Origin of the sequence: Rahnella sp. Larv3_ips, from assembly GCF_003697865.1 — a bacterium.
In the GTDB taxonomy this organism is placed as follows: Bacteria; Pseudomonadota; Gammaproteobacteria; order Enterobacterales; family Enterobacteriaceae; genus Rahnella; species Rahnella rivi.
In genome coordinates, this window is the sequence record NZ_MJIB01000011.1 from 2,404 (window position 1) to 60,074 (window position 57,671).

Below are 57,671 nucleotides of genomic sequence, written 5' to 3' on the forward strand. Positions count from 1 at the left end.
CTCAGCCCTCACCGCCAGTGGCAAGCCGATCCCACAAATGACGCTGACCCGCAGCGACGGCGACGGCCATACGTTCAATATTGCAGACCGCGATGCTTACACCGGCGTATCAGCAACCTGGCTGCATACCAAAGAACCAAAGCCCAAAAGGGTAAAGGTACAGCGGAAGAAAAAAGAAAAACACCTGCGCGCCCTGCAACATCCGGCGGCCAAAAAGACCACGGCCAAAGCACAAAAAGCGCCGGAGGCGAAAGAAGGTGAATATCTGGCGGGCAGTGATGAAAACGTGTTTGCGCTGACGACGGTCTACGCCACGCAGAAGGCCGCCATGCGCGCAGCACAGGCCAAATGGGACAAGCTACAGCGCGGCGTCGCGCAGTTCTCTATCTCACTGGCTCGCGGACGTGCCGATCTGTTCCCCGAAACACCACTGGCGGTGTCAGGCTTTAAAGCAGTGATCGATGCGCAGCCGTGGATAATCAGCAAGGTCACGCACAGCCTGAACAATGGCGGATATACGACGGGGCTGGAACTGGAGGTGTTGCTGTCGGATGTGAATTACGAGGCGAGCGGGGGCGATAGATTGTGAATGATGAATGCAAAGTTTCTTTATGAGTATCTAAAAATTATTCAGAAACAATAAAATAACCTAATTACTACAGGGAAGAGTACGTATATAAGAAGGCAAACCCATACTGCCTTCATAAACCAACGGGCACGACGCCAGATATAGCGTTCCCTTTCGTTAGCGTCACGTATCGCGCTTAGTATATCGTCCTGATTTGTCATCTCGTCTGCCTTGAGCAATTAGTCACCTGTTATGTAAAACACTGTAATCCCGGATGTATGTTTTTAGCAATAACATACAATGATTACATATGATTTAAAATGACAAAATGGTGATTATTATGATGCATTGCCCCAAATGCCAGCACGCAGCTCACGCCCGTTCAAGCCGTTACCTCAGCAGTAATACCAAAGAGCGTTATCACCAGTGTCAGAATATCAATTGCAGCTGCACGTTCAAAACTCACGAGTCGATTGCTGACATTATCGTTGAGCCAGGAACTGTTCATGCAGTTCAATTGCATCCAGACAAGCATCAGCAGCAGTCCTTCCAGATGCACTAAAAATTCAACTTCAATGGAAGCCCGCGAAAGCGGGTTTTTTATTTATTGTCGCCATACAGTTAATCTCTGCCGCCATTTTGCCGCCACTAAAAAGAAAAAGGGCCTAGCAATTACGCCAGACCCTTGATAACTAAGAGTATTTAGATGTCGCGTTAGCGATACCTTAGTTAAGACGCTCTTTGATACGAGCTGACTTACCAGTACGCTCACGCAGGTAGTACAGTTTAGCTTTACGAACGGCACCACGACGTTTAACAGCAATGCTGTCGATTACTGGGGAGTGAGTCTGGAATACACGCTCAACACCTTCGCCGTTAGAAATTTTGCGAACAGTGAATGCAGAGTGCAGACCGCGGTTACGAATAGCGATAACCACGCCCTCGAATGCCTGCAGACGCTTTTTAGAACCTTCAACGACCCATACCTTAACTTCCACGGAATCACCCGGACGGAATGCAGGTACGTCTTGCTTCATCTGCTCTTGTTCGATTTGTTTAATGATATTGCTCATAATATGTCTCTTACCCTAGGTAAACTGATATATCGGGAAGGCCTGGCAACGTGCTCAAGCGGTCCCTTCATAGTTTTGTTAACTAAGTCGATGTTCCTTTTGGAACTCTCTCAGTAACACCTCTTGCTCGTCAGTCAGAGCTAGGTTTTCCAGAAGTTCAGGTCTTCTAAGCCAGGTTCGACCCAGCGACTGTTTCAGGCGCCAGCGACGTATATCAGCATGATTTCCCGACAGTAAAACCGGCGGTACCTCCATGCCTTCCAGCACTTCAGGGCGGGTATAGTGGGGGCAATCGAGCAATCCGTCAGCGAAAGAATCTTCTTCTGCTGAAGCCTGACGACCCAGAACACCCGGTATAAAGCGGGAAACTGAATCAATCAGAGTCATTGCCGGCAACTCACCACCGCTGAGAACATAATCACCAATTGACCATTCTTCATCAATTTCGGTTTTGATTACGCGCTCATCAATCCCTTCATAACGACCACAAACCAGAATAATTTTCTGGTGGGCCGCCAGTTCGCAAACACCGGTTTGATCCAGTTTGCGACCCTGAGGTGAAAGATAAATCACTTTCACACCTTCGCCTGCCGCTGCTTTTGCTGCATGAATCGCTTCCCGCAAGGGTTGCACCATCATCAGCATGCCGGGACCACCGCCGTAAGGGCGCTCATCCACGGTACGATGTCGGTCGTATGCGAAGTCACGAGGACTCCAGCAATTTACGCTCAACAGGCCATTCTTAACTGCCCGGCCAGTTACCCCGTAATCCGTAATTGCGCGGAACATTTCAGGAAACAGGCTAATTATACCGATCCACATAGCCTACCCCTTCCAAATGTTTGACCGCTCAACCAGACGTTGTTTACATCAGTAAACACTACGGAGGTCAAAAACCAGGATCCCAATCTACTTCAACAGTGCGAGTAGCGAGATCGACTTTCTTGATAACCTGCCCATCGAGGAACGGAATTAACCGCTCCTTGAGTCCGAAGGCATCTTTCAGGTTGGCTTTCACTACCATGACATCGTTAGAACCGGTTTCCATCATATCGATGATTTTGCCCAGCTCGTAACCGGAAGTCGTCACTACCTGGCAACCAAAAAGGTCTTTCCAGTAATAGTCACCGTCTTCCAGTACAGGTAGTTGCTTTGAATCCACGACAATTTCGCAATTAGTCAGAAGATTCGCAGCATCCCGATCATCAACGCCTTTGACTTTGATAATCAGATCCTGAGTGTGGCGTTTCCAGCCTTCCAGCTCGATAACCTGCCACTTACCGGCACGCTGGATAAACCAGGGCTGGTATTCGAAGATGCTTTCAGCGTCTTCGGTGGATGAAAACACTCTGAGCCAACCACGAATGCCGTATGTTGAACCCATTTTGCCGAGAACTAACGGCTCAGCGGGTACCACTGGATTGGATTGCTTGCTCATTGCCACCACCGCGACAGATTAAGCTGCTTTCTTAGCGTCTTTGATCAACGCAGAAACGCGATCAGAAACGGTTGCACCCAGATCTACCCAATGGGCAACACGATCCAGGTCCAGACGCAGAGCTTCAGCCTGGCCAGAAGCCAATGGGTTGAAGAAACCTACGCGTTCGATGAAACGACCGTCACGAGCGTTGCGGCTGTCGGTCACTACTACTTGATAAAACGGACGCTTTTTTGCGCCGCCACGTGCTAAACGAATTGTTACCATAACATCCTCTTTAGTTAATAAAACAACCAGACCCCATCGGGGAACGGGGTCTGGTTGCAATATAAAAAGCCCCAAAATTTTACTCATTTTGGCGCAAAAAGCAATCGAAAGCGTAGATTGCCTCCGTCGCTATTTGCCTGAGCACATTTGGGGCCGTTTATGTGGCTGATAAATAGCCAGTGTTGTCGATTAGCGGCCTGGGAAACCTGGTGGCATCATACCCTTCATGCCACGCATCATTTTCGCCATACCGCCATTCTTCATTTTCTTCATCATGCGCTGCATATCGTCAAACTGCTTGAGTAAGCGGTTAACATCCTGCACCTGCATGCCGGAACCCAGCGCGATACGACGCTTGCGGGAACCTTTAATAATTTCGGGCTTAGCGCGCTCTTTCATCGTCATCGAATTGATGATCGCTTCCATTCGCACCAGTACCTTATCGTCCATCTGAGATTTGACGTTGTCCGGCAGTTGGCCAACACCCGGCAATTTACTCATCATATTCGCCATACCGCCCATATTGCGCATTTGCTTGAGCTGATCGAGGAAGTCGGTCAGATCGAAACCGTCGCCCTTCTTGAGCTTGTTGGCCAGTTTTTCAGCCTGTGCGCGGTCGACTTTACTCTCAATGTCTTCGATAAGAGAGAGAACGTCGCCCATACCCAAAATACGTGAAGCGATACGATCAGGGTGGAACGGCTCAAGGGCATCGTTTTTTTCACCCATACCCAGGAATTTAATCGGCTTGCCGGTGATGTGGCGAATCGACAACGCGGCACCACCGCGCGCGTCACCATCCACTTTCGTCAGGATCACACCGGTCAGTGGCAGCGCTTCGTTAAAGGCTTTTGCCGTATTTGCGGCATCCTGACCGGTCATGGCATCGACAACAAACAGGGTTTCAACCGGATTAATCGCGGCGTGAACCTGTTTGATTTCGTCCATCATCGCTTCGTCGACGTGTAAACGACCCGCGGTATCGACAATCAGGACATCATAAAATTTCAGTTTGGCTTGCTGAAGCGCACGGCGAACGATATCGACCGGTTTTTCCTGTACATCTGACGGAAAGAAATCCACTTCAACTTGCTGCGCCAGGGTTTCCAGCTGTTTGATCGCCGCAGGGCGATACACGTCAGCAGACACCACCAGCACTTTTTTCTTTTTCTTCTCTTTCAGGAATTTCGCCAGTTTACCGACGCTGGTCGTTTTACCGGCACCTTGTAAACCTGCCATCAGCACGACTGCCGGTGGCTGTGCCGCTAAATTGAGCTCGGTATTCGCCTCGCCCATCGCGTTTTCCAGCTCTTTCTGGACAATTTTGACGAATTCCTGACCCGGTGTAAGACTTTTATTGACCTCATGGCCAACAGCACTCTCTTTCACCCGGTTGATGAAGTCGCGAACGACTGGCAGCGCAACGTCAGCTTCCAGTAACGCCATGCGAACTTCACGCAACGTCTCTTTGATATTTTCTTCGGTCAGCCGCCCGCGGCCGCTGATATTGCGCAGTGTGCGCGACAATCGATCGCTTAAATTCTCAAACATCGTCTCTTGCTCAACGTAATGACAGGCCGCTTTTGCGACGTAATTGCGGGATTATAACACGAAGCGAGGACGATCTCTGCTTTGGTATCTCAGATAGGTTGGAGCGTGACGCGGGTAACGTTATACTGCGATTCTCATTCACTTTTCGATGCCACTGAAACGCTATGTCAGTTTTCGCTCTCGTCGCCATGTTGGCCTATCTGTTCAGCCTCGCACTGATCATTCCGAGCATCATCCGGAAGAACAGCGCATACCGACGTCTGGCACTGATTTCCGTGGTCGTCGCGCTGGTCTGCCATGCGGTCGCCCTGCAACAACGCATTTTCGATGTCAGCACCGGCCAGAACCTGAGCCTGGTGAATATTGGTTCCGTCGTGAGCTTAATTATTGGCACGGTGATGACCATTGTCGCCTCGCGCAACCGCGGCTGGTTTGTTCTGCCTATTGTGTATAGTTTTTCGCTGATCAATCTGGCGTTCGTCACCTTCCTGCCGGGCGAGTTCATTACGCATCTTGAGGAAAGTAAAGGTTTACTGGTCCATATTGGCCTGGCGCTTTTCTCTTATGCGACCCTGATGATTGCCGCGCTATATGCACTGCAGCTGGCATGGCTTGATTATCAGCTGAAGAATAAACGTCTGACATTTACCGCTGATATGCCGCCGCTGATGAGCATCGAGCGGAAACTTTTTCACATCACCCAGATTGGCGTCATTTTACTGACGCTGACGCTGTGCACCGGATTGCTGTATCTGAACAACCTGTTCAGCCCGGAAAATATCGATAAGGCCGTTTTGTCGATACTCGCATGGTTCGTTTATATCGTCCTGCTGTGGGGCCATTATCACGAAGGCTGGCGTGGCCGCCGCGTGGTATGGTTCAGCATGGCGGGCGCCATCCTGCTCACTCTCGCCTATTTTGGCAGCCGCCTAATCCAGCAAATCATGGTTCATTAATTAAAAGGAATACCCGTTGGAGCACGTCTCGACAACAACCCTGATCATCACACTGATCATCATGGTGGTGGTTTCGGCTTATTTTTCAGCCTCCGAAACCGGTATGATGACACTCAACCGTTACCGGTTACGTCACCTTGCCAAACAAGGTAACCGGGGTGCGCGTCGCGTCGAAAAGCTGTTAAAACGCCCGGATCAGCTTATAAGCCTCGTACTTATCGGCAACAACCTGGTCAACATTCTTGCTTCCGCTCTGGCAACCATTGTGGGCATCCGTTTGTATGGCGATGCCGGTGTGGCCATTGCGACCGGTGTGCTGACCTTCGTGGTGCTGCTGTTTGCTGAAGTGCTGCCGAAAACCTTCGCCGCGCTTAACCCGGAACGCATCGCTTTTCCAAGCAGCCTGCTATTGCGTCCTCTGCAGACCATCATGATGCCATTAGTGTGGATCCTGAACAGCCTTTCACGTCTGCTGATGAGAATGTGCGGTGTCAAAACCAACACCAGCCTCAGCGATGCGATGAGTAAAGAAGAGCTGAGAACCATCGTGAATGAATCGCGCTCGAACATCTCCCGTCGCAATCAGGACATGCTGCTTTCAGTGCTGGATCTTGAGAAAGTCACGGTCGATGACATCATGGTGCCGCGCAATGAGATTGTTGGGATTGATATTAACGATGACTGGAAATCGATCATCCGCCAGCTGACGCACTCACCGCATGGCCGCATTATGCTTTACCGGGATTCACTCGACGATGCCATCGGCATGCTGCGCCTGCGTGAAGCTTATCGCCTGATGACGGAGCGGAAAGAGTTCACCAAAGAAAATCTGCTGCGCGCTGCCGATGAGATTTACTACATACCCGAAGGTACACCGCTGAATATTCAGCTGGTGAAATTCCAGCGTAATAAGAAGAAAGTCGGGATTGTGGTCGATGAATATGGCGACATTCAGGGGCTGGTCACCGTCGAGGATATTCTTGAAGAGATTGTCGGTGATTTCACGACGTCGATGTCACCGACGCTGGCCGAAGAAGTGACGCCGCAAAGCGATGGTTCCGTGGTGATTGAAGGCAGCGCGAACGTTCGCGAGCTGAACAAAGCCTTTAACTGGACGCTGCCTGCCGACGGGCCGAGAACCATGAATGGTATGTTGCTGGAGGTGCTGGAAGAGATCCCTAAAATCGGCACCAACTTACGCATTGAAGATTATGAAGTCGAAATTCTGGATGTGCAGGACAACATGATCAAACAAGTGCAGGTCCGTCCATTGCACCCTTTGCAGACCAGTGTAAACCAGCACTAACCCACTCAAATTCCAGACATAAAAAAGACGCGAATTTCGCGTCTTTTTTGCTTCCGCTGAACGAACTAGATGTGCAGTTCGGACAGTTTTTCTTTCGGCAGAGCCAGATCGTCATTACGGTTCACGACAACATCGTGATCGAGAATGTGCTGCGCGATTTCCTGCGCTTCTTTAAGAGAATGCATCTCGTAGGTACCGCACTGATATTCGTTCAGCTCAGGGATCTGTCGCTGTTCTTTTACTTTCAGAACATCCGCCATCGCCGCTTTCCAGGAATCAGCAACCAATTGCTCTTCCGGTACACCGATCAGGCTCATGTAGAAGCCGGTACGGCAACCCATCGGAGAAATATCGATGATCTCAACGCCATTTCCGTTCAGGTGATTACGCATGAAGCCTGCGAACAGGTGCTCCAGCGTGTGAATACCACGCTCTGGCATCACTTCAATGTTCGGGCGGCAAAAACGCAGGTCGAACACAGTGATGGTATCCCCGTGTGGGGTTTTCATGGTTTTTGCGACGCGAACAGCAGGTGCTGCCATACGGGTATGGTCTACGGTAAAGCTATCCAACAGTGGCATATCGTCACCTCTCCAAAATAAATTAAATTTTTTTACGAAATCAGGAAACCTTTTCCCAGCATGCAGGTCTTAATTAGTGAAAGACGCGCATTTGTTATCATCATCCCTGTAAACAGAGATGTTTATTTGGCCACATTAATTGTGGCCTTTTTCTTTTCTACTCTTCGGTACCGCCCGCGTGAGCGGCCAGATAGTCTTCTAAGCTTAGCTTGTCACCGGCTTCCATGTCGCGCTGACGTTGCCAGGAACCGTCCTGTTCTGCCAGTAACGCGCTTTCATCCAACACTTCCAGCGGTTCACTGATCAGCATCTGACGATATTTCTCGGCCAGCTCCAGTCCTAAGTTACCCACGCCCTGCTGTTTCAATTCTTTCAGGATACGCGCGGAATAAGTCAGTTCCGGATCATCGAACGCCGCAACCAACTCTTTGCACACGTCCTGATAGAGATGGTCGCCATTTTGGCTATCCATCACCTGCGCGACCCGGTTTAAATCAGCGAACAAATCTTTGCCCACCTGAGCCAGCGGCTTACGGTCATCATTGCAGCCGATACCGATGGTCTGTCCGGGTTTACGCCCTTCAAGGATCACACGGTTCCAGTTTTGGCGCGTACAAAGCAGCTCATCGCTACTCATTTCCGGGGCATCGGCCAGGGCACACCATACCAAAAACAGATCGAGGAAACGCGCCTGCGTCGCATCAATACCGACCGGAGAGAACGGGTTAACGTCCAGCGATCGCACTTCAATGTACTCAATCCCGCTGCGCATCAGCGCATCAGAAGGTGTTTCACCTGATTTGGTGACACGTTTAGGACGGATAGGCGCATAAAGCTCGTTCTCAATCTGTAACACATTCGTGTTCAGTTGGAGATACTTACCGTCTTTTTTCACACCCATCTCTGCATATTCTGCAGAAGGTGTGCGAATCGCTTTTTTAACGCCTTTAACGTAAGTCTCGAGATCGTTAAAGGTGATGCCCAGATTACTCTGCGATTTATTGGTATATCCTAAATCACTCAGGCGCAGCGACGTCGCATAGGGCAGATAACATAAGCCGCCCTCGGTATATTCGAAAGGCAGATCGGTTTTACGACCTTTAAGGAATGACGAACAGATCGCCGGTGATGCACCAAACAGATACGGAATCACCCAGCCAAAACGGTAATAGTTACGGATCAGCTTAAAATATCCGGCTGAAATCGCTTCTTTACCGCTTTCGGTATCGGTCACGCCCAGACGCTCCTGCCAGAACGACAGCGGCAGCGAGAAATTATAGTGAATGCCGGAAATCACCTGCATCAGCGCGCCATAACGATTTTTCAGGCCTTCGCGATACAATGTTTTCATGCGTCCTACGTTGGATGAACCGTACTGCGCCAGTTCAATATCCTGTCCGGAATCAATAAAACACGGCATGCTGAACGGCCACATGCGCTCTTCGCCGAGCTCACGGGCCACGTGACGATGAATGTCACGCAAAAATGCCATCAGATGATCAATATTGTCATCGACGGGGGTAATAAATTCTAATAAGGCTTCGGCAAAATCGGTGGTGATCCAGCGATGCGTCAGTGCCGCACCAAGAGATTCCGGATGGCCGGTTTTCGCTAATGAACCATCGGGATTAACACGCAGCGTTTCACGCTCAATACCGCGACGAATACCTTTTAATGCCTGAGGATGGGCTTCCAGCCAGGAAAGCGCCTTTGATACATCCGGGATCAAATTGACCTCCCGCTCTCTGAACTCATTGATTTGCAAGCAAAGCGTGTCTGCATAGATGTGACCATAATTGATGACTGATGCCAATCTAACTGAACCATGAAAGCCCCTGTAGCGTTACCACCGTAATAAAAACGTAACGCACTGCTTTTCCAATCAACATGAAAAAGACCACTGAGCCCCACGGCATTCGCAGCCAACCTGCTAATACGCATAACACATCACCAATCACCGGTAACCAGCTCAGCAACAAGGCGGCCGGTCCAAAGCGTTTCAGCCAGCCTTCTGCAACCTGTAGCCCACGTTGGGGCTTAAGCTGCGGCAAGAAGCGTCCGATGATGACGTTGGTTATGCCACCTAAGGTATTGCCAACAGATGCAGACAAAACCAGTGCCGCCGGCATTGCACTGCCAGCTGACAATAAAGCCACTAATAATACTTCTGAGTTGCCTGGTAACAACGTGGCACTTAAAAAGCTACTGCCAAATAAGGACGCCAGCGCTACGGCGCTACTCACAACGTACGCACGTCCACAAAAGCCATATTGGCGCGTTTCGCCGCCTCAATACCAAAATCGGCGTCTTCGAACACAACGCATTTTTCAGGAGGCACGCCGATAAGTTCAGCGCAGCGCAAAAAAGTATCTGGTGCGGGTTTATGGTTCTGCACGTCATTCGCGCCGACGATGGCATCAAAGCAATCGCGTAAACCCAAATGACGCAACAGAGCATCCGCCATCCAGTGTTCACTGCCCGTTCCTACAGCCATCGGACGTCGACCACGGTAGGCCTTAACGACATCAATCAGAGGCAGCGGACGAACGGTATCGAGTAACATTTCCTGCACCGCGGCGGTTTTCTCAGCGGCAAGAAGATGAGGGTCCATCTCAACATGATTACTGTCGATAACAAACTTGGCGATGCGCCATGTCGGGGAACCATTCAGGGCAACCATGGATTCGACATCGTACTGCATACTGTATTTGGTTAATACCTGATGCCATGCCTTACGGTGCGTAGGCTCGGTATCCAATATGGTGCCATCCATATCAAATATTAGCCCTTCGTATCGATCGTACATCGAATGCTCCATGCTCACGAAAAAAACGGGAAAACTACTTTATCGCAAAGTCTGCCGAAAGTCGCATTTTGTCCGTTCACAGAGCACATCCGAACACGTTGAAAAAATCAGGGAAATGAAGTGGAAAACGCAGAGATGAAACGCAGAAAGCAAAAAACCCGCCGAAGCGGGTTTCTCTGACAGGCGGCACCCAGGAAGATAACTTGGCAAGGGCTCGCCCTGCAGGCCGTTGCTAAAGCAACGTTATCTTTCTTCGTGCTACCTTCATGCCGGAGGACCTTATGTGAAAATGGTCGCTGCAACATGTTTGGAATATGGTGCACCCAGGAAGATTCGAACTTCCGACCGCTCGGTTCGTAGCCGAGTACTCTATCCAGCTGAGCTATGGGTGCAAAGTGTGGTTACTACAGATTTTATTCAATGCGGGAAAAGCAGAGATAAAGAATGGTGCACCCAGGAAGATTCGAACTTCCGACCGCTCGGTTCGTAGCCGAGTACTCTATCCAGCTGAGCTATGGGTGCATTTTGATTCTTACTGCAGATTTTACCCAACCATTTTTCCGTACTACATCAGCGTTAGCTTCTGCCCATCACGCTCATTTGATTGCAAATCAACATACGCTTTGGAAAGTATGGTGCACCCAGGAAGATTCGAACTTCCGACCGCTCGGTTCGTAGCCGAGTACTCTATCCAGCTGAGCTATGGGTGCATTTTAAATGGCGGTGAGGCGGGGATTCGAACCCCGGATGCAGCTTTTGACCGCATACTCCCTTAGCAGGGGAGCGCCTTCAGCCTCTCGGCCACCTCACCATACGCCTCTTGCGAGTGTGCTGACTAACTTTGTTCAAGCTCATCGGCACTGCGTGGCGCACATATTACTTTCTGGCCCTTATAAGTCAAACCCTTTTTTCCACACAATCACTCGTTTGGACATTTCACGCGCAACCTGCGCAGTTTGAAGGCAAAAAAGAGGGCAAAACGCATAAAAGCTACGTTCTTTTTTACGCAAAGGGGATCACAGAGCATCGCTCGTAAAGATTGAAACAGATAAAAATACAGAGAAAGTCAGGCAGGAAAATCAGAAATACACAGAAAAGAGGATCAGCGCCTCGCCGTCAGCGAGACGCCTCGTAAATCAGTAACTCGTCTGTTGAGATTTTTCAGCCTGAATACGCTGATAGATCTCTTCACGGTGAACGGAAACCTCTTTTGGCGCATTCACACCAATACGTACCTGATTACCTTTAACACCTAAAACGGTAACAGTAACCTCATCGCCAATCATGAGGGTTTCACCAACTCGGCGAGTTAGAATCAGCATTCTTTGCTCCTTGAATAATTAAAAGAGTCGGGTCTCTCAGTTTCCCGGCCATTATCGATCATAAGCGGGTAAAACGTAAGCCATGACCCTTACATTAACTGTAAGCGGCCTGCAACTTCAGCCATGAGTACTTTTAGTTTAGCTGAAATCAACGTTGTCGCGACCTTGCCGCGAAGCCTACCCCACCATTAAGACTGAAAACGCCATATTGCACAATACATTATGGCGCTTTCCAGGTTAGCGATTTATTTCTTCTTACAGCTTGGATTCCACCCAGGCTTCTACGGTAGCCAGGGCTGCCGGTAAAGCCTGAACATCGCTTCCCCCTGCTTGTGCCATGTCAGGACGACCACCGCCCTTGCCGCCCACCTGCTGGGCAACAGAAGCAATCAGATCCCCCGCTTTGACACGGTCAGTCAGATCTTTTGTGACACCGGCAATCAGGCTGACTTTATCGTCAGCGATGGTTGCCAGAACAATGATCACTGAACCTAACTGGTTTTTCAGATCATCAACCATCGTACGCAGAATTTTAGGCTCTACATTATCCAGCTGACGAACTAACAGCTTAACGCCTTTCACTTCTTTGGTCTGGCCCGACAGAGATGCGCTTTCCTGCGCAGCCTGCTGGCCTTTCACTTGCTGAAGTTCTTTTTCCAGCACGCGCGAACGTTCGATCAGGGATCGGATCTTATCCGTAATACTGTTGACATCACCTTTTACCAGATGTGCGACATCTTGCAGCAAATCACTTTGCTGATGCAGTGCATTGATCGCATTCTCACCCGTGATCCCTTCGATACGACGAATGCCTGCCGCAGTGCCCGACTCGCTCTGGATACGGAACAGGCCAATATCGCCGGTACGGCTGGCGTGAGTTCCGCCGCACAGTTCTGTGGAGAAATCGCCCATGCTCAAGACACGGACGCTGTCTTCGTATTTTTCACCAAACAGTGCCATTGCACCTTTTTCTTTGGCTTCGTCCAAATCCATGATGGTGGTCTGGATAGGCAGATTACGACGAATTTGCGCATTCACCAGATCTTCAACCTGACGAATTTCTTCAGGCTTCATGGCTTCAAAATGTGAGAAGTCGAAACGCAGATAGTTATCGTTAACCAGTGACCCTTTCTGTGCGACGTGTTTACCCAGCACCTGACGCAATGCTGCGTGCAGTAAGTGAGTGGCTGAGTGGTTCAGACGGATACGGTCACGACGAGCCACATCCACTTCAGCTTCAACGCTGTCGCCAACGCTAAGCTTACCGGCATTCAGGGAACCCTGATGACCAATCGCTTTACCGTATTTCTGGGTATCGGAAACAGAGAAGACACCAGCTGACGTTTTCAGGATGCCTTTATCGCCCACCTGTCCACCGGATTCACCATAAAATGGCGTGTCATCCAGTACCACGATGGCATTATCACCCGCCTGAATCTCGTTCACTGACTGACCGTCGATAAACAATGCCACCACTTTGGAATGGCGTTGCAGATGTTCGTATCCGGAGAACTGAGTCACACCGTCCACACGAACCATGCTGTTGTAGTCTGCGCTGAAACCGCTGGACTCACGAGCACGGCGACGCTGAACTTCCATCGCTTTCTCAAAACCGGCTTCATCGACTTTCAGATTACGCTCGCGGCAAACATCGGCAGTCAGATCCAGCGGGAAACCGAAGGTGTCATACAGACGGAAAGCAATTTCACCGTCCAGAGTGTCACCCGTCATTGCGGACAATTCATCGTCCAGCAATGCCAGACCACGTTCCAGCGTGCGGGCAAACTGCTCTTCTTCAGTTTTCAGCAATTGTTCAACCATTGCCTGCTGTTCTTTCAGTTCCGCAGCAGCCGGGCCCATCACGTCGATCAGTGGGGCAACCAGTTTGAAGAAGAAAGTATCTTTGGCGCCCAGCATGTTGCCGTGACGGATCGCACGACGAATGATACGACGCAGCACATAGCCACGGTTTTCATTCGATGGGATTACACCGTCAGCGATCAGGAATGCGCACGAACGAATATGGTCGGCGATAACACGCAGGGATTTGCTGGTCAGATCGGTAGCGCCGGTCACTTCTGCCACGGCGGCGATCAGCTTTTGGAATAAATCGATGTCATAGTTTGAGTTCACATGCTGCATAACAGCGGTGATGCGCTCAAGCCCCATCCCGGTATCTACGGACGGTTTTGGCAATGGCAGCATCGTGCCGTCAGACTGACGGTTGAACTGCATGAACACGATGTTCCAGATTTCGATATAACGGTCGCCATCTTCTTCGGCTGAACCCGGAGGGCCACCCCAGATGTGATCGCCATGATCGAAGAATATTTCAGTACAAGGGCCGCAAGGACCGGTGTCGCCCATTTGCCAGAAGTTGTCAGAGGCGAAAGCACCGCCTTTATTATCGCCAATGCGGATAATACGTTCTTTAGGAACGCCAACTTCTTTTTCCCAGATTTCAAAGGCTTCGTCATCTGTCTCATAGACAGTGACCCACAATTTTTCTTTCGGCAGGTTAAACCAGTTCTCGCCAGTCAGTAATTCCCAGGCGTAGTTGATTGCATCATGCTTGAAGTAATCACCGAAACTGAAGTTGCCCAGCATTTCGAAGAAAGTGTGATGACGAGCGGTATAACCGACGTTTTCGAGATCGTTGTGTTTACCGCCCGCGCGTACGCAGCGTTGAGACGTGGTGGCACGGCTGTAATCGCGTTTATCCAGACCGAGGAAAACGTCTTTGAATTGGTTCATCCCGGCATTGGTAAACAACAGTGTCGGATCGTTTGTCGGGACAAGCGAACTGCTTGAAACAACGTTGTGTCCCTTGCTCTGGAAGAAATCGAGAAACGCTTGACGGATCTCAGCGGTGCTCTTGCTCATAAATATCCCGGAATCATGCTGGAAGAACGGCTCTTGAGCCGGATCACGCTGCATACGGCAGCAATCTGTACAGCTCACGAACGAAAAAGTGCGGATAAGATAAAATTTCTGCGCGGGGAAGTAAAATCCCGTATGCGGTCAATCGTCAAAATCGCGATAAATAGACTGTATTTCTTCCTGAAAGAAGCCGCGATAGAGTAAATAACGCAGAACTTTTGATTTTTCTTTCCAGTCTGTAGGTAAATTCTCACCAAATTTTCTGACCGCAATCTCACGCGCCAGAATGCACCAGTCGATCTCAGTATTCTCCAGAGCCGTGGTAATGATTTCTTTATCGACACCTTTTTGCATTAATTCTGAACGGATACGCTGAGCGCCATAACCTTTGTTACTGCGCCCTGAAATGTACCGGTCGGCAAATTTGGCATCATCCAGCCACTGGTGCTGATAGCAATAGTCGATAACGGCCTGAACATGCTCTTCAGGGATCTCTTCAGGTACCGGACGTGGCTCTGGTTTAGCTCTTACGATGTCTTCTTCGGCGAACTCATTTTGCGCCTGCTTCTTACGCGATGACCAACTGCTTTTCTTATTCTGTGGTTTAACAAAAGGCATCGGGGGAATGAGCAACTTGCGGCGCAATTCTGTTTCACCATGGTCGCGCTGAGCAAGCAGACGCATGGCACGGCTAATCAGCGTGTTGATTTTGGCTGCATCGCCGTCTTTTTTCTGTGGTTCAAACAGGCCAGAGTCACTGTTTTGCGCAACTTCTTCGAGCAGCTTTTTCAGATCGATGGTTTTTTCATTTGGTGTTTTTTCACCAGGCATAAGGTTTCCCCTGATATGCAAAATGCCAGTCTGGAAACCAGACTGGCATTTTAGCGACTTTTGAAGATGACGGGCAAAACCCAATCATTCAAATGTCTTTGTCAGACAACCACGAAATTAAAACTCTTCGCTGGTTTCCATATCGTCGTCTGCGACTTCTGCAGTCGTAGCAGCGGTCAGTTCACCCGTGCCGCTCAGCAGCATGTCACGCAGTTTTTTATCCAGTTCCGCGGCAATTTTCGGATTTTCTTTCAGATAGTTACAGGAGTTAGATTTACCCTGACCAATCTTTTCACCGTTGTAGCTGTACCATGCGCCCGCTTTCTCGACCAGTTTGTGCTTAACGCCCAGGTCAATCAGTTCGCCATTAATGTTGATACCTTCGCCGTATAAAATCTGGAATTCAGCTTGTTTGAACGGCGCAGCAATTTTGTTCTTCACGACTTTGACGCGCGTTTCACTGCCTACTACCACATCGCCTTCTTTGATAGCGCCGATACGACGGATATCAAGACGGACAGAAGCGTAGAATTTCAGAGCGTTACCGCCGGTGGTGGTTTCCGGGTTACCGAACATCACACCGATTTTCATACGGATCTGGTTGATGAAGATCAGCAGAGTGTTGGCGTTTTTCAGGTTACCTGCGAGTTTACGCATTGCCTGGCTCATCATACGTGCCGCGAGGCCCATGTGAGAGTCACCGATTTCACCTTCGATTTCTGCTTTAGGTGTCAGTGCGGCAACGGAGTCAACGATGATAACGTCAACAGCGCCTGAACGGGTCAGCGCGTCACAAATCTCAAGAGCCTGTTCGCCGGTATCCGGCTGAGAACACAGCAGATTGTCGATATCCACGCCCAATTTTTTAGCGTAGATCGGATCCAGTGCATGCTCCGCATCGATGAAGGCACAGGTTTTGCCTTCGCGCTGTGCAGCGGCAATAACCTGAAGGGTCAGCGTTGTTTTACCGGAAGATTCCGGTCCGTAAATCTCAACGATACGGCCCATCGGCAAACCGCCAGCGCCCAATGCAATATCCAGGGACAAAGAGCCGGTAGAGATCGTTTCAACGTCCATGGAGCGATCTTCACCCAGACGCATGATGGAGCCTTTACCGAATTGCTTTTCAATCTGGCCCAGTGCTGCAGCTAACGCTTTTTGCTTGTTCTCATCAATAGCCATTTCTACTCCTCGTCTGATGCAGGGGAACATCCCGCCCGCATCACTGAATATAATTTATGAACAGGTAATTGGCAGTAATTATACTGTATGCTCATACAGTATCAAGCCTAATTTTGCAGAAACTCAAACAATGCTGTTTGTAGCGAAAAAACAGCAGCTTGCAAACGTACAGCGTCGCGATCGCCAGAAAACTGCTGTTTCGCCGCCACGATCCGGCCATCTTTACCGGCAAAACCAAACCACACTGTGCCGACCGGTTTTTCCTGTGAGCCACCATCAGGCCCGGCAATACCGCTGACTGCCAGAGCGATATCCGCTCCTGCAGCATGCAACACACCCTGCGCCATTTCGCGCACGACCTGTTCACTTACGGCGCCATACTGTTCGAGCGTACTCTCGGAAACCCCCAGCAGTTCGTGCTTGGCGGCGTTGCTGTAAGTCACAAACCCGCGGTCAAACCAGGCAGAGCTGCCGGCAATGTCGGTAATGGCTTTAGCAATCCATCCCCCGGTACACGATTCTGCACAGGTGATCCACAGGCCTTGTGCTTTCAGCTCGGCACCTATTTCTGCACTCAATTCATGCAAGCGATCTTCGTTCATATCCTCTCCCGGCGGGTCATCAGAATCTGTCCTGATGTTAGCACTTCTCTTTTGCTCTGCGAGTTCTGACGCTGCTTTTTGCGCGATGTATTCAGAATCAGAATTAAACGCAAAAACTAAGGCCGCACCGGGCGGCCTTCAGATGATAAAAAACGGGCATTAACGCGCTGCTTTCACCGCAACACCCAGCTGCCACACCGCCATCGCATAATGCACGCTATGGTTGTAACGGGTGATGGTGTAGAAGTTAGGTAACCCGTACCAGTACTGGTAATTGGTACCCATATCAAGGCGTAGCAGACTCGCTTCCTGATAGTTGCCGAGCGAGCCTAACGGGCTGAGTCCGGCCGCTTTCAATGTAAACAGCGGATATTTGGTTTTGAAACCATTCTCTAACAGGGGGGCCTGACCGGCTGCGGGAACCGCAATCGGTGCGCCTTTCGTCCAGCCATGTGCTTTAAAGTAATTAGCCACGCTGCCGATGGCGTCGACGGGATCCCACAGATTCGCGTGTCCGTCGCCGTTAAAGTCCACGGCGTAGTCTCTGTAGGAGGATGGCATAAACTGCCCATACCCCATCGCGCCAGCGAAGGAACCCCGCAGACTCAGCGGATCGTCACCTTCACGACGCGACATCAGCAAGAAGGTTTCCAGCTCACCGGAGAAGTATTCAGCCCGGCGCGGATACGCAAAGGAAAGTGTCGCCAGCGCATCAATAATGCGTGTTTTACCCATCACGCGGCCCCAGCGGGTTTCAACGCCGATAATACCGACAATGATTTCCGGTGGAACGCCGTAAATCTGCTCAGCGCGTTGAAGCGCATCCTGATATTGGTTCCAGAAAACCACACCGTTCTGGACGTTATCCGGTGTAATGAATTTACTCCGATAACGGTTCCATGCTCCGTTCGGTACGGTCGATGGCCCGCCAGAAGGCGCCTGCTGATCCATCAGTCTGAGCACAAAACCCAGACGTTTGGTTTGCGCCAGCACGTCATGCAACTGCTGACGGTCGAATCCGTGTTCACGGACCATTTTATCAACAAACTGATTCATGGCCGGATCGTAAGCAAAGTCACCGTTCTGAACGGCACCGGTATGTTCAGCCTGCAACAGAAAACCGCCGCTGGGTGCCGTGTTGGCACTCGCATTTCTTCCGTCAGAGAAAGGGTTGCGCGGGCCGTCAGGCTGAGCCGAAGGCTTATGACTGCTGCATGCAGAAAGTGTAAAAACCAGGGGAAGAATGACTGCCAGGAGGCGCATCGGATGTCCGTAACCATGCAATAAAAGAGGTGACGACATGTTAGAGCATTATCAGAGCCGAAAAAACTGAAAATCGTCGTCTTTACAAGGTTGTGACACGGGTTACAGCGACGACGCGGCAGGAAAAGGCGGGGAAACGCTGGCAAGTTGAATCAGCCCGGCTATTTTATGCTGCACTTCTTCTTCAAGTCCGGGATATAAAGGCAGGCAAATCACCTTGTCGGCCAATTGGTGCGCAACGGGCAAATTTTCTTTCTTCGCGCTGTCAGCGAATTTATACATGAAGAAGCTGCTGATTAATGGATAAAAATAGCGCCGCGCCATAATGCGATTTCCTTTAAGTAATTCATAAAGCTCATCACGGGTGAGAGCAAAATCCTCACTGACGATGATCGGGTAATACGCATAATTCCAGGTCACACCATCCGGAACCGATATCGGTGAAATTCCGGGAATATCTGCAAGCAAACGGTTGTAGTGGCGACAGAGCCTGCCACGATCGTCCAGCGCTTTATCAATGTGTTGCAACTGAAGCAATCCGTAGGCGGCTTGTAATTCGTTCATCTTGCCATTAATACCCGCCGCGACAACGGTGGTCTCATTAACGAAACCAAAATTTTTCAGATAGTCGATGCGCTGCTTCATTTTGGCGTCGTGACAAATAATGGCGCCGCCTTCAATCGTATTGAACACTTTGGTGGCATGAAAACTCAAAATAGAAAGGTCACCCTGACGCAGGACGCTGACCCCGTCTTGCTTAACACCAAAAGCGTGGGCGGCGTCGTAAATGACCTTCAGGCCGTACGCATCCGCCAGCTCTTCGATTTTGCGGGTGTTACAGGGTATGCCATAACAATGGACCGGCAAAATGGCCGTTGTTGCCGGTGTGATCGCCTGCTCAAGCTTATCCGCATCAAGATTGAACGTATCGGGATCCGTATCGACAAACACGGGCGTAAGGCCATTCCACAGTAATGAATGTGCCGTCGCAACGAAAGAATAGGGCGTAGTAATCACTTCACCGGTAATACCCAGCACCTGAAAAGCAGTCAGCAAGGCAAGCGTGCCATTTGAAAACAAACACAGATGTTCAACACCCAGATAGTCCGCCAGATCTTTTTCAAGCTGCTGATGATAAGGACCACCGTTAGTCAGATGCTGACTTTCCCAGATATTTTCCAGATAAGGAATAAATTCCTTAAGCGGAGGTAATAAAGGACGAGTGACAAATATGTTTTTTTCCATGACAACAGCTCCCTGAGGATTTGGTAAAAATTAAATTTCTGCCGCAAAGCACACGACATATAAAATTATAATTCCGGCAAAACGATAGATTCTGGCGGCAATCCCTGCTCATGCTGTTGCCACGCTTTTTCGAGCAGTTGTTCGAAATACCAGGAAGGTCTTTCGACACGCTGCTCTATTTCTCTCAGGCGGTCAGGCATTGTTAACCGTACTGTATTGAGATATTCGTATTGCTTGTCGAAAGTGATGGCTTTTTCAATATATTCGTCTTCGCTGTTAGCAATGAAATCATGTAAACCAAGATGCACCATTAATGCGGCGGACTGGCGGGCTACAATGTTATTACCGGCACAGGCGAGTGTTGGCACGCCCATACCATAAGCATGACAAACCGTTGTTCCGCCTGAATACGGGAATGTATCCAGAAGAACATCCACTTCATTGTGCATAGTTAAATAGTCAACAAAACCAGTTTTCAAACGTGTAATGATCTGGTCTTTCTGCACGCCCCGCTTCTCTAATTCCTCAGTAAAATGACACATCATTTCCTGATCACTCATTGAAGCAAGTAACAGTTTTGCCTTAGGCAGATTAACTAAAATTTTCCCCCAGCAATCTAATACCGCCCCCGTGAGTTTCTGCGGCCGGTTAAAACTTCCGAAAGTGATATATCCATTGGTCAGGGCAGGAAGTGGATTTATTGCCCCACTAAATTGAGAAGGCTCGAATTTTTTAGCCACAGGTAAATATGCTAATTTTTCAGTAAACTGTCCATCCAGAACACCCGGTGAAGCAAAATTGGCATCGATAATATAATAATCCATTTCTTTTATCCCGGTGGTACCGGGATAGCCAACCCATGACATCTGAACAGGTGCGGGTTTGAGTCCGAAGACCGGCAACCGGTTATATGCCGTGTGACCAGACAAATCGATAAGAATATCAATCTCATCTTCAATGATAAGTTTTGCCAGTTCAGTATGGCTAAGAGACTGGATTTCATGCCAGCGGGTTGCCAGTGCTTCATACATCAGCGTGTGATTATCGTTATTGGGTGAAGCGTTATAACCAATAATATCAAACCTGGATTTATCAATAGACCCCAGAACTGGATAAATAAAGTTGCTGACCGGGTGATTTCTGAAATCACCCGAAACAAAACCAACACGCAGCCGTGATCTTTCTTTCACTGCAACATGAGGAGATTTCTTTAATTTAATATTTTTAGCCCATTGTGTCAGTTTCTGACCATACATTTGATGTTCATAAAACATTTCATCCTGAGCGCAAAGATGATCATGCAGGAGAACAAACAGCATATTGCTGTACCCAGGAAAATAACTGTTCGTTGATTCCGAGAGTTGCACACCTTTTTTTAGATGCTCACGAGCTTCGCGCATTTTATTTCTTTCACTCAGTACATTACCAAGTTTTATCAGAAAAGTAGCATTATTTGCATTAAATTCTACAGCTTTTCGCGCGCAGATTTCGTATTTAAGGCTATTACGAACGTCATTATAAATAACGCCTAATACATCCCATGCTTCAGCTTTTTCCGGGTACTTTCGCACAAGATTCTGCGCCACTTTTTTGGGATAAAACAGATCACTTTTCTTTGAAAGACACTGTGCCAGACCACTGTAAAAATCAAAATCAGTTGAGTTGCGTGAAAGCCCGAGAGTGTGGCATTTCAATGCATCATCAAAATGACTCATCTGCTGATATATTGATGCGGCGTCGCTAAGCAGAGTGATGCTGTCAGGATATTTCTCAATCAACTGCTCTAACAGGGCGTGCGCCTCTTTCACATTTCCGCACACATAGAGAGATTTCATTTTCCCCAGGGCTCTCAGATCAACATCATCGGATTTTTTCTGAAGATGCTTTTTATCGCTGACGTGATCTTTTTTGAATCCTCCGTTGCGGATACTGTTTGAAAACAACATCAGACTTGAGACCCGACGTCTGGCAATATCAATATCCTTTAATGACATTGACTGCTGATATAATCTCAGCCAGGCGATATCAGAACCAGTGAGTAGCCCCTTACTGACCAACTCGTGCGCCAGATTATATTCATATTGCGTACTGATACTTAATCCGGATAAAATATATCTGAATTCATCATACGTCAGTAATGCAGATTCCCCCCACCCGTTAAGTAACTCGATATGATTATTACCCGCCCAGCGCGATTCGGTTACTTTTTCGATCAACCGCAAGTTTCCGGACGTCGCCTGATTATAAGGTGATGGGTTAAGACTGACATAAATCCCCGATACGTTTTTCAAAAACAAAGCTTTCAGTGTTGCAACGACCTGCTGAGTATGTACTTCTTGTCCTTCAATTTCTTCAGGCTGGAACGTATTTTGTATAATCTGCGCCGTACTGACGCTCAGTGGCCAGCAGTCCCCGATGATATCCAGAATGCGGCATAATAAATCGTTATCTGAAGACAAAGACTCACCCTGACGATTATAGAAAGTATTCGCTTCAATACGACGCTGATAATTTCCAGCCCAGTGAAGCCTATCGATATTATCGAACACCGGATCCTGGCGGATCTCATCCCGATGATTATTTGAAGTCAGCAAACTAAAACGAATCTGCCGGTTGACGGCAAAATCAAGATATTGCTGGGAAGCTATTTTATTGAAAGCACCGGCGGCGGTTTTATGTACCAACTCAATATCTTCGCCGTAGTGTGCAGCCATTTCGAATTGCGCAGAAATATCCCCCGCATAGCATAACCGCGATTTTTCAACGTGCTGGTTGAACTCAGAAAAATAGCAGGCATCATTTTTGTTATAAACATAACGTACTGCCAGTTCAGCATCCGACAGAGTCAGCGCCTCTGTAATAAGTCTTTTGAGATCACCGTCGGTGTGCGCCATATCCATGTAAGCCAGCATCGCTTTAGCAGCAGAAATTTTCTCTTCTTCACTGCGTGCCGTGTTTCCGTGCAGCGCAATCGCTTCACGCAATGTATCTGCCACCTGTGCGCCGGGTAAGGTATTCCACTTTACCGCTATGATCCCACAAGGCGTTAAATGCTGCTCACAATAGCTCAGCAGCGACTCGCGGGTGCCTTCGTCGAGTAAGCTGTATATTTCATGGATAATGATGTAGTCAAACTTCCCCGGATCAATCGAAAGCAAATCCGCTAATCCCAGTGAATAAAGGAAAACATTATCAACTCCGCATTCGGAAATTCGCTGTTGCCCCTGAGCAATTTTATCAGGATCAAGATCGATACCCACAAAAGTACTCTGTGGGTACATGGAAGCCTGGCGGATAAGGTGAAATCCTTTTCCACATCCTAACTCCAGCACCTGCGCTCGTTCCGGGTGAGCGCAATCAATACCGTAAAGTGCGGCAGTGGTATTAATACCTGCCGGAGAAGTTTGATAAGATGAATAAAAGGATTTCACAATATAGCCCTTGTTATCTATAAAAATAGCTAGCGCACGCTCCGCGCGGGCATGCCTTGTTGACAGGTAATAATGATACGAAGATATTTTAACATCTATCCGCCGTCATCTATTGCGTGAAAAGATGACAAGAACGAAATCAAATTGATTTATGAAGGCAAGTAAATCAGGAAAACATAATAATAATATTTTCCAGCTGATCGAAAATATCAGCCATCATGTTCTCAAAGAAAGGTGCAAGCGTGTACATTATTAATGACATTGCGACCATGCCAATACTCAGCGTTAACGGGAAACCCACGACAAAAATGGAGAGCTGTGGTGTCAGGCGGTTCAATAATCCAAGTGTCAGATTCAATATCAGTAACAGGGTAATAATGGGTAAACCCAGCATAAGCCCACATTTAAAAATTAGCCCGGCAGCATGCGTAATAGCCCAAAAACCGTCACTATTCAGCGGGTTAGCACTTACAGGCAATAATATAAAACTGTCGGCCAGTATATGCAGCATCCATAAGTGACCGTTGAAGGTCAGAAATAATAGAGTGACCAATAAGTTTAATATCCTGGCGATCACCGGCATATTCCCGCCAGCCGCGGGATCAAAGAATGTCGCAAATGACAGTCCCATTTGCAGACCAATAATCTCTCCCGCAGTACGTACAGCAACAAATATCAGTTGTACCGTGAGCCCCATCGCCGCCCCAATAATAAATTGCTGAGCGCCCACCCAAAGAGCCGGTATGGAGAATATTTTAACATTGCTTTCAGGAAGATTTTGACCGATCAGCATGGCAATAATCACCGCCATTCCGATTTTCGCTTTTTTACCAATGCTTTTTTCATTGAAAATTGGTGCGGTGGTGAATAAAGCCAGTACCCGCAAAGCAGGCCAGAAGAACTGATTAATTATTTCATAGAGACTGGAAATTGACAGATTCAGCATGTCTATCCAATGACGTAGGGAATATTGGTAAAGAGTGTCCGTGTATAATCCAGAAAGAGATTCATCATCCAGGGACCGAGAAGAATACCCACGCCAACAATAGTCAGGATTTTTGGAATGAACGATAACGTCATTTCATTTATTTGAGTGGATGCCTGCAAAATACTGACGATCAGACCGGTAAACAGGGCAGCAAACAACAAAGGTGCAGCTATCATCAATCCGACTTTAATCGCCTGAAATCCCAAGGCCATTACACTTTCCGGTGTCATATTCAGTCCTTTAACTAAAGAAACTCTGTGCCAGTGAACCCATCAGCAGCTGCCAGCCATCAACCAGAACAAATAACATGAGCTTGAAAGGCAGCGAAATCGTGGCGGGTGGTACCATCATCATACCGAGCGCCATCAAAACGCTCGCCACAACCAGGTCAATAATCAAAAATGGGATAAAGACCGTAAAGCCTATCTGGAAGCCGGTTTTCAACTCGCTGGTCACGAAGGCGGGCAACAGGATACGCATCGGGACATCTGCCGGCGTTTGAAAATTATCTTCCTTCGCCATTCGCGTATACAAAGCAAGATCACTTTCGCGTGTCTGTTCCAGCATAAATGTGCGCAGCGGTTGCACTCCCCTTTCCAGCGCTGTTTCCATGCTGATTTTGTCTTCTGACAAAGGTTGCCATGCGTCCTGATAGATCTGATTAAAAACCGGAGACATTACGTAGAACGTCAGAAATAACGCCAGACCCAGTAAAACCTGATTCGGGGGTGTGGAAGGTGTACCCAGGGCATTTCGCAACAGCCCCAATACGATGATAATCCGCGTAAAACCGGTCATCATCAGAAGCACGGCAGGCAAAAACGTCAGTGACGTCAACAGCACCAGCGTTTGTACCGGCAATGACCAGTTCTCGCCATCCGTGGAACGGGTGATCATCATGTCGCTGTTCGCCGCAAAGGCGAGCTGCGCTGGCAGCATCAGGCCGATAAACAACAAAATCAAACCACCTGAGTACATCCAGACAGAAGCGCGTTGTCGTGGACAGGGATTCATTTTGGGGACTCCACAGTGCGTTTTTTCAACAAATTAATCAGGGTAGATTGGAAAGTGGGCGGCGTACCTGCAGTGGGAGTATTCCCGTTAACCTCAGGTGCATCAAACGTCGCCAGACAGTTGATCTGGGTGGCCGTTACCCCGAGCAGTAATCTTTTGCCGTTCATATCAACCACGATCACTCTCTCACGCTGGCCGAGTGAATGGCTCGCCACGACAGACATCAGCTGATTACCTGCGGGTAAACGCCGGGCGAAACCGGCACGGCGAGCAACCCAGGCACAGGCCGCGATAATCAGTAAAATCAGCGCCAACGCGCCGCCGACATTCATCAACACTGAGCCCGGCATTGCAGGTTGTGCGTTAACCGGGATGTGAGTCTGGGTCTGGTTATTCATCATCGACTCAGGCGATACATCCGCTCGGAAGGTGTAATAATATCGGTGATACGCACGCCAAATTTATCGGATACCACCACCACTTCTCCCTGGGCAATCAGGTAGCCATTAATCAAAATATCCAGCGGTTCGCCTGCCAGGCCTTCCAGTGAAACTACGGATCCCTGACTCAGACGCAATAATTCTTTAATCGTCATTTTGGTGCGACCTAATTCCACCGTCATCTTGACCGGAATATCGAGGATTAGATTCAAATCCTCGGAAAAATTCGTCACCTGATTTTCTTTACCGGAGGTATTATCCGCGGCTTGTTGTTCACTCATCGCTTCACCCCAAAGAGTATCGATGGATTGCTTATCAGCACCAGACGAAGGTGTGGTGTCACTCATTGGGGAATTACTCCTTTTTTAAAGATAAGAGAGCAGGATTCATCATCTGCTCGACTTTCAAAGCATACTGGTTATTGACACAACCATATTTACCCGAAAATACCGGAACACCATCGACACGAGCTTCAATACTCTCTTTCTTATCAATGGGAATAATATCCCCTTTCTGCATTTTCATAACCTGAGAAAGGCGGGTTGAGATATCAGAGAAATTTGCCACCAGCTCAAGTTCAGTATCCCTCACCTGAGAAGCCAGCGTATTACGCCATTGCTGATCTTCCTGCTTGGAGTTCTCCATCGGCGGGTTCGTCAGTAATTCGCGCAAAGGCTCGATAATGCTAAACGGAATGCAAATATCGAATTCACCGCGGTGCGGGCCAATTTCGACATAAAAAGGCGTGGTCACTACGATATCATTAGGTGAAGAAGTAATATTAGTGAACTTAACCTGTATTTCAGCACGAACATATTCCGTATGCAGTTTGAAAATAGAACTCCAGGCAAAATCATAAGCCTCAAGCGCCATCGTTAGCATGCGGTTAATGACCCGTTGTTCTGTTGGTGTGAATTCGCGCCCGTCGGCTTTGGTCGGAAAACGCCCGTCACCGCCAAACAAATTATCCACGGCCATGAAGACCAGGTTAGGCGAGAAAACAAACAACGCCGTGCCGCGAAGCGGATTCATGTGAACCAGATTCAGGTTAGTCGGCACCGGGAGATTTCTGGCAAATTCATGATAAGGCTGTATTTTAATATTTCCGGCAGTAATATCCGGGCTGCGGCGCAGAAGATTAAACATCCCCATGCGGAATTGGCGCGCAAAACGTTCATTGATAATTTCCAACGAATGTAAGCGCTCACGAACCACACGACGCTGAGTATTAGGATCGTAAGGTTTCACGCCCCCATCTGGTACCGTATTGCTGGCAACACTTTCATTTTCCGTGTTGCTGCCGCCGTTTAACAGGCGGTCAATTTCAGCCTGCGATAATATACTGTCAGACATAGAAATTACCGTATGATAAATGCGTTGAATAATACATCAGTCACTACCGCACTGTGATCAGGCGCGAGTGGTTTGCTGACAGTACTTTTAATTTTTTCAATTAACTGATGCTTACCTTCATCGGTCGATAAGTTTTCAGCCGTCTGATGTGCTAATAAAATAAATAAACGACTTCTGACTTCAGGTAAAAACTGCTCAACGATTTTCTTAGAATTATCATCCCGGACGCGTAATGTTAATCCAACATATAACACACGGTCTGCGCTCGATTGTGTCGGTTGCATACTGACGGTAAAAGTGTCCATCGGAACATAGACGGGGAGCACGGGTTCTGATTTTACTAACGGAGAAGTATTTTCAGCCGCTACGCCCGCCTTAAGGTTCTTCATTTCATAAAAAGTATAACCCGCTATAGCACAGGCTCCGGCGGCAATTAACATCATAAATAAAATAGCCAGTGAGATTTTTTTCCCGCCCCCGCTGTTTTTCTGATTTTTCTTGGTCATTACCTGCTAAACCCTGTTATAAAACCATCCGCTGACCGGACAGTTAATGACGCTCCAATTAGCGGAGCATTCTATTACAGTCGGACGCCATCACAATTCATGAAAGAAATGAAATTACTGATGGTAATTCATCCGATGATAAATATTGTCAGGCAAATGTGTTGATACCGTTAGAATAATGAAGCGTTTTAGTTCTGACAGGTGCCTGTTCTTCAGAAGATGAGCTATTCTCCCCCGGTTCTTCTCCTCCCGAAGGATGTCCGGAGGATCTGTCCGATTGAGAAGAACCCTTCCAGGATGACGACGTGTCAGCTCCCACACTGCTTTCACCGAGATTAACGCCTGATTCAGCCAGCGAGGTGCGTAACTGAGGCATAGCGGCCTCCAGCGCTGCACGTACCTGGTGGTTTTCCGTCACAAAGTGCAGCTGAGCCTGATTGTTGTTCAGCCGTAAATTAATTTGCAGCGAGCCCAATTCTTCAGGGTGTAAACGCAGTTCGGCATTGTGGATACCGTTGCGGGAGAAATAAGAAAGCTGCTGACTCAGTGCCTGCTGCCAGGCCGGTGTTCCCAGTGCCTGACTGAGTACCGGTTGTGAGGTAGCGTTCACGGGCACCTGAGAACCCCCCTGTTCGACAGCCGCAGCAACGTGCGGACGTATTCCCACGTCTGGTACCGGTGTGGTTCGATGATCAACGATGAGCGGCTGAGACGTTAAGCCATCCGGTTGCACCGCTCCTCCCTCTTTAGCCGTTCCTTCACCCGACTTCACCTGAGATAAAAAGGCCGTATGCTGTTGCGTTGCCACTTTATCAGTCCCGGGTTTGCCCTCGGGAGTCACGAGTGAAACCTGGGCCGCGGCTTTCGGTTTCATCGATTCCGGCAACATGAAACTGCTGCGCTGACCTTCAGCACCCTGTGGCACGATAGCTTCTGCCAGCGGTTTAGCGCTCAGTTCAGCCCCCTTTCCGGCGGCAGCTTCCACAGTTTGGGCTGTGGCAGTTAGCCCGGAAGCTGGCGGGGTCTGCGCATTTTGCGTGACCAGTTGCTGCAAGGTCTGCAACTTAGGATCGACAAATGGGGTCTCCCCTGCAGATATCTGCACATCAGGCATTTCCACAAAGCTCTCCACAATGGGAGCCTCAATCCCCCCTTCCTGCGGATCTCTTTCTGCTGTTTCTTCCCCCGGTTTAGCGGGCCCAGGTAGGGGGGCTTTCGGCACGGAGGGGAAGGCATTTTCAAGCGATGTTGAGAAATCTGCATTGCCCTGAACCAGCTCAGGGGCTTTATTTGCCGTCACACCACTGACAACCGGGTTTATTTTGGCGATCATAAGATTTGTTTTCCCATACACGCGCGCTGCGCAAATTCGTCCATTAATTTTTGTTCCAGACGATTCTCTTTCAGCGTTCTGACATCGTCGGCGCGGGTTTTTAACGTTTCAAAGGCATTCAGCCGCTGTTTATCGCGACGCCATGCCTGCAGGGTTTGTTCGACGATGTTCTGACATTTCGCCACATGACCTGCGTGTTGTTTGACCACATTGCCCAGTGAGTCAATAAATGACTGGCGGTTAAGCAAATCGGCAACCGGGATCCCTTTCCCCGATACCGTGGCGCGGAGTTGTTGCTGGTATTCCAGTTCAAAACTTTCAAGCTGATCAAGCTGAGTGGTCGCTTGCGTATACGCCTGCTGAACTTTCCCTAATTCAGCGGTGGTATCTGTCAGCGTTTGCTCAGCAAGATCGCGCAGAACATCCATCGGGCTGGTGATCGCCATGATTAATTACTCATCTCAGTTTTTAGATTAGTCAGAAAAAATCACATCCAGCTTGTTACCGGCTTCTTCGTAACTGCTGCTTTCATGGATGGCCTGCTGTAAGTAGGCTTCCATTTGCGGATACAGACGGATCGCTTTGTCCAGCAACGGATCTGTACCCGCGGCATAAGCCCCCACGCTGACAAGATCACGATTACGCTGATAAGAAGAAAGTAACTGCTTGAAGTTTTGTACTTTTTTATAGTGAACCGGCTCAATGAGTTCGGTCATTGCGCGGCTGATGGAGGCTTCAATATCAATTGCCGGATAGTGTCCGGACTCCGCCAGGCGGCGTGAGAGAACAATATGACCGTCGAGGATCGCGCGGGCTGAGTCCGCGATCGGATCTTGCTGATCGTCACCTTCCGTCAGCACGGTATAAAACGCGGTGATCGACCCTCCCTCTTTCACACCGTTACCGGCACGCTCAACCAGCGCAGGCAGTTTGGCAAATACGGAAGGCGGATAACCCTTGGTTGCCGGAGGTTCTCCGATGGCCAGAGCAATTTCACGCTGCGCCATCGCATAACGGGTGAGGGAATCCATGATCAGCAAAACATCCAGTCCGCGATCACGGAAATCCTCAGCGATGCGGGTGGCATAAACCGCCCCCTGCATACGCAGGATCGGTGAAACATCTGCCGGTGCCGCGATGACAACCGAACGTTTACGTCCGTCTTCACCAAGAATGTTCTCGATAAAGTCTTTAACTTCGCGGCCACGCTCGCCAATCAACCCGACCACAATGACATCCGCTTTGGTGTAGCGGGCCATCATGCCAAGCAGCACACTTTTCCCCACGCCGGAACCGGCAAACAGCCCCATACGCTGGCCTCGTCCCACTGTCAGTAAGCCGTTGATCGCTCTTACGCCCACATCGAGAACATGTTTGATAGGATCACGCTGCAACGGATTAACCGGTTGGGTAAACAAAGAGCCATGCTGTAAGGTCACAGGCGCTGGCAATCCGTCGAGCGGCCGGGCACTGGCATCCAGAACGCGCCCCAGCAGTTCAGGGCCTAATGGCAATTGCTTGCCTTTACTGGCACCGGTTTCCAGTGAATAGACACGGGCGCCGGGCAGGATCCCGTCAACATTTTCCAGCGGCATCAGATACAGGATCTGACCGTTAAAGCCGACAACTTCACTTTCTACTTTATCGATCCCGTCGCGGGAATGACGCTCAACGATACACAGTGTGCCAATGGGTAACTTAAGCCCCACCGCTTCCATCACCAGTCCGGTCGCGCGGGTTAACTTACCGTACTGCCGGAAAGGAGGCAGTGAAGTGATCAGCTTCTCTTTCCGCTCGATAGCTTCCAGCCAGTTTTTAAGACGCAGGGTCATGCCGGGTAATCCTCCCGACTCAGCTCGCACAATTCCTGCCAGCGGGTGCTCATCGTGGCATCGAATTCGCCCTCTTCCGACGTGATGCGACAACCTCCGGGCAGGATTTGAACATCCGCACGCAGCTCCCAGCCCATGGCTTCCAGCGATTTGCCCACATTCTCCTGCACCAGCGTCATGTCGTCAGGATTGACCCACAGCTGAGCTTTACCCTTAAACAGCGTTTCCTGCTGCAATAGTTGCTGGATTTTCTCCAGCAACACTTCGTTATCGCACACAATATTTTTGCCCAGAATTGAACGAGCAGCCGTCAGGGAAAGCTGAACCAAACGGGAGGGGATCACACTGTCGAGATTATCGAGGGCAATTTTGAATTCGCCCAGCAGGCGCGCAAAACGCTCGCCGGTTTCGCGCTGTTCAGCCCCGGCCTCTGCCAGGCCCTGCGTAAATCCTTCCTGTTTACCTTGCGTAAATCCGGCCTCAAAGCCCTGTTTTTTGCCTTCCTCGACACCACGGGTCTGGCCCTGAGCAAACCCTTTTTGCTCTGCCTGCTGACGGATACGCGAAAGCTCTGCCTGTAGCAATTCGTCGGACTGGTAAGCGCCGGGTGTCTCAATAATGTCCTGTTCAGGCTGGCTGAAATCATCCAGCAAGTTCTGCGGCTGCCACGCCTGCCAGTTAAGCGGTTGATCGCGATCAGACGTAGGCATCGTCAGTCCCTCCAATCACTACTTCACCGGTTTCCGCCAGTCGACGGACGATCAACAGAATATTTTTCTGCTCCGCTTCCACCTGCGACATACGGATCGGTCCGCGGGAACCGAGATCTTCCATCATGATATCGGCCTGACGACGCGACATATTGCGGAAGAACTTGTCGCGCAGCGCCCCGTCGGCGCCCTTGAGTGCCACAATGAGCGATTCGTTTTCGATTTCCTGAAGAATGCGCTGAATGCTGCGATCTTCGATTTCCACCAGATTCTCGAACAGGAACATTTCGTCGATGATTTTCTGCGCCAGCTCCTGGTCGAACTCCCGGACCGCTTCAATCGCTGCTTCTTCCTGCTGCGTTTTCATCAGGTTAAGAATTTCAGCCGCAGGACGAACACCGCCCATTTTGCTGCGTTTGAGGTTTTGACCATGCAGAAGGTTATTGAGGACTTCGGTCAGTTCCTGCAATGCGGCAGGCTGAACGCCGCCGAACGTCGCAATACGCAGCATAATGTCGTTGCGCTCGCGGTCGTCGAATTTACTCAGCACGTCCGCCGCCTGGCCTCGTTTCAGGTGAACCAGAATGGTGGCAATGATTTGCGGATGCTCATCGCGGATCAGATCAAAGACCGTCTGCGGCTCCATAAAGTTGAGCGTCTCAATACCATTGGATCCTTGCTGCGAATCCAGAAGATCTTCAAGCAGACTGGATGCCCGCTCTTCACCAAGCGCTTTCACCAGTACACTGCGCAGATAATCATTGGTATTAAGACTCAGCGTGGCGTACTCACTGGAATCCGTCTGGAATTCTTTCAGCACGGCTGCCAGCTGTTCATGGGTAAATCCCCCCATATTGACCATCGCACTACTGATCATTTTGACTTCATGAGTATTGAGGTGTTTGAACACTTCAGCCGCCAGTCCGTCACCGAGTGTCAGCATGACAATCGCACTTTTCTCGTGGGCATTCATTATGACTTCAGCTCCTTGTTCATCCACTGACGGAGCACCAGAGCAATAACTCGGGGTTCCTGCTCGGCCAGATCCCGCAGACTCTGGGTATTAATTTCCGTTTCAACGCGCTGTTCTGCCTTAGCTCTGGCACCACTTTCGGCACGGCGGGTATTGGCATCAATTTCAGCCTGACGCGCCTGCTTCTCCAGCTCAAGACGCTGTAAAATCAGTTCCTGATTTCTCAGCCAGGCCGGTTGTACGGCTTTACGCCACAAGAACCACGCGACAAGTGCGATCAGCAGATAACGTGCGGCAGCCATCAGGAGATTGAGGAACCCGTCCTGCTTCCAGAATGGCGGAGCAACGTCTTCTTCTACAGTATTGAAAGGCGAATTGACGATGTTCAGGGTGTCACCCCGCGCGGAGGAATAACCCATTGTTTCTTTCACCAGAGCATTGATTTGCTCCAGTTGCTCAGGGGTTAATGCGACCGGTTCGCCCTCTTTACCCGGCAGATAATTCACCACTACCGCGACCGAAAGTCGTTCAATACGACCCGTACTGCGCTTGATATGCGTCAGCGTACGGTCCAGCTCATAGTTTGTAGTGTTGTCTTTGCGGTTGTTAAAAGGCATCGGCGTCAGCACTGTTGTCGATGCACCGCTGTTTGCGGCATTGTTTGTCGCCGGGTTCGCCGCAGGGTTATTCGCAGTATTGCCATTTGCTGCCGGGTTATTAGCAGCTGCAGGCTGGGTGATCGGCGTGGTAGCCGGTGCCGGTGGCTGATTGCTCAGTGCCCCCGGTACGCCGCCGGTGGCGTTTTTGCTGCCCTGTTCTGCATCACTGGTCTGACGACTGCGAATGGCCATTTTATCCGGTGAAGTATTAGGCTGATATTGCTCGGCGGTTTGCTCATGCTGGGTAAAATCAAGCTGTGCTGTGACCTGCGCCTTGACGTTGTTGCGCCCGACAATGGTCGCCACAATTGTCTGTATCCGTTGCTGGAAATCTGCTTCAACTTCACTGGTATATTTAAGCTGCGTGGTTTGCATCGCCTGACCGCCGCTTTGGGTCAGCAGATGCCCGCTCTGATCGACAATAGTGACGTTATCCGCATTCAGGCCGGGAACGGCGCTCGACACCAGATAAGTGATCGCACTGACCTGCCCCGAATCCAGGGAGCGTCCCTGACTGAGTGTCACGGTGACAGCAGCAGAAGGTTGTTTTTGCTCGCGAACAAACATCGAAGGCTTAGGAATAGCAAGATGGACTCGCGCTCCCTGAACCGACCCCAGGGTTTCAATGGTGCGTGAAAGCTCACCTTCAAGCGCCCGCTGGAAATTGACCTGCTCGCTGAACTGGCTGATGCCAAATTTTTCCTGATCGAGCAATTCAAAACCCACGGCACCGCCTTTAGGCAATCCCATTTGTGCAAGCGTTAGTCGTGCTTCATAGACCTTGTCTTCCGGGACCATGATGGCGCCACCGTGTTCCTCAAAACGGTATGGCACATTCAGCTGCGCTAATTGCGCCACAATCGCGCCACCATCCTGCTCACTGATATTGCTGTATAAAACCCGATAATCCGGGGATTTTGCCCAAAAAATCAGAGCGATAATCACTGAAATGGCCGCTGAAGCACTGATAAGCAAAATAATTTTAGGACTAGAGCGGAGACGTTCTAATACTGCCATTAAATTAGCCGTATTTTTGTTTTTGATACCGTTTGTTGTGGCATTCATGCCGTAATCCTGTAAAAAATAAATGACGCAATGCGGCGTATTATTGCGAATCAGCACTCTGGTTACGGATTAGAGAAAGCGAAGCAGTAAATACACAGACTTATTTCCAGCTGTGTATTATCTTCTAATTGCGTTTTTTTTAAGCATCAATAAGCTGAAGTTTCTGTCAGCTATTCGCATTATTTTATTTTGCTGACCTTATGTTACGCTGCAGTTATTAAATACTAATAGAAGGAACGGCGAAGAAGTCATTACGCCGATATAAAGGAAATACTGATGTCTATTCCATCAATCAGCGGCGTTCTGGAACAAATGAATTTCCAGGCACAGCAGGTTTCAGCAACAAAAACTTCGCCATTTGTTTCTGAAAGCCAGGGTGCGGACAAGAAACTACAGTTCTCGGATGTCTTGTTCGACAGCATTAACAGTATCAGCAGCGCCCAAAATACGGCAAAAACCCAGGCTCAGGACTACATGACCGGAGCGACAGACATCGGGCTTAACGATGTCATGGTTTCTATGCAGAAATCCTCCGTCGCATTGAATCTGGGGATTCAGGTACGTAACAAAATGGTCAGTGCCTACCAGGAAATCATGAGTATGGCGGTCTGATTTTTCGTTATTTAATTCGACTACTTCCCGCATCGCCTGCAATTAAAAGAAGTTAAGACATTACGTAATAATATGGCCAGCTTGTCATTTTTCGCCTTTCACTGACAATATCCGTCATTCTTACGGCTGCCGCAAATTATCAAACCAATTTCTATCAATGGTTTTGTCAATCAGTGAAAATGCGGACAGAAATGACCGGTATTATCTCTTTGGGAATGATGTTTTTATCAGTAACAGTTGAATACTAAACATATGCGCATTCAGGAAGATCTTTCTGATAAAGACTTACAAAAAATCAGTGAGTTGATTTATCAGCGTGCAGGAATTGTATTAAATAGTCAGAAACGCGACATGGTCTATAACCGGTTGTCGCGCAGGTTAAGGGAATTGAAATTAACCAGTTTTACAGAATATGTAAAACGGCTGGAGGCCAACCAGCAAAGTCAGGAATGGCAGGCTTTTATCAATGCCCTGACCACCAACCTGACCTCGTTTTTCCGGGAATCTTACCACTTTCCTATTCTGGCAGAACATGCCAGGGGCCGGCCAAATTACACCGTGTGGTGTACAGCGGCCTCAACCGGTGAGGAACCCTGCTCAATAGCCATGACCCTGGAACAAACGTTGGGGCGCAGTATCACCGGTCCCCGCATCTGGGCGACGGATATTGATACGGAGGTTTTACACAAAGCCAATACTGGCGTGTACAGGCTCCCCGATATCGACAGCTTAACCGACGAACAGAAACGCCAGTATTTCCTGCGCGGAACAGGTGCTCAGGAAAATCTGGTGAAAGTAAGAAAAGAGTTACTGGCTGAAATCCGCTACCAGCACCTCAATTTGCTGGATTCAAAATGGGATGTCCCGGCTCCCTTTGACGCGATTTTTTGTCGAAATGTAATGATTTACTTCGATCAAAAGACCCAGGAACATTTGATGCAACGCTTTGCAACCATGCTCAAGCCCGGCGGCATTTTATTCGCCGGTCACTCTGAACATTTCAGCAAAATGAACAGTCCTTTCCGTCTGCGCGGTCAGTCAGTGTATTACCTCGCCCAGGAGAAATGATGAAAAAGATAAGAGTACTTTGTGTCGATGACTCCGCGCTCATTCGCAGCATTATAAGTGAAATTGTGAATCACCAGCCGGATATGGAGATGGTTGCAACAGCACCGGATCCGATCATTGCCCGGGATTTGATTAAACAATTTAACCCCGATGTTCTGACGCTGGATGTGGAAATGCCACGGATGGACGGTCTGGACTTCCTGGAGCGCCTGATGCGGCTGCGCCCGATGCCCGTCATCATGGTGTCTTCGCTGACCCGCCGGGGATCGGAAATCACACTGAGTGCACTTGAACTGGGTGCGGTGGATTTTGTCACCAAACCCGAGGTGGGCCTGAAAGACGGCATGATGCAATACGCGGAAATTATCGCTGACAAAATCCGCATGGCATCAAAAGCGCAGGTTCACCGACGCGAACATCCTGGTCAGGTCCCTAAAATCATCTCCGGCCCTCTGGTCGGAAGTGAAAAGATTATCGCCATCGGCTCGTCAACGGGGGGGACTGAAGCCCTGCGCCGCGTACTGGTGCCCATGCCTCTCAATTGTCCGGGGATTGTGATAGCGCAACATATGCCGCCGGGATTCACCCGCTCCTTCGCAGAACGGCTGGATACGCTTTGCCAAATCAAAGTGAAAGAAGGCGAGGAGGGTGATCGGGTTCTGCCCGGTCATGCTTATATTGCCCCCGGCGATATGCATATGGAACTGATACGCAGCGGTGCTAATTACCATATAAAAATCAATCAGCTGCCTGCCGTGAATCGTCATCGTCCCTCGGTCGATGTCCTGTTTAACTCAGTGGCAAAATCCGCTGGCAGAAACGCAGTCGGTGCCATTTTAACCGGCATGGGCAGCGACGGGGCTCAGGGACTGCTGGCCATGCGTTCAGCGGGGGCACATACGCTGGCACAGAGTGAAAAAACCTGCGTGGTTTTCGGCATGCCCCGCGAAGCCATAGGTCTTGAAGCGGTCTGTGAAATTGTCGATCTGGATGACATAACCCAGCGCATTCTCAACGGCGTCGTGGGTCAGGCACGCAGAATTTAATCTTATCTCCCGTCACGCTGACTTCCCGCTGCGGATTTCATTTAATAATTTGTATTTAAAGCATTTTTTAGAAAAAAGGACGTTCGATGTATGGCAGACAATAATTTGCGTTTTTTAGTTATCGATGATTTCGCCACCATGCGCCGCATTGTGCGAAACCTGTTGCAGGATCTGGGCTTTAAAAATGTTGAAGAGGCTGAAGACGGTCACGATGCATTAACCAAACTGCGTGCCTCAAAATTCGATTTCGTCATCAGTGACTGGAATATGCCCAATATCGACGGGCTTCAGATGCTGTCTGAAATGCGTAAAGACGACAACCTGAAAACCATTCCGGTGCTGATGGTGACGGCTGAAGCGAAAAAAGAAAACATCATTGCTGCCGCTCAGGCGGGTGCAAACGGCTATGTGGTGAAGCCTTTCACGGCTGCCATTCTGGAAGAAAAACTCAATAAAATCTTCGAAAAACTCGGGTGGTAATGGATGAATACAACACAGAACCAGCAGTCAGCAGATAACTTCAGAGAAATTTTCTCCCGGATTGGTCAGCTCACCCGTCTCTTACGTGACAGCGTGGCAAATCTGGGTCTGGATCGCGCCATCATGGATGTTGCTGAGGCGATTCCGGACACCCGCGATCGCCTTAATTACGTGGTGGGGAAAACCTCTCAGGCCGCAGATCGCGCCCTGACGTGTGTCGAAATTGCGCGCCCGTTACAGGATGGTTTGAGTGAGCAATCCACCGAACTGAAAACGCGCTGGGATGCCTGGTTTGCAGAGCCCGTCGAATTATCCCAGGCTCGCGACCTGGTTGCTGATACCCGTGAGTTTCTGGATATCGCGCCCAAAATTGCCAGCCAGACCAATCAGCAACTGATGGAAATCATGATGGCGCAGGATTTTCAGGATCTGACCGGTCAGGTGATTCAGAACATGATGAAGCTGATTGAAAACGTCGAGCACGAGCTGATTCAGGTACTGGTGGAAAACATGCCGGGGGCGCAATCACTGGTCGCTGCACCTTCTGAAAGCCTGAAAAATGGACCGCAAATCAATCAGTCCGTCGCAGGTGTCGTCGCTTCACAAGATCAGGTCGATGACCTGCTGGAAACGTTGGGTTTCTGAGGCAACTGCGCAATGACTTTCTTCCTTTTATTCATACCAGCCAAAACTTACGGCCTAAGATCCAGCAAAACCCATGTCTCAGGAAAGTGATGTAGAAAAAACCGAGGAACCCACGCCCCACAGGCTGTCCAAAGCCCGTGAAGACGGGCAAATTCCTCGCTCCAAAGAACTGACCTCACTGCTGATGTTACTGATCGGCTGGATGTTAATTCTGTTAGGAGGAACGCATCTCGCCGGAAAACTCAATCTGTTGCTGCATAACGGGCTGACGTTCGACCGGATGCTGGTTCTCGATACCAAAATGATGTTGTTGCGCGTGGGGGACTTATTAAGGATGGGCGTTCTTTCCGTTTTGCCGATCCTGCTCGGCCTGTTCATTACCGGACTGGCTTCGCCGTTGCTGTTAGGTGGGCTGAACTTCAGCGGTAAATCGCTGAAAGTGGATCTCAAGCGTTTGAATCCTCTCTCAGGATTCAAACGCATGTTTTCCATGCAGGTCCTGTCGGAACTGTTAAAAAGTGTGCTGAAGGTCACGCTGGTGGGATCGGCCTGCGCCATCTACCTCATGAGCACTAAGACGCACCTGATCCAGCTTATCTCTGAGCCGCTCGCGATCGCCCTGGGAGATACGCGATCCCTGATATCCAATGCGCTGCTGGTGGTGATCCTGGCGCTGATCCCTCTGGTGGGTTACGACGTTTTCTATCAGATCATGAGCAATCTGAAAAAATTACGCATGAGCCGTCAGGAAATCCGTGACGAATTCAAACAGCATGAAGGGGATCCGCACATCAAGGGACGGATCAAACAACTTCAGCGCAACGCCGCCCGCCAGCGAATGATGGCCGATATTCCGCAGGCCGACGTCATCGTCAACAACCCGACCCACTATTCCATCGCTCTTCGTTACAAGGAAGGAGGAACGGGCGCCCCTACCCTGCTCGCCAAAGGTGCGGGGGAAATTGCATTACGTATCCGGGAAGAAGGCACAAAACACGGAATTCCGATGCTGGAAGCGCCTCCGCTGGCCCGTGCGTTATACCGGCATTGTGAAATCGGAGAGCAAATTCCGACAGAATTATATGGCGCTGTTGCAGAAGTTCTGGCCTGGGTTTACGGCCTGAAACGCTGGAAAAAAGGCAACGGCGCGCTTCCCCAAAAACCTGAGAACCTTCCGGTGCCTGCTGCACTGGACTTTGCACAAGAGAGTCAAGAGTGATGGCCAATTTAGCCACCAAATTACGTTTACCGGATTTTAAACAGACGCAATGGCAGATCCTGGCGGGACCGATTCTGATCCTGACCATATTGTCGATGATGATTTTACCCTTGCCGACGTTCGTTCTGGACTTGCTGTTTACCTTTAATATTGTGCTGTCGCTGATGATATTAATGGTGGCGATGTTTACGCAAAATACGCTGGAATTCTCAGCATTCCCGACGGTGTTGCTGTTTTCTACTTTGCTTCGTCTGGCGCTAAACATCGCATCTACCCGTGTGATCCTGATGTACGGGCACACTGGCGATGGCGCTGCGGGTCAGGTCGTCGACGCTTTCGGACATTTTCTGGTCGGCGGTAGCTTTGCCATTGGGATCGTTGTTTTCGTCATTCTGGTTATCATCAACTTTATGGTCATCACCAAAGGTGCCGGGCGTATTGCAGAAGTGGGCGCGCGCTTTGTCCTTGACGGGATGCCGGGTAAACAGATGGCGATTGATGCGGATCTCAACGCAGGGATCATCGGTGAGCAGGAAGCGAAAAAGCGCCGTAACGAAGTCACTCAGGAAGCCGATTTCTACGGTTCGATGGACGGGGCCAGTAAATTCGTCCGCGGCGATGCTATCGCAGGTTTACTGATCATGGGGATTAACGTGATCGGCGGGCTGATGATCGGAACGCTGCAACACGGCATGTCATTTGGCGAGGCGGGATCCACTTATACGCTGCTGACGATAGGCGATGGTCTGGTCGCGCAGATCCCGGGGCTTATCATCTCCACCGCTGCCGGTGTTATCGTGACCCGCGTGGCAACCAATGAAGATGTTGGCGAACAGATGGTCAGCCAGCTGTTTAATAATCCGCGCGTGATGGTACTTGCCGCGGGTGTGATCGGTTTACTGGGCCTGGTTCCCGGCATGCCGAATTTTGTATTCCTGCTGTTCACCGTCGCCCTGCTGGCGCTGGCCTGGTGGATGCGCGGACGTCAGATGGCCGGTACGGATGGTCAGCGGCGTGCAATCCATAAAGAAGGAAAAGCCTCTGACGGTGAAGAAGCTGAAGCATCGCAAACAACAGAAGCCTCATGGTCAGACGTTCAGCATGAAGACGTGCTGGGGCTGGAAGTGGGCTACCGTTTGATCCCCATGGTAGACAGTGATCAGAAGGGGCAACTGCTGACACGTATTCGCGGGATCCGTAAAAAATTCGCGCAGGATATGGGCTTCCTGCCGCCCGCCGTACATATCCGCGATAATCTGGATCTCGCGCCAACTCACTATCGTATTCTGCTGAAAGGCGTAGAAATTGGTCGCGGCGAGACTCAGCCGGAACGCTGGATGGCGATAGATCCCGGTTGTGCTGAAGGTGAACTGCCGGGCGTGCCTTGTCAGGATCCTGCTTTTGGCTTACCAGCCGTCTGGATTGACGAGGTGATGCGTGAACGCGCGCAAACGCTCGGCTATACGGTCGTGGATCCGAGTTCGGTGATTGCCACGCATCTGAATCACCTGATTTCCCTGCATACAGAAGAGTTGTTTGGCCGTCAGGAAACCCAGCAACTGCTGGACAGGCTGACCAAAGATATGCCGAAACTGGTAGAGGATTTGATCCCCGGTGTGATTTCGCTGACCGCTTTCCATAAGGTTCTGCAGAATCTGCTGGCGGAACACATTTCTATTCGCGACGTCAGAACCATCATTGATACTCTGGCGGAATTTGCAGGCACCATTACCGATCCCGACGATCTGACCGCACATGTGCGCGTCCGTCTGGGGCGCGCTATCACGCAAAAATGGTTCCCCGGTAACGCAGAAATGCAGGTGATCGGGCTGGATCTCAATCTTGAAAGGTTGCTGACCCAGGCAACGCAAAGTGGCAGCGCGATTGAGCCGGGCATTGCGGAAAATATCATCTTGCAGACAGAGAAAGCGATTTCGCAACAGGAAGCCATTGGCGCGCCCCTGGTTCTGCTGGTGAATCAGCCACTTCGCTTTATGTTGTCGAGATTCCTGCGGCGTGTTTTCCCGCAACTGGCGGTGCTATCCAATCAGGAAATTAGCAACAACCGCACTGTCCGGATGTCTTACATCATCGGAGGCAAAGAATGACATTCAGGGTGCTGATGCTGGCTTCTCTGTTTCTTTTCCCGCTGGCGGCGCCAGCCGCCAGCGGTTCGTGGAGCGGTACGTCGGCCGGCGGCAGCGTCAGCGTTGGCGGACAAATATTATCGAGCCGTCCGCTCAACCCAACACTACCGGCCGGGGCGCGGCTGAGCCGTATTTCATGGCGCATCTCGTTACTTTCGCCTCCGCCACCGGGTTTGCAGATAAAACTGTGCAGTCAGAACCGGTGCGTGTTACTCGATTCCCTGTCGGGGAATAAGCAAGTCACCACCTCACTGACCGCCAGCGGGCCTTTTTATTTTGTTTATTCCGTTGAACGTCGGGGCCAGCTCGCGCCAGCCCTGAATGTGATAAAAAATCAATTAACGATTAATTATTATTAACAAGTCACTATGACTCAATGAATTACCTGTTAAGAATAATCAGGTTGGTGCGAGAGTGAGAAGCGCTGATGAGAGGGGTGTTCAAATCAGGCGAAGGCTATATCAGAATTAACCAAAATAGCCTCTCAGGGAATTAATGGAAAGCTGAGGTAAATTGTGTTGAATAAGCCTCACTGCCTTTTTTCCCTCGATGTAAACATGACATTTCTTTCTTTAATACATCCAGACGATTTCTCAGTGTTTTCTCAATTTCGTCTTCATTCTCAAGCAGGTTTCCTAATATCACTGCCAGACTGGTTTTTTCCTCAGGTAAAATATCGTCCGGCTGATTCGCCAGCACTTCATGTAGCTGGGTAATATAGACTTCAGCCATCTGGATGAACTCCTCCCATTTTTCCTGCTTCACCATATCGAGAAGATCTAAATTTAACTGATAAATAGTTTCATAATCGTCATACACAGTCTTACCCATAAGTTTTCTACCTTTTCTTAGGTTCAATTTCCTTCCAGGTCGTGGCAAGGTTGGTCAGAATTTCACTCACGCCCGTGAGCAGTTCGGATTTATTTTGTCGGTTTGCCTCCAGTAATGTTCGCGACATATATTCATACAGCTGCTCAAGATCCTGAGCAATATGCTGACCTTTCTCATGGTCTAATGATGTCCTGAGCCCGTTATCAATAATATTGATCGCTCTGGAAATCATCTCCCCGCGTTTGGCAATATTGCCGGTTTCAAAATAGATCATCGCCCGCAATACTGCGCTTTTCGCGCCTTCCAGCAACATCGTGATCAGCTCGTGGGGCGATGCGCCCGCCAGCTGACTTTCCAGATCAACCTGAGCGTAAGCTTGCGTTCCAGACTTCGAATACATGGTGACTCCGTACAACACACGAACCGGGCAGAAGATTGACATCCCCTGCCCGTCATTAAGATTAAAGTGAGGCTAACAGGCTGCCCATCTGATTGCTCAGGCTGTTCATTTTGGACATCGTGCTGTCGAGATTTTGGAACTGGATACGATAACGTTCCACCTGGGCATCGATCAGTTTCTGCGTTTTATCCAGCTGGGTTTGCATGATTTTGACTTGCTCATCCAGCCCCTCTGTCGAGGTCTTAATAATGCCTTCCGATTTAGTATCCGGATCACCGACATACTTTTCGACGATGGTGCTCAATATCGTCGCCAGGCCTTCTTTTTCGCCGCGCCCCATAAACATGTCAGCAATGCTGTCAGGATTATCGGCAATGGCAGAATCGAGTTTGGTTTCATTGAGTGTCATCTGACCGGTAGCGGCATCAATTTTAATCCCTAAATCGGCCAGCGCCGTGACATCTGCATCAGAATCGCCGTACATGCCGTTCACCGCAGTACGCAGTTCTCCGACCATGCCGCGCAGGGTGGAATCCCCCATCAGCGCGCCGCTGTCACCATTCTTATTGGCAACATCTTCGTCTTTCAGACCCGAGGTATCATTGGGCACATACTTGCTGGCGGCTGAAGTCAGCTTTAGTAAGGCGTTGTATTTCTCAACAAAATCTTTAACGCTGGACTTAATAGCCGAATTATCACGGGTCAGCGTCAGCTGTTCCGGCTCGGTGGTTTCCGACTTGGCTTTCAGCTCCAGCGTAACATCGGTGATGATGTCTGAAATATTATTGGTAGAGCGTTCATAATCCATACCATCCACAGTCAGTTTGGCATTCTGCGCCTCTGTGACCAGTTTCATGTTATCGCCATTACCGCTGCCGTCATCGCCACCGTTTGAGGTATCGAGGATATTACCCAGCGCGGTATCGCCATCAACTTTCACCGTCATTTTGCCGTCGGTGCCGGTTTCTTTGGCACTCAACACCAGCTGATAACCGTCGTTGGTGCGCTGTACAGAAGCTTTCGCCCCGCCATCGGCTTTGTTAATCGCTTTGGCAATCTGATCCAGCGACGTTTCATCGTCTTCCAGCGTCACTTTGGTTTCTTTGCCGTCACCGTTAGTGATAGTGATGGTCCGGGTGCCGCCGTTTTGATCACCCAGCGGGACGTCAGATTCGGGTTTACCGTCGGTTTTAAGCTTGTGAGCCACAGCAAGTTGCTCGATATGCACAGCGTGGGTGTCGGCGCTGGCGCCTGTTCCGGCTTTGGCAGTAAAGGCTTTGTTGGTACTGACCGACAGCGTATTAAAGGCATCATTGGTCAGTTTTTTAACGCTGCCCTGAAGAGCAGACATTGAGCTGGAGATTTGTCCCCATGCAGAAATTTTTGATTTATAGGTGTTCTGCATCAGAGTGTAAGGCTTAAGGCGCATCTGCTCTGCAGCCTTAATCTGCTCAAGCATTGCACCGGTATCCATACCTGAACCGATACCTATCGATGAAAACGAAGCCATTAGATTCTCCTATATAGAATATATTTTTCTTTAATTGCACGTCTTAATTAGATATCGGTGATAACGGTATAAAGTTTAATTTTTTGGCATAACCACATCAACCTAAAGACGGCATAAAACCATTCCCTTCTTCTTTTCAGTCAATAGAATTCACCAGGCACTAATTATTTACGCAACTCAAACCGGCAAAGAGTCAAAATAGCGACAAGAACTGCATGATTTCTGCGAATTGGCAGAATAACGGTATTATTTTATTCACTCAGGAAGATTTAACATGGTTATAAATAGTTTTTACATTAAGGAGTTCCTCGTTCAACTACAGTGTCATGGGCATAAAAATCTATCCTATCAGATGAATTGCGCACAAAAATAAAACCATTTATCTAACTAGCGGTTTAAATCACAAAATAATAAAAAAATGTTTTAGTTAATTCTATTACCACCGATGTTTTTAGTATGCGAAACAAATTACGCATCACTAATTGCAATACGTTGCAGTGTTTACACATCAATATCTGAGGAAATAGATATGGCACAAGTTATCAATACCAACGCCCTGAGCCTGGTCGCACAAAACAACCTGAATAAATCACAGTCTTCACTGGGCACTGCAATTCAACGTCTGTCTTCCGGCGTTCGTATTAACAGCGCAAAAGACGATGCCGCTGGCCAGGCCATCAGCAACCGTTTCACTTCTAACATCAACGGTCTGACTCAGGCTTCTCGTAACGCCAACGACGGTATCTCCATTGCACAGACCACTGAAGGCGCACTGGATCAGGTGAATGACAACCTGCAAAACATCCGCCGTCTGGCAGTACAGGCACAGAACGGAACTAACTCCGAATCTGACCGTAAATCCATTCAGGACGAAATCACTGCACGTCTGGCTGAGATCAACCGTATTTCTGAACAGACTGAGTTCAACGGCGTGAAAGTTCTGAGCCAGGACCAGACTCTGAGCATTCAGGTTGGCGCTAACGATGGCCAGACCATCGATATCAACCTGAACCAGATGAACGCTACCACGCTGGGCATGGACGGTTTTGATGCCACTAAGGTCGCGTCTAAAATGAGCGTAGGCTCAAAAGTGGCTGATTCTACCGGCACCATGAGCGTCACACTGTCTTCCGGCAACATCGATGCAATGAAAACTGCTGCATTCGGTACCGGCGGCAGCGGTGAAATCTATGCCACTAAAGACTCTACCGGTGCAACTGTATACGTGGCAGTGGGTACAGACTCTACCGGCAGTGCAGTGGCTAACGTTATGACGCCTACCTTCACTGCGGGTACCGGCGGCGCAGCTGATACTGTGACCTTCGCTAAGGGCGCAGCAGCAGGTGCTGACGTGATGGCCGGTGTGGGCCAGCTGAAAGCGATTGATGATGCCCTGTCTCAGGTCGCCGATTTACGTTCAGGTCTGGGTGCCGTTCAGAACCGTTTCGATTCTGTCATCAGCAACCTGAGCAGCACCGTTAACAACCTGTCTGAATCCCGTTCACGTATCCTGGATGCGGACTTCGCTTCTGAAGTTTCCAACATGAGCCGTGCAAACATCCTGCAGTCTGCCGGTGTGACCGTGCTGGCACAGGCTAACCAGGTTCCACAGAACGTTCTGTCTCTGCTGCGTTAATTGCTCTGAGCCGTACCCAACTCCCTGTCTTAACGGACAGGGAGTTTTTTATTATTAATTTCCCAAAACCTCTAATTTATAAGAACAGGAAGACATGAAAACCACCAAAGCAATACATACCAAAACGATGGATATCAAAACGGAAGATGACTTTATCGGTTATGACAAGAACCATCATTAGTCGCGGCAGTTTAAGGTACTGAAATACCGGGATGGTTTTTTCAGCACCCTCCCACAAAAATTTTTCAGAAACTGGCTGGATGAGGAATCGAACACAGGAACATTTTATATTGGTAAGGGTTCCGGTTTGGGAGTGGGATCCATCGTCAAATACGATTCAGGGATCCAAAGCCTGCGTGTGGGGCGTTTTGTTTCCGGAGGATTGAGGTTAAAATTCCTGCTTAACGGCCAGCATGAGATGAAAACGCTATCAACAGCCATATTCGCCGGATTTGGACAGGGCCTGACAAACGCACCGCCCCCGCAGTATCAAGACTCCATTATCAAAAACGATGTCTGGATGGGCGATGAAATGATGATGCTGGGCGGCGGGATTATAGAGAATGGCGTTGTGATCGGTGCCCGTTCCCTGCTGCCACCGAATTTCCGCTCAGAACCTTACGGTATTTATGCCGGCAGCCCGGCAAAACTCGTCCGCTTCCGCTTTTCAGAGAAGGTACGTGAAGCCCTGATCGACATTGCCTGGTGGGATATGCCTAACTTGTTCTCCTGGGTGAAAGAGATGAACGGCTGTTTTACCTTTGATCTGACACTCGATGAACAGAAAACGCTGGAGATTCTTGCGTTGGTAAAAGAGAAGAAACAGCTCTGGCTCAGGGATCATCAGCAATAAAAAAGCGGCAGAATAATCTGCCGCTTTTATCACTCATACGGAATAACTTTTTAGCGCAATTACGCCGTCTGTTGGTCGGCCTCAATGTGAAAAACAGCCACCATGCTTTCCAGTTGCGTGGTTTGTTCGTCCATTATCGCGGTAATCGCCGCTGATTCTTCCACCAGCGCCGAGTTCTGCTGTGTCACCACATCCATCTGATTGATCGCCACCGCCACCTGCTGGATCCCCATATTCTGCTCTTCAGAAGCCTGAGTAATATCCTGCATAATTCCACTGACTCTGCTGACCATATCGACAATACCGGTGATGGCATTTTTCGCATTATCGACACGTTTACTGCCCGCTTCGGTATCCTCAACGGAAAGCTCGATAAGACCACGAATTTCTTTCGAGGCGTCCGCGCTGCGCTGCGCAAGGTTACGTACTTCACTGGCTACCACGGCAAATCCACGCCCCTGCTCACCGGCACGTGCGGCTTCCACCGCGGCATTCAGCGCCAGAATATTGGTCTGACTGGCAATACCGTCAATCACTTTAATAATGTTGGCAATCTGGGTGGCATTGCCGGCGATTTGATCCATCGAACGCACCACATCCACCATGATGACAGACCCGCCGTCAGCCATGACTTTCGCTTCCGTCGCCAGACGGTTAGCCTCACGGGCATGCGCGGTATTATTCTCTACCGTGGTTTTGATCTGCTCCATGCTGGCCGCCGTCTGTTGCAGAGCGCTGGCCTGCTCTTCGGTGCGGGCAGAAAGGTTATTGTTGCCGTCGGCAATCTCAATCGCGTTGTGGCGAATGTTCACTGCCACACTTTTCACTCCGCTAATCATTTCCACCAACGCAATGCGCATGGTTTCAATGCCACTGAAGAGTTTGCCCATTTCGTTACGGCCATACTCCGGCACCTTTTTGGCCAGCTCACCCTGACTGATTTGCGAGAAGACTTCGGTGGCTTCAGACAGACGATTGAGGATGATACGCGTGATATAACGGGTTAGTGACAGATAGACCAGGACAAACAACGCCACCAGACAGGCCAGAGTCGCCCACAAAACATCATGCAGGAAACCGGCACGGTCCTGATATTCATCCATAATATCTGAGCTGACCCGCAGATATTCTCCGGTCAGTGCTTCAAGCTGAAGCAGCAACTCATCAGTCTCATCAATAATTGAAGCGTTTTTATCTAAATCACTGACAAAATCCATGTAGTTATCCAGAACACGGGTAAACAGAACACCGGTTTTGTCTGACACGGTCTGGATCTCGACCGAGGATTTTGGCGTATTTACCCACTCAGTAATATTACGTCGAATTTCCTGATTATCTTTTTGGATCGACGCCATCCATTCCGGCCCCGGATCCTGTTGCGTCAGTGCGGAAACTTTCATAAATAAAACGTCGCCCCGGATCACCATTAATTTGTACATGGCTTGATCTAATAAGGCGACGCGGGAATGTAACTGAATGGAGTTGTCGAAATTAGTGCTGGATATGCCGGAGATCCGTAAGCTCAACCCGGCAAGTACCAGAAATGAAAATGCGATGACATAAAGATGGATTTGCACCATCTTTTTAATGCTCATAAAAGACAGCAAAATAGCGTTCCCTAAAATTTAAAAATGGAGACCAACAAAGAAATGAAGATATTCAGATTTTTTCGAATTCAGCTTCTGCCAGTTTTTCGACGATTTGCATTTCATCACTGTTGAGCAGTTTTTCTATATCAACGAGGATCAGCATACGTTCATCGAGAGAACCTAAACCGAGCAGGTATTGCGTTGAGAGAGTGGCGGTAAAATCAGGGGCGGGTTTGATCTGCTCTGCCCGCAGCGACAACACATCCGAGACGCCGTCTACGACGATGCCCACCACACGATCACACAGATTAAGAACGATGGTGACGGTCTGATCATTTATCTCAGCCGATTCAAGCTGGAATTTAATCCGCAGATCAATAATCGGAACAATGACGCCACGAAGATTGGTCACACCGGCAATAAAATCCGGTGAATTGGCAATACGGGTCACCCGGTCATAACCGCGGATCTCCTGAACTTTAAGGATCTCTATTCCGTATTCTTCTTTGTCCAGAGTAAAAATCAGGTATTCCTGATCCACATTATTTTGGCCGAATTGTTTATCACTTACTGAGAAATTCATGCAATACCCTCACGCGGTCGGTACAAGTTGATTTTGTTTTCCGGCGAGCCGTTTATTTTTACAAAGCGTAATCAGGGCCACGACGTCAAGAATGAGCGCCACACTGCCGTCACCCAAAATGGTGGCTGCAGAAATACCCGGCACTTTGCGATAATTCAGCTCGAGATTTTTTACCACGACCTGATGCTGACCGATAAGCTGATCAACCAGCAGGGCATAACGACAACCGGCACTTTCCAGGATAACGGCGATCCCGTCACTGGCCTGTTTCGCTTCACTGTCAATGTCGAACACCTGATGCAATTCAACCAGAGGCAGATATTCTCCCCGTACCAGCAGCATCTGTTCATCACCCGCCATGCGGTATAAATCTTTCTCAGAAGGTTTGAGTGATTCCATGACTGTGCCCAGTGGCAGGACGTAAATTTCGTCGCCGACGCGTACTGACATACCGTCGAGAATGGCCAGCGTCAGTGGCAGAATAATGCGGATCGTGGTGCCTTTATCCTGCTCAGAGTGGATCTCAACGTGCCCGCCCATCGCCAGAATATTTCGGCGAACCACATCCATACCCACGCCGCGCCCGGAAACATCGGTCACTTTTTCTGCGGTAGAGAACCCTGCTGCGAAGATAAGCATCCAGACTTCTTTATCACTCCAGTTATCACTGACCATCACCCCCTGAGAATGCGCGCGGGCGAGGATCTTCTCGCGATTTAATCCCGCCCCGTCGTCGGTCACTTCAATGACAATGCTGCCACCATGATGCTCCGCCGATAACGTCAGATTTCCTTTCGCAGGTTTGCCTTTTGCCTCACGCACTTCAATGGATTCAATGCCATGATCCAGGCTGTTGCGCACCAGATGCGTTAATGGATCGATGATCCTCTCGATCAGGCTCTTATCCAGCTCGGCTGAACCGCCCTTCAGAGTCAGTTCGATCTCTTTATTGAGCTTACTGCCCAGATCATGAACCAGACGCGGGAAGCGGCTGAACACATACTCCATGGGCATCATGCGAATCGACATAACCGATTCCTGCAAGTCGCGCGCATTGCGCTCCATCTGCACAATGCTGCTGATCAGGGTGTCATGCTCAGCCGGATCCAGCACTCCCGAAAGCTGTGACAACATGGCTTGTGTGATGATGAGCTCACCGACCTGATTGATTATCTGATCCACCTTCTCGACCGCGACCCGCAGGCTGCCCGACTCCGCTGGCTGCGCTCTGGCGGCCGGTTTAGGTTTTACTGCCGGGGTCATCGCGACGGCGACCGGCTCCGGGGCTTTTATCCCGGCCTGGCACTCAGACACTAAAGGGAATTCTTCGGGGGCCGATCCGGCCTGTGGCAGGTCTGTGGCTGCGGCGGTATCGCCAGACGTGATCCTGATTTGTTCCGGTTCCAGCACAAAACACAGCACGGCAAGAATGTCATCTGCACTGACCTGAGTCTGAAGCAGAACCTCCAGCGTATTATTTTGTGCCTGCGAACTGACGATTTCGCCGAGATTAGCAAGCTCTTCCACCATGAGTGTTTTATCAGAGTCGGATATCGCGCTGAGCACAATGCTCAGCACACCGCCGGGATCAGTTGACAAAGGGAGAGAGATTTCAGGAGTTGCCTGCGCAATAGCCGGCACGCTGAGTTGTTTTTCATCCAGAGCAATCTGACGCAATGCTTCACAGATATAACGGAAAGTCTCCTCATCAGGTGTCTGCGAGGATTTATACGCATCAAGCTGATCTTGCATAATGTCTTTGCTCTCCAAAAACAAATTGATGATGTCGCTGTTAAGCCCTAACTCTCCACGCCGTGCATCATCGAGCAGGTTTTCGAGAATGTGCGTCGTTTCCTGTAACACCGTAAATCCAAATGTTCCCGCGCCGCCTTTAATCGAATGGGCCGCACGGAATATGGCGTTCAGCATTTCTTTATCTGGCGAATTGAAATCAAGCTCCAGCAGATGCTTTTCCATATCAGCCAGCAATTCATCGGCTTCATCAAAGAAGGTTTGGTAAAAGTCACTCACGTCCATTTTGATCACCTGTTACCTGTGGAAGGCTTTGTGCAGGGTTAACCGGAACGGGGGATGCAGGCTGAGGCGAAGCCGCGGACGACATCTTTTTCAGCTCGGCTTTAATTTTCTCACTGGCCTGATTGTCAGAAACGTTTTGTAAAACGGTATCTTCTTCAAGAATGGATTTCTCCTTCTGCATACTCAGAACCAGCAGGCTGATACGTCTGTTGACAGGATCATCGGGACGCAGATTTGAGAGGCTCATTTTGTCTGCCGTGCCAATCACCCGCAGGAACTTGTTGTCCGTCAGACCGGCGGAAACCAGTGTGCGCCGTGAAGCATTGGCGCGGTCGGAGGAAAGCTCCCAGTTGCCATACCCCGCTTCACCGTTGGCATAGGGCAAAGAATCCGTATGACCGGTCAGCGTGATGCGGTTAGGCAGATCGTTAAGAACCGGCACCAGCGCCTGAAGAATGCCGCGCATATAGGGCTCAGGCTCTTTGCTGCCGACTTTAAACATCGGGCGTTCCTGGCTGTCGATAATCTGAATAAGCAAACCGTCATCGGTCAGCGATAGCCGCAGGTTCGACTGGAAATTACTTAAACGGGGATCGTTATGGATCAGGCTCTCAAGCTTGTCGTGCGCACGTTCTAAATTCTGTGCATTCTTTTGCTTATCCAGCTGGCTGAGGGTCTGGCGGAGGACTTCACCGTCCTGCTTCATGAAATCGTCACCGCCACCGGGAATAACACTCTCACTCAAACTGGATTTATTGCCCTGCGACAGAGCCACTTTGAGCGGCATCTGGAAGTATTCGGCAATCTGTCCCCGCTGCAAAGGCGTCGTAGAGGACAACAGCCACATGACCAGAAAAAATGCCATCATGGCGGTCATAAAGTCAGCGTAAGCGATTTTCCATGAGCCGCTGTGGTGCGCATGTTTATGTTTCTTACGTTTGCGAACAATCACTACGGAACGTGGCGCTTTGTTCATGATGCGCTTTCCGTGGCGCTGCTTTTAGACTGCGTTTTTGCCTCACGAACATGTTCTTCCAGCTCAACAAAGGTTGGCCTTTCGGTGGAGAACAGCGTTTTACGTCCAAATTCGACAGCAATTTGCGGAGCATAACCATTCATACTCGACAGCAGCGTTACGCGGATGCATTGCAGCATTTTGATTTGTTCGCTGCTTTTCTGGCGCAACAGCGAGGCTAAAGGCAAAACAAAACCGTACGCCAGCAGGATGCCGAGGAAGGTCCCTACCATCGCATGGGCAATCAGCTCGCCAAGCTCCGCTGCCGGGCGATCGGCTGCCGCCAGCGCATTCACCACACCCATGACCGCCGCAACGATGCCGAAAGCAGGGAAAGCATCGCCAATCACATTCAGGCTTTGCGCAGGGACTTCGTGTTCGTGTTCACAGGTTTCAATTTCTTCATCCATCAGCGCTTCGATTTCAAACGCATTCATGCTGCCGCTGAGAATCAGGCGCAGGTAATCGATGACAAAATTCATCAGCATGGCATCAGCCAGTAAACGGGGATAAGCAGAGAAAATAGGACTGTTATGCGGGTCTTCTATATCGCTTTCGAGTGTCATCACGCCGTTCTGCCGGGATTTACTCAGCAACAAAAACATCATGGCCATCAGATCCATATAGAGCGCTTTGGAATATCTTGAGCCCTTTAATAAATGCGGGATCGCTTTAGCCGTGGCTTTTATAGCCTTACCATTATTACCCACAACGAAAGCACCCACACCGGCGCCTCCGATAATCAATAATTCTGCGGGTTGATATAATGCGCCCAACTGGCCGCCCGTGATAACGAACCCGCCAAATACAGTCAAGATAACAACCAGGTAACCAATAATAACTAACACATGTACTCCTTAATAATTAAATATCCTGCGCAGCCCATGTGTTCGTTAGCCATGAATTTTGTATACGGGGAGGGCGTATCATTTATTGGCGACACCAGGTTGTACTTTTTTCTTTTATGCGTTATCTCATCGCGCGCTCAGAGAGGGTTTGGAAGATAATTCAGGTATTTTACATTTTTTAATTGCACGTGAAGGAGGACTGCATAAGCTACATGTAAAAGGATTTTTTGAATGTTCCGATGTCACCACAAATCCACCACCGCAAATACAGCATTCTGTATGTTCTATAATCCCGCAATCAATGAACCGCAATAACGTCCAGGCACGTGTCAGACCCAATACTTGTTTTTCACCGGGAGGCGTCGGGCATTGCTCAAGATATAAACGGTAGGCCTTGACGGTGGCTTCTATTGGCCGGCAAGGTTCTGTTTTTTGCAGATAAAGATGAATATTATAGAACATAGATGAATGAATATTCTGTTCCCATGCCATGAACCAGTCTTCCGAAAAAGGCAGCATTCCTTTAGGTGGCGGGCATCCTCTGAGTTCTTTATAGAGTCTTAATAATCTTCTGCGACTCAAACTGGTTTCACTCTCCAGCATCTGCATGCGAGCACCAAAGGAAATCAGTTCCATCGCAATCTGGACTTCTTTGATCTCTTCTAAAATACTTTTTTCACTCATAATCACAAACTCCGTTTTTCCATCAGGTAGGGGTAAGGTTTTGCTCAGAGAGCGAGTTAAGAAGGTTGGTGGATAAGATGATCCCGGTATGGATTTGCTGCAAAGCTTCAATACGGGAATCTTTTGTCAGGTTATCTATCACTATTTCATTATCCACCCGCAGGCGGCAAATCAGTTGATTAGTAGAAGCCAGCTTTATCAGTTGCGGAAGTGAAAGTTCTCTCAGGGTATCAATTGTAGCTTCGGTCAGTCCCAGACGGAATCCGGCAGCAAATTTGTCTTCTCTGATTAATTGCTGAGCCAGTAACAGGTAAGAGAGATTAATATCATGGATTCTTTGAAGCTGTTCGTCGATGTTATCTGTATTCATTTCTTCGTCACCACATCCTCATACGATTGGCATGATGGGATGTAAATTAATTCGTTTGATTTTGATCAATAAATTAATCGATAAAGAAAGCGTAGACTTTGCGGAAATCCTGACATTCCTTTATCGGATAATTACTATCACCTTGTGATTGCAATTCTTTGAAAAACCGAGAGTTTTACCCACCCTTTATTTTCCACATTCTGAGTATAAACTTCCACGCCAAGGACTAGCTGGCAAAGAACTACCGGCCAAATTTGCGGTAAAATCAGAAAGTAAATACTCCATCCCACCCGACGTCATAATGAAGATCCGGTGAAGAACATTGTTTTGATATAATAACGGGTATTGATTAAAATCTCAATATTTAAATCCGACCTGACCTTAAGAATTACTTTATGCGCCACATTATTCATTGTCACATAAGTCATAGCCACACCTATTGCAAATAATTAATTTAACAATAACTTGCATTCCCGAAATTATTACTACGCTTTACAATGATTTATTTAACAGATTCTATCCTTGCCCGTAACCGTTTAATGGACTGACTGTGTAACTGGCTGACACGGGTTTCAGTGATATTCAACAGGATGCCGACTTCTTTCATATTCAGCTCCTGCTGGTAATATAAATTCAACAAAAGCTGCTCCCTTTCAGGTAATTCTCGAATTTCCCGACTTATCTGCTGAGTTAATTTCCCTTTCAATACCTCATGCAAGGGATTGAGCATCTCATGCTTTTGTCCAGGTTGCTCAATGTCACCGTTTGTTTCTTCCAGCAACTCGTCAAGCGAATAAAACTGGCTGCTGTTCGTATCGACTAACATCTGCTGATATTCTTGCAATGATATTCCCATACTGGTTGCAATATCTGCTTCAGTCGCGACAGTACCTGTTTCCTGCTCCAGCTTTTGAATAACAGCTGAAATTTCTCTGGCATTCGTACGCACACGCCTTGGAACCCAGTCACGTTCACGAAGTTCATCTATCATTGCCCAGCGAACACGTTGGGTAATATAGGTGGTCATGCTAATCCCTTTTTTGGGATCAAAGTGATCGATAGCCGTAAGCATTCCAATCGCACCGGCCTGGATAAGATCATCGAGCTCAACGCATGCCGGTAAACGAACCTGCAGACGTAGCGCTTCGTGACGGACCAAATAACGATATTTCAACCATAATTCGTCTTTTTGCACTACACCATCATGGGTATAAATACCATTCACAATTACATTCCCAGCGTACAAGACAGAGCACAATTATTAGGGATCACGACAGGATCATATAGCCTGATAAGGCGAAACAATAATGCGCAATCCGGCAGTTAAATTTTTTAATCACGTTAATAATCATCACGTCAGGGGCAATATTGGGCGTATTTATTAACGACATTAATAAGAAATTAAATTCCTTTTAAAATGTTTCCCAATGACCTTCATCTGTATTTTTACTGATTTCGGTGCTGCGTTTAACGGATATGGCCGGTAACCGGGGAGAGGACGTATTCCGCACGGTAACTTGCTGGCCCTGAGCTGACTGCTCATTAATCTTAAATTTGCTGACGATTTTCTCCAGCGTCTCGGCCTGGAGTTCCAGATTATTTGCAGCGACAGCGGCTTCCTCAACCATGACCGCATTCTGCTGCGTAACCTGATCCATTTCATTTACGGCCTGCGCAATCTGGTTGATCCCCGCGCTTTGCTCGTCAGAGGCAGAGGTAATTTCACCCATAATATCGGTAACTTGCGTTACGGAATCCACAATTTCGCTCATCACCGTTCCCGCGTTGTCCACCTGCTGGGAACCGGTCGTCATGTTATCAACGCAGACCGTGATTAACTGACTGATTTCTTTGGCTGCATCGGCACTGCGTTTAGCAAGATTTCGAACTTCACCCGCCACGACCGCAAACCCGCGGCCCTGCTCACCTGCCCTGGCCGCTTCTACAGCGGCGTTCAGCGCAAGAATGTTGGTCTGATTCGCGATGCTGTCGATAACCCCGTTGATATCGGCAATCTGACGGGAACTGCGGGTGATCTGCTGCATAATCTCCGTAAGATTAAGCATCACATTGCCACCTTTACGCGCATTTGCACTGGCACTGTCGGCCAACTGGCGCGCGGTATGGGCGTTGTCGGCATTCTGGCGCACGGTGGTTTTGAGTTCTTCCATACTGGCGGCAGTTTCCTGCAATGCGGAAGCCTGCTCTTCGGTACGCGCTGACAAATCATTGTTGCCCTGCGCAATTTCCTGCGCATTGGTGTAGATGCGATTGACACCTGAATGAACGCCGGAGATGGTCTGTGTCAGATAAACACGCATTTTCTCCAGTTCGACCAACATCAGACCCAGTTCATTTTCATTACCGGTATCAATTTTTTGTGTCAGGTCGCCGCCGGCAATCACTTTAATAGATTGCGATGTCTGCTCCATCCGCAGCACTAACGCCCGGCGCAGCCAGATGCGGATCAGTAATGTCATGATCACCGAAGCGGAGACAACCACAATGGTCATCACGATCATCTCGTAATAATCTTCTTCTGCTCCGCTGACATACTGGTCATTCAGTTCGCTGGTGATATCGCTGTAAGCGTCAATTTTATCCCGGAGCAAATTGCGCTCATGTGATTCACTTTCGAGGTTATCAGGTGAGCTGACGGGATCAGAAATGTAGTCCAGTTTCGCCTGCGCTAAGCTGAGCACATGGTCGAACTGCTTATTAAGGTCAACGGCTGCCTGTTTCTCTTCTTCGGTATTAAACGGCGTTGCCATAAACGATTTCATATTCGCCTGCGCTTTGCCGAAGATATCGCGGGCGTTATTGATGGCCTGCGGATCCACTTTCCGGTTCAGACTGGTCTGAAGCATCAGAGCGTTCACATATGCCAGCCCACCGTTGAGGTTAAAGGCCGCGCCTCGCATGGTATCGATGTTTTCGCTTGAATTCGTGATACGGGTAAAGTTGTTTTTTGAAGACATTGCATTGAACAAACTGAAGGCCATCACCACCATCAGAAAAATCGTGAGGGTAGCGATAACCCCGGTAATGCCTGTCGATATTTTTAAATTCTTAAACATAATTACCCTTTATGTGAAGCTGGTTGTCGCTGCAGGCTTACATCAGAGAAATAAAATGCCCGTATCAGAGAACGCCGCTATTGTGACCAGTGAGCTAAGAAATAGCTCACTGAACTTCTTGTAGGAAAATTCCCATCCCCTACATGTTGAAGATGTTCATCTTCTGCATGGTCTGAAACACCATCATTGAGGAATTCAGAGAAAACTCGGTCATTTTTGACTGACCAATCAACGTGATGAAGGTGTTGTAATCAGAGCCCACGGTTTCCTGCAGGCGTGATTCAACGTTGATCTGCTGAGTCGCAGAGGACATATCCAGCGCATCAATTTGCTGAAGGTTGGTCCCCACTTCCGCCTGAACTCGCCCGAGATTATCGATACCTTTTTTGACCGAGACGTTGACCGCATCAAGGGTGTCTTGCAGGGCCTTACGGGCCGCATCATCACCATCATTAATCGGTGTATTCAGGGCTGCGATGGCTTTATCCAGTGCGGCAAATAAGTCATCGCCGGACCCGCTCATAAAGACATCGCTGCCCAGATGCCCGGTTTGCATTTCAGTGCTGTCGGCCACAATCTGGGTAGCTGGCGTATCACCGCCCACGTAAGTTCCGTCAGGCAAGTAAGGGCGGGTATCCGTGTTGTAACCCGAGAAAATGTAACGGCCACTGCTGTTTTTCGCATTGGCCAGATCCATCATGTTGTCGCGGATCCCCTGTAACTCAGTCGCCAGAGCCTGACGGTCAGCATTGGAATAGGCGCCGTTTCCGCCCGCGACAATCTTTTCACTCAGATTTTTGGTTAAAATGTTTCCCAGAGAGTTCAGCGTGTTGTCTTCCAGTTCGA

57 protein-coding genes and 4 tRNA genes (1 of these 61 running past the window's edge) are annotated in these 57,671 nt (G+C 49.2%); 14 read left to right on the top strand and 47 right to left on the bottom strand.

What is annotated here, in order from left to right; translation table 11 throughout:
* Together ED901_RS14880 and ED901_RS14885 are read left to right on the top strand one after the other, a co-directional pair.
* A partial coding sequence (locus ED901_RS14880) for a contractile injection system protein, VgrG/Pvc8 family (RefSeq protein ID WP_256370287.1) occupies positions 1 to 589 on the top strand: 589 nt, incomplete at its 5' end.
* A gap of 319 nt (positions 590 to 908) precedes the next feature.
* Positions 909 to 1,130 carry a DNA-binding transcriptional regulator gene (locus ED901_RS14885; protein WP_122096370.1) on the top strand — a complete coding sequence of 74 codons (222 nt, stop codon included), beginning with the start codon at positions 909 to 911 and terminating at the stop codon, positions 1,128 to 1,130.
* 163 nt (positions 1,131 to 1,293) lie between these two features.
* Here the strand turns inward: ED901_RS14885 and rplS are convergent, their stop codons facing one another.
* The 5 genes from rplS to ffh form a co-directional block, all read right to left on the bottom strand.
* Positions 1,294 to 1,641 (bottom strand): 50S ribosomal protein L19, encoded by a 348-nt coding sequence (gene rplS / locus ED901_RS14890; RefSeq protein ID WP_056772777.1) that lies wholly within the window; start codon positions 1,639 to 1,641, stop codon positions 1,294 to 1,296.
* 78 nt (positions 1,642 to 1,719) lie between these two features.
* Positions 1,720 to 2,463, bottom strand: a complete 744-nt coding sequence (gene trmD / locus ED901_RS14895; RefSeq protein WP_122096371.1) for a tRNA (guanosine(37)-N1)-methyltransferase TrmD — start codon at positions 2,461 to 2,463, stop codon at positions 1,720 to 1,722.
* A 67-nt stretch (positions 2,464 to 2,530) separates the two neighbouring features.
* The gene (gene rimM / locus ED901_RS14900; protein WP_056772783.1) at positions 2,531 to 3,079 is read right to left on the bottom strand and encodes a ribosome maturation factor RimM; all 549 of its coding nucleotides are present in this window, start codon (positions 3,077 to 3,079) and stop codon (positions 2,531 to 2,533) included.
* Between the two features lie 18 nt (positions 3,080 to 3,097).
* Entirely contained in the window at positions 3,098 to 3,346 is a 249-nt protein-coding gene (rpsP, locus tag ED901_RS14905; protein ID WP_056772785.1) for a 30S ribosomal protein S16, read from the bottom strand.
* 189 nt (positions 3,347 to 3,535) lie between these two features.
* Positions 3,536 to 4,897 carry a signal recognition particle protein gene (ffh, locus tag ED901_RS14910; protein ID WP_122096372.1) on the bottom strand — a complete coding sequence of 454 codons (1,362 nt, stop codon included), beginning with the start codon at positions 4,895 to 4,897 and terminating at the stop codon, positions 3,536 to 3,538.
* A 164-nt stretch (positions 4,898 to 5,061) separates the two neighbouring features.
* Between ffh and ED901_RS14915 the strand changes: the two genes are divergently transcribed.
* On the top strand, positions 5,062 to 5,853 hold the full coding sequence (locus tag ED901_RS14915) for an inner membrane protein YpjD (protein ID WP_056772789.1): 792 nt from the start codon (positions 5,062 to 5,064) through the stop codon (positions 5,851 to 5,853).
* 16 nt (positions 5,854 to 5,869) lie between these two features.
* A complete protein-coding gene (locus tag ED901_RS14920) occupies positions 5,870 to 7,159 on the top strand; it encodes an HlyC/CorC family transporter (protein WP_056772791.1) in 1,290 nt (429 codons plus the stop codon).
* 65 nt (positions 7,160 to 7,224) lie between these two features.
* Here the strand turns inward: ED901_RS14920 and luxS are convergent, their stop codons facing one another.
* The 29 genes from luxS to fliF all read right to left on the bottom strand — a co-directional run bounded on the left by luxS (position 7,225) and on the right by fliF (position 34,175).
* Complete coding sequence (luxS, locus tag ED901_RS14925) at positions 7,225 to 7,740, bottom strand: S-ribosylhomocysteine lyase (protein ID WP_056772793.1); 516 nt, start codon at positions 7,738 to 7,740, stop codon at positions 7,225 to 7,227.
* A 157-nt stretch (positions 7,741 to 7,897) separates the two neighbouring features.
* Entirely contained in the window at positions 7,898 to 9,469 is a 1,572-nt protein-coding gene (gshA, locus tag ED901_RS14930; protein ID WP_122096373.1) for a glutamate--cysteine ligase, read from the bottom strand.
* Between the two features lie 85 nt (positions 9,470 to 9,554).
* Positions 9,555 to 9,983: a YqaA family protein gene (locus tag ED901_RS14935; protein ID WP_056772797.1), complete on the bottom strand. Its 429-nt coding sequence runs from the start codon at positions 9,981 to 9,983 to the stop codon at positions 9,555 to 9,557.
* Positions 9,980 to 10,546 (bottom strand): fructose-1-phosphate/6-phosphogluconate phosphatase, encoded by a 567-nt coding sequence (gene yqaB / locus ED901_RS14940; RefSeq protein WP_056772800.1) that lies wholly within the window; start codon positions 10,544 to 10,546, stop codon positions 9,980 to 9,982. Before yqaB ends, ED901_RS14935 begins: the two co-directional genes overlap by 4 nt.
* A gap of 315 nt (positions 10,547 to 10,861) precedes the next feature.
* Positions 10,862 to 10,938: transfer RNA gene (locus tag ED901_RS14945), tRNA-Arg, on the bottom strand.
* Between the two features lie 53 nt (positions 10,939 to 10,991).
* Positions 10,992 to 11,068 (bottom strand) — tRNA-Arg (locus ED901_RS14950).
* Between the two features lie 111 nt (positions 11,069 to 11,179).
* Positions 11,180 to 11,256, bottom strand: a tRNA-Arg gene (locus tag ED901_RS14955).
* An 8-nt stretch (positions 11,257 to 11,264) separates the two neighbouring features.
* Positions 11,265 to 11,357: transfer RNA gene (locus ED901_RS14960), tRNA-Ser, on the bottom strand.
* Positions 11,358 to 11,682: 325 nt separating this feature from the next.
* Positions 11,683 to 11,868 (bottom strand): carbon storage regulator CsrA, encoded by a 186-nt coding sequence (gene csrA, locus ED901_RS14965; protein ID WP_013574027.1) that lies wholly within the window; start codon positions 11,866 to 11,868, stop codon positions 11,683 to 11,685.
* 255 nt (positions 11,869 to 12,123) lie between these two features.
* Entirely contained in the window at positions 12,124 to 14,751 is a 2,628-nt protein-coding gene (gene alaS / locus ED901_RS14970; protein ID WP_056773063.1) for an alanine--tRNA ligase, read from the bottom strand.
* A 138-nt stretch (positions 14,752 to 14,889) separates the two neighbouring features.
* On the bottom strand, positions 14,890 to 15,456 hold the full coding sequence (gene recX, locus ED901_RS14975) for a recombination regulator RecX (protein ID WP_205965114.1): 567 nt from the start codon (positions 15,454 to 15,456) through the stop codon (positions 14,890 to 14,892).
* A gap of 240 nt (positions 15,457 to 15,696) precedes the next feature.
* The gene (gene recA, locus ED901_RS14980) at positions 15,697 to 16,761 is read right to left on the bottom strand and encodes a recombinase RecA (protein ID WP_056772804.1); all 1,065 of its coding nucleotides are present in this window, start codon (positions 16,759 to 16,761) and stop codon (positions 15,697 to 15,699) included.
* Positions 16,762 to 16,868: 107 nt separating this feature from the next.
* A complete protein-coding gene (gene pncC, locus ED901_RS14985) occupies positions 16,869 to 17,363 on the bottom strand; it encodes a nicotinamide-nucleotide amidase (protein ID WP_122096375.1) in 495 nt (164 codons plus the stop codon).
* A 159-nt stretch (positions 17,364 to 17,522) separates the two neighbouring features.
* Positions 17,523 to 18,626, bottom strand: coding sequence for a lytic murein transglycosylase B (mltB, locus tag ED901_RS14990; protein WP_122096376.1), 1,104 nt, complete (start codon positions 18,624 to 18,626; stop codon positions 17,523 to 17,525).
* Between the two features lie 102 nt (positions 18,627 to 18,728).
* A complete protein-coding gene (locus tag ED901_RS14995) occupies positions 18,729 to 19,871 on the bottom strand; it encodes a DegT/DnrJ/EryC1/StrS aminotransferase family protein (RefSeq protein ID WP_122096377.1) in 1,143 nt (380 codons plus the stop codon).
* 65 nt (positions 19,872 to 19,936) lie between these two features.
* Positions 19,937 to 23,302, bottom strand: coding sequence for a bifunctional class I SAM-dependent methyltransferase/glycosyltransferase (locus tag ED901_RS15000; protein ID WP_122096378.1), 3,366 nt, complete (start codon positions 23,300 to 23,302; stop codon positions 19,937 to 19,939).
* 166 nt (positions 23,303 to 23,468) lie between these two features.
* A complete protein-coding gene (gene fliR / locus ED901_RS15005; protein WP_122096379.1) occupies positions 23,469 to 24,248 on the bottom strand; it encodes a flagellar biosynthetic protein FliR in 780 nt (259 codons plus the stop codon).
* 2 nt (positions 24,249 to 24,250) lie between these two features.
* On the bottom strand, positions 24,251 to 24,520 hold the full coding sequence (fliQ, locus tag ED901_RS15010) for a flagellar biosynthesis protein FliQ (protein WP_120509030.1): 270 nt from the start codon (positions 24,518 to 24,520) through the stop codon (positions 24,251 to 24,253).
* A 10-nt stretch (positions 24,521 to 24,530) separates the two neighbouring features.
* Complete coding sequence (gene fliP / locus ED901_RS15015) at positions 24,531 to 25,190, bottom strand: flagellar type III secretion system pore protein FliP (RefSeq protein WP_371414313.1); 660 nt, start codon at positions 25,188 to 25,190, stop codon at positions 24,531 to 24,533.
* A gap of 110 nt (positions 25,191 to 25,300) precedes the next feature.
* Positions 25,301 to 25,702 carry a flagellar biosynthetic protein FliO gene (gene fliO / locus ED901_RS15020; RefSeq protein ID WP_240993940.1) on the bottom strand — a complete coding sequence of 134 codons (402 nt, stop codon included), beginning with the start codon at positions 25,700 to 25,702 and terminating at the stop codon, positions 25,301 to 25,303.
* The gene (gene fliN / locus ED901_RS15025) at positions 25,702 to 26,091 is read right to left on the bottom strand and encodes a flagellar motor switch protein FliN (RefSeq protein ID WP_122096382.1); all 390 of its coding nucleotides are present in this window, start codon (positions 26,089 to 26,091) and stop codon (positions 25,702 to 25,704) included. Before fliN ends, fliO begins: the two co-directional genes overlap by 1 nt.
* Positions 26,092 to 26,098: 7 nt before the next feature.
* Entirely contained in the window at positions 26,099 to 27,097 is a 999-nt protein-coding gene (fliM, locus tag ED901_RS15030; RefSeq protein ID WP_122096383.1) for a flagellar motor switch protein FliM, read from the bottom strand.
* A gap of 5 nt (positions 27,098 to 27,102) precedes the next feature.
* Entirely contained in the window at positions 27,103 to 27,603 is a 501-nt protein-coding gene (fliL, locus tag ED901_RS15035) for a flagellar basal body-associated protein FliL (RefSeq protein ID WP_122096384.1), read from the bottom strand.
* Positions 27,604 to 27,751: 148 nt separating this feature from the next.
* Positions 27,752 to 28,936 carry a flagellar hook-length control protein FliK gene (locus ED901_RS15040; RefSeq protein WP_122096385.1) on the bottom strand — a complete coding sequence of 395 codons (1,185 nt, stop codon included), beginning with the start codon at positions 28,934 to 28,936 and terminating at the stop codon, positions 27,752 to 27,754.
* The gene (gene fliJ, locus ED901_RS15045; protein ID WP_122096386.1) at positions 28,933 to 29,382 is read right to left on the bottom strand and encodes a flagellar export protein FliJ; all 450 of its coding nucleotides are present in this window, start codon (positions 29,380 to 29,382) and stop codon (positions 28,933 to 28,935) included. The genes ED901_RS15040 and fliJ overlap by 4 nt, the downstream gene beginning before the upstream one ends.
* 27 nt (positions 29,383 to 29,409) lie before the next feature.
* Positions 29,410 to 30,768 carry a flagellar protein export ATPase FliI gene (gene fliI / locus ED901_RS15050; RefSeq protein ID WP_122096387.1) on the bottom strand — a complete coding sequence of 453 codons (1,359 nt, stop codon included), beginning with the start codon at positions 30,766 to 30,768 and terminating at the stop codon, positions 29,410 to 29,412.
* The gene (locus ED901_RS15055) at positions 30,765 to 31,478 is read right to left on the bottom strand and encodes a flagellar assembly protein FliH (protein ID WP_122096388.1); all 714 of its coding nucleotides are present in this window, start codon (positions 31,476 to 31,478) and stop codon (positions 30,765 to 30,767) included. The genes fliI and ED901_RS15055 overlap by 4 nt, the downstream gene beginning before the upstream one ends.
* Positions 31,465 to 32,451 (bottom strand): flagellar motor switch protein FliG, encoded by a 987-nt coding sequence (gene fliG, locus ED901_RS15060; RefSeq protein ID WP_122096389.1) that lies wholly within the window; start codon positions 32,449 to 32,451, stop codon positions 31,465 to 31,467. The genes ED901_RS15055 and fliG overlap by 14 nt, the downstream gene beginning before the upstream one ends.
* The gene (fliF, locus tag ED901_RS15065) at positions 32,451 to 34,175 is read right to left on the bottom strand and encodes a flagellar basal-body MS-ring/collar protein FliF (protein WP_122096390.1); all 1,725 of its coding nucleotides are present in this window, start codon (positions 34,173 to 34,175) and stop codon (positions 32,451 to 32,453) included. Before fliF ends, fliG begins: the two co-directional genes overlap by 1 nt.
* A 276-nt stretch (positions 34,176 to 34,451) precedes the next feature.
* Here fliF and fliE point away from each other — a divergent pair, with 276 nt between their 5' ends.
* The 8 genes from fliE (at position 34,452) to ED901_RS15105 (ending at position 41,751) form a co-directional block, all read left to right on the top strand.
* Positions 34,452 to 34,787: a flagellar hook-basal body complex protein FliE gene (gene fliE / locus ED901_RS15070; protein ID WP_122096391.1), complete on the top strand. Its 336-nt coding sequence runs from the start codon at positions 34,452 to 34,454 to the stop codon at positions 34,785 to 34,787.
* 252 nt (positions 34,788 to 35,039) lie between these two features.
* Positions 35,040 to 35,855, top strand: a complete 816-nt coding sequence (locus ED901_RS15075; protein ID WP_122096392.1) for a CheR family methyltransferase — start codon at positions 35,040 to 35,042, stop codon at positions 35,853 to 35,855.
* Positions 35,855 to 36,901: a chemotaxis response regulator protein-glutamate methylesterase gene (locus tag ED901_RS15080; protein WP_122096393.1), complete on the top strand. Its 1,047-nt coding sequence runs from the start codon at positions 35,855 to 35,857 to the stop codon at positions 36,899 to 36,901. The genes ED901_RS15075 and ED901_RS15080 overlap by 1 nt, the downstream gene beginning before the upstream one ends.
* A gap of 90 nt (positions 36,902 to 36,991) precedes the next feature.
* On the top strand, positions 36,992 to 37,381 hold the full coding sequence (gene cheY / locus ED901_RS15085) for a chemotaxis response regulator CheY (RefSeq protein WP_122096394.1): 390 nt from the start codon (positions 36,992 to 36,994) through the stop codon (positions 37,379 to 37,381).
* 3 nt (positions 37,382 to 37,384) lie between these two features.
* Complete coding sequence (gene cheZ / locus ED901_RS15090; protein WP_122096395.1) at positions 37,385 to 38,026, top strand: protein phosphatase CheZ; 642 nt, start codon at positions 37,385 to 37,387, stop codon at positions 38,024 to 38,026.
* A 73-nt stretch (positions 38,027 to 38,099) separates the two neighbouring features.
* Positions 38,100 to 39,245, top strand: coding sequence for a flagellar biosynthesis protein FlhB (gene flhB, locus ED901_RS15095; protein ID WP_122096396.1), 1,146 nt, complete (start codon positions 38,100 to 38,102; stop codon positions 39,243 to 39,245).
* Positions 39,245 to 41,353, top strand: coding sequence for a flagellar biosynthesis protein FlhA (flhA, locus tag ED901_RS15100; RefSeq protein ID WP_122096397.1), 2,109 nt, complete (start codon positions 39,245 to 39,247; stop codon positions 41,351 to 41,353). Before flhB ends, flhA begins: the two co-directional genes overlap by 1 nt.
* Entirely contained in the window at positions 41,350 to 41,751 is a 402-nt protein-coding gene (locus ED901_RS15105) for a flagellar protein FlhE (RefSeq protein ID WP_240993941.1), read from the top strand. The genes flhA and ED901_RS15105 overlap by 4 nt, the downstream gene beginning before the upstream one ends.
* Before the next feature lie 133 nt (positions 41,752 to 41,884).
* Here ED901_RS15105 and fliT read toward each other — a convergent pair whose 3' ends face one another.
* The 3 genes from fliT to fliD form a co-directional block, all read right to left on the bottom strand.
* Positions 41,885 to 42,223 carry a flagellar protein FliT gene (gene fliT / locus ED901_RS15110; protein WP_240993942.1) on the bottom strand — a complete coding sequence of 113 codons (339 nt, stop codon included), beginning with the start codon at positions 42,221 to 42,223 and terminating at the stop codon, positions 41,885 to 41,887.
* A 7-nt stretch (positions 42,224 to 42,230) separates the two neighbouring features.
* A complete protein-coding gene (gene fliS / locus ED901_RS15115) occupies positions 42,231 to 42,623 on the bottom strand; it encodes a flagellar export chaperone FliS (RefSeq protein WP_122096398.1) in 393 nt (130 codons plus the stop codon).
* A gap of 61 nt (positions 42,624 to 42,684) precedes the next feature.
* Complete coding sequence (gene fliD, locus ED901_RS15120) at positions 42,685 to 44,133, bottom strand: flagellar filament capping protein FliD (RefSeq protein ID WP_122096399.1); 1,449 nt, start codon at positions 44,131 to 44,133, stop codon at positions 42,685 to 42,687.
* Positions 44,134 to 44,662: 529 nt separating this feature from the next.
* Between fliD and ED901_RS15125 the strand changes: the two genes are divergently transcribed.
* Positions 44,663 to 45,769: a FliC/FljB family flagellin gene (locus ED901_RS15125; protein ID WP_122096400.1), complete on the top strand. Its 1,107-nt coding sequence runs from the start codon at positions 44,663 to 44,665 to the stop codon at positions 45,767 to 45,769.
* 313 nt (positions 45,770 to 46,082) lie between these two features.
* Positions 46,083 to 46,622 carry a hypothetical protein gene (locus ED901_RS15130; RefSeq protein WP_205965108.1) on the top strand — a complete coding sequence of 180 codons (540 nt, stop codon included), beginning with the start codon at positions 46,083 to 46,085 and terminating at the stop codon, positions 46,620 to 46,622.
* Positions 46,623 to 46,681: 59 nt separating this feature from the next.
* Here the strand turns inward: ED901_RS15130 and ED901_RS15135 are convergent, their stop codons facing one another.
* The 10 genes from ED901_RS15135 to flgL all read right to left on the bottom strand — a co-directional run.
* Positions 46,682 to 48,217 carry a methyl-accepting chemotaxis protein gene (locus ED901_RS15135; protein WP_240993943.1) on the bottom strand — a complete coding sequence of 512 codons (1,536 nt, stop codon included), beginning with the start codon at positions 48,215 to 48,217 and terminating at the stop codon, positions 46,682 to 46,684.
* Between the two features lie 64 nt (positions 48,218 to 48,281).
* Entirely contained in the window at positions 48,282 to 48,794 is a 513-nt protein-coding gene (gene cheW, locus ED901_RS15140) for a chemotaxis protein CheW (protein WP_122096402.1), read from the bottom strand.
* 9 nt (positions 48,795 to 48,803) lie between these two features.
* Positions 48,804 to 50,831, bottom strand: coding sequence for a chemotaxis protein CheA (cheA, locus tag ED901_RS15145; RefSeq protein WP_122096403.1), 2,028 nt, complete (start codon positions 50,829 to 50,831; stop codon positions 48,804 to 48,806).
* The gene (gene motB, locus ED901_RS15150) at positions 50,818 to 51,807 is read right to left on the bottom strand and encodes a flagellar motor protein MotB (protein WP_122096404.1); all 990 of its coding nucleotides are present in this window, start codon (positions 51,805 to 51,807) and stop codon (positions 50,818 to 50,820) included. The genes cheA and motB overlap by 14 nt, the downstream gene beginning before the upstream one ends.
* Positions 51,804 to 52,694: a flagellar motor stator protein MotA gene (motA, locus tag ED901_RS15155; protein ID WP_122096405.1), complete on the bottom strand. Its 891-nt coding sequence runs from the start codon at positions 52,692 to 52,694 to the stop codon at positions 51,804 to 51,806. Before motA ends, motB begins: the two co-directional genes overlap by 4 nt.
* Positions 52,695 to 52,820: 126 nt before the next feature.
* Positions 52,821 to 53,378 (bottom strand): flagellar transcriptional regulator FlhC, encoded by a 558-nt coding sequence (gene flhC / locus ED901_RS15160; RefSeq protein WP_122096406.1) that lies wholly within the window; start codon positions 53,376 to 53,378, stop codon positions 52,821 to 52,823.
* 22 nt (positions 53,379 to 53,400) lie between these two features.
* Positions 53,401 to 53,748, bottom strand: a complete 348-nt coding sequence (flhD, locus tag ED901_RS15165; RefSeq protein WP_120509056.1) for a flagellar transcriptional regulator FlhD — start codon at positions 53,746 to 53,748, stop codon at positions 53,401 to 53,403.
* A 502-nt stretch (positions 53,749 to 54,250) separates the two neighbouring features.
* Positions 54,251 to 54,973, bottom strand: coding sequence for an RNA polymerase sigma factor FliA (locus ED901_RS15170; protein ID WP_122096407.1), 723 nt, complete (start codon positions 54,971 to 54,973; stop codon positions 54,251 to 54,253).
* A gap of 187 nt (positions 54,974 to 55,160) precedes the next feature.
* Positions 55,161 to 56,825 (bottom strand): methyl-accepting chemotaxis protein, encoded by a 1,665-nt coding sequence (locus tag ED901_RS15175; RefSeq protein ID WP_122096408.1) that lies wholly within the window; start codon positions 56,823 to 56,825, stop codon positions 55,161 to 55,163.
* A gap of 139 nt (positions 56,826 to 56,964) precedes the next feature.
* Positions 56,965 to 57,671 carry the 3' portion of a flagellar hook-associated protein FlgL gene (gene flgL, locus ED901_RS15180; RefSeq protein WP_122096409.1) on the bottom strand. It continues 217 nt past the right edge of the window, so only the last 707 of its 924 coding nucleotides appear in the window; its start codon lies beyond the right edge, outside the window — the gene reads right to left on this strand; it ends in the stop codon at positions 56,965 to 56,967.

Bases quoted from the DNA above. Each gene is read 5' to 3' on its own strand.
- fliG (WP_122096389.1), bottom strand. From the start codon at position 32,451: ATGAATGCCCACGAGAAAAGTGCGATTGTCATGCTGACACTCGGTGAC.
- csrA (WP_013574027.1), bottom strand. From the start codon at position 11,868: ATGCTGATTCTAACTCGCCGAGTTGGTGAAACCCTCATGATTGGCGAT.
- recA (WP_056772804.1), bottom strand. From the start codon at position 16,761: ATGGCTATTGATGAGAACAAGCAAAAAGCGTTAGCTGCAGCACTGGGC.
- cheW (WP_122096402.1), bottom strand. From the start codon at position 48,794: ATGAATTTCTCAGTAAGTGATAAACAATTCGGCCAAAATAATGTGGAT.
- fliE (WP_122096391.1), top strand. From the start codon at position 34,452: ATGTCTATTCCATCAATCAGCGGCGTTCTGGAACAAATGAATTTCCAG.
- cheA (WP_122096403.1), bottom strand. From the start codon at position 50,831: ATGGACGTGAGTGACTTTTACCAAACCTTCTTTGATGAAGCCGATGAA.
- fliT (WP_240993942.1), bottom strand. From the start codon at position 42,223: ATGGGTAAGACTGTGTATGACGATTATGAAACTATTTATCAGTTAAAT.
- fliR (WP_122096379.1), bottom strand. From the start codon at position 24,248: ATGCTGAATCTGTCAATTTCCAGTCTCTATGAAATAATTAATCAGTTC.
- fliN (WP_122096382.1), bottom strand. From the start codon at position 26,091: ATGAGTGACACCACACCTTCGTCTGGTGCTGATAAGCAATCCATCGAT.
- ED901_RS15080 (WP_122096393.1), top strand. From the start codon at position 35,855: ATGAAAAAGATAAGAGTACTTTGTGTCGATGACTCCGCGCTCATTCGC.
- ED901_RS14915 (WP_056772789.1), top strand. From the start codon at position 5,062: ATGTCAGTTTTCGCTCTCGTCGCCATGTTGGCCTATCTGTTCAGCCTC.
- flhD (WP_120509056.1), bottom strand. From the start codon at position 53,748: ATGAATACAGATAACATCGACGAACAGCTTCAAAGAATCCATGATATT.
- rplS (WP_056772777.1), bottom strand. From the start codon at position 1,641: ATGAGCAATATCATTAAACAAATCGAACAAGAGCAGATGAAGCAAGAC.
- pncC (WP_122096375.1), bottom strand. From the start codon at position 17,363: ATGAACGAAGATCGCTTGCATGAATTGAGTGCAGAAATAGGTGCCGAG.
- ffh (WP_122096372.1), bottom strand. From the start codon at position 4,897: ATGTTTGAGAATTTAAGCGATCGATTGTCGCGCACACTGCGCAATATC.
- ED901_RS15175 (WP_122096408.1), bottom strand. From the start codon at position 56,825: ATGTTTAAGAATTTAAAAATATCGACAGGCATTACCGGGGTTATCGCT.
- ED901_RS15040 (WP_122096385.1), bottom strand. From the start codon at position 28,936: ATGATCGCCAAAATAAACCCGGTTGTCAGTGGTGTGACGGCAAATAAA.
- fliS (WP_122096398.1), bottom strand. From the start codon at position 42,623: ATGTATTCGAAGTCTGGAACGCAAGCTTACGCTCAGGTTGATCTGGAA.
- cheZ (WP_122096395.1), top strand. From the start codon at position 37,385: ATGAATACAACACAGAACCAGCAGTCAGCAGATAACTTCAGAGAAATT.
- ED901_RS15105 (WP_240993941.1), top strand. From the start codon at position 41,350: ATGACATTCAGGGTGCTGATGCTGGCTTCTCTGTTTCTTTTCCCGCTG.
- fliO (WP_240993940.1), bottom strand. From the start codon at position 25,702: ATGAATAACCAGACCCAGACTCACATCCCGGTTAACGCACAACCTGCA.
- fliD (WP_122096399.1), bottom strand. From the start codon at position 44,133: ATGGCTTCGTTTTCATCGATAGGTATCGGTTCAGGTATGGATACCGGT.
- ED901_RS15055 (WP_122096388.1), bottom strand. From the start codon at position 31,478: ATGCCTACGTCTGATCGCGATCAACCGCTTAACTGGCAGGCGTGGCAG.
- trmD (WP_122096371.1), bottom strand. From the start codon at position 2,463: ATGTGGATCGGTATAATTAGCCTGTTTCCTGAAATGTTCCGCGCAATT.
- flhA (WP_122096397.1), top strand. From the start codon at position 39,245: ATGGCCAATTTAGCCACCAAATTACGTTTACCGGATTTTAAACAGACG.
- alaS (WP_056773063.1), bottom strand. From the start codon at position 14,751: ATGAGCAAGAGCACCGCTGAGATCCGTCAAGCGTTTCTCGATTTCTTC.
- rimM (WP_056772783.1), bottom strand. From the start codon at position 3,079: ATGAGCAAGCAATCCAATCCAGTGGTACCCGCTGAGCCGTTAGTTCTC.
- motB (WP_122096404.1), bottom strand. From the start codon at position 51,807: ATGAACAAAGCGCCACGTTCCGTAGTGATTGTTCGCAAACGTAAGAAA.
- flhB (WP_122096396.1), top strand. From the start codon at position 38,100: ATGTCTCAGGAAAGTGATGTAGAAAAAACCGAGGAACCCACGCCCCAC.
- fliF (WP_122096390.1), bottom strand. From the start codon at position 34,175: ATGAATGCCACAACAAACGGTATCAAAAACAAAAATACGGCTAATTTA.
- mltB (WP_122096376.1), bottom strand. From the start codon at position 18,626: ATGCGCCTCCTGGCAGTCATTCTTCCCCTGGTTTTTACACTTTCTGCA.
- fliJ (WP_122096386.1), bottom strand. From the start codon at position 29,382: ATGGCGATCACCAGCCCGATGGATGTTCTGCGCGATCTTGCTGAGCAA.
- fliM (WP_122096383.1), bottom strand. From the start codon at position 27,097: ATGTCTGACAGTATATTATCGCAGGCTGAAATTGACCGCCTGTTAAAC.
- flhC (WP_122096406.1), bottom strand. From the start codon at position 53,378: ATGAGTGAAAAAAGTATTTTAGAAGAGATCAAAGAAGTCCAGATTGCG.
- cheY (WP_122096394.1), top strand. From the start codon at position 36,992: ATGGCAGACAATAATTTGCGTTTTTTAGTTATCGATGATTTCGCCACC.
- fliI (WP_122096387.1), bottom strand. From the start codon at position 30,768: ATGACCCTGCGTCTTAAAAACTGGCTGGAAGCTATCGAGCGGAAAGAG.
- fliP (WP_371414313.1), bottom strand. From the start codon at position 25,190: ATGATGATCACCCGTTCCACGGATGGCGAGAACTGGTCATTGCCGGTA.
- ED901_RS15135 (WP_240993943.1), bottom strand. From the start codon at position 48,217: ATGAGCATTAAAAAGATGGTGCAAATCCATCTTTATGTCATCGCATTT.
- ED901_RS14995 (WP_122096377.1), bottom strand. From the start codon at position 19,871: ATGGAAAAAAACATATTTGTCACTCGTCCTTTATTACCTCCGCTTAAG.
- fliL (WP_122096384.1), bottom strand. From the start codon at position 27,603: ATGACCAAGAAAAATCAGAAAAACAGCGGGGGCGGGAAAAAAATCTCA.
- ED901_RS15075 (WP_122096392.1), top strand. From the start codon at position 35,040: ATGCGCATTCAGGAAGATCTTTCTGATAAAGACTTACAAAAAATCAGT.
- luxS (WP_056772793.1), bottom strand. From the start codon at position 7,740: ATGCCACTGTTGGATAGCTTTACCGTAGACCATACCCGTATGGCAGCA.
- yqaB (WP_056772800.1), bottom strand. From the start codon at position 10,546: ATGTACGATCGATACGAAGGGCTAATATTTGATATGGATGGCACCATA.
- rpsP (WP_056772785.1), bottom strand. From the start codon at position 3,346: ATGGTAACAATTCGTTTAGCACGTGGCGGCGCAAAAAAGCGTCCGTTT.
- ED901_RS15125 (WP_122096400.1), top strand. From the start codon at position 44,663: ATGGCACAAGTTATCAATACCAACGCCCTGAGCCTGGTCGCACAAAAC.
- ED901_RS14885 (WP_122096370.1), top strand. From the start codon at position 909: ATGATGCATTGCCCCAAATGCCAGCACGCAGCTCACGCCCGTTCAAGC.
- fliQ (WP_120509030.1), bottom strand. From the start codon at position 24,520: ATGACACCGGAAAGTGTAATGGCCTTGGGATTTCAGGCGATTAAAGTC.